Source organism: Amycolatopsis regifaucium (assembly GCF_001613935.1).
Classification (GTDB): Bacteria; Actinomycetota; Actinomycetes; order Mycobacteriales; family Pseudonocardiaceae; genus Amycolatopsis; species Amycolatopsis regifaucium.
Map to the genome: position 1 here is coordinate 676296 of NZ_LQCI01000003.1, position 56311 is coordinate 732606.

53 protein-coding genes and 1 pseudogene (2 of these 54 only partly in view) are annotated in these 56311 nt (G+C 68.2%); 27 read left to right on the top strand and 27 right to left on the bottom strand.

The annotated features are described in order from the left end of the window. The 5 genes from AVL48_RS06975 to rsgA all read right to left on the bottom strand — a co-directional run. A protein-coding gene (locus tag AVL48_RS06975; RefSeq protein ID WP_061985932.1) for an NAD-dependent epimerase/dehydratase family protein crosses the window boundary here: on the bottom strand, nt 1-455 show its 5' portion. It extends 430 nt beyond the left edge of the window; 455 of the gene's 885 nt are visible here — the first part of the coding sequence; the start codon lies at nt 453-455; the stop codon falls past the left edge of the window. Nucleotides 456-515: 60 nt separating this feature from the next. Then, complete coding sequence (locus AVL48_RS06980; RefSeq protein ID WP_061985930.1) at nt 516-1310, bottom strand: SCO4651 family lipoprotein; 795 nt, start codon at nt 1308-1310, stop codon at nt 516-518. 72 nt (nt 1311-1382) lie between these two features. Next, complete coding sequence (locus tag AVL48_RS06985) at nt 1383-2063, bottom strand: SCO4651 family lipoprotein (RefSeq protein ID WP_061985928.1); 681 nt, start codon at nt 2061-2063, stop codon at nt 1383-1385. 115 nt (nt 2064-2178) lie between these two features. Then, nucleotides 2179-3054: an SCO4651 family lipoprotein gene (locus AVL48_RS06990; RefSeq protein WP_061985926.1), complete on the bottom strand. Its 876-nt coding sequence runs from the start codon at nt 3052-3054 to the stop codon at nt 2179-2181. Between the two features lie 60 nt (nt 3055-3114). After that, nucleotides 3115-4125, bottom strand: a complete 1011-nt coding sequence (rsgA, locus tag AVL48_RS06995; RefSeq protein ID WP_061985924.1) for a ribosome small subunit-dependent GTPase A — start codon at nt 4123-4125, stop codon at nt 3115-3117. 101 nt (nt 4126-4226) lie between these two features. Between rsgA and AVL48_RS07000 the strand changes: the two genes are divergently transcribed. Both AVL48_RS07000 and AVL48_RS07005 read left to right on the top strand, forming a co-directional pair. Then, complete coding sequence (locus AVL48_RS07000) at nt 4227-4985, top strand: SOS response-associated peptidase (protein WP_061985922.1); 759 nt, start codon at nt 4227-4229, stop codon at nt 4983-4985. Further along, nucleotides 4982-5590, top strand: a complete 609-nt coding sequence (locus tag AVL48_RS07005) for an alpha/beta hydrolase family protein (RefSeq protein WP_061985920.1) — start codon at nt 4982-4984, stop codon at nt 5588-5590. The genes AVL48_RS07000 and AVL48_RS07005 overlap by 4 nt, the downstream gene beginning before the upstream one ends. Here AVL48_RS07005 and AVL48_RS07010 read toward each other — a convergent pair. Both AVL48_RS07010 and ybaK read right to left on the bottom strand, forming a co-directional pair. Further along, nucleotides 5540-6103 (bottom strand): hypothetical protein, encoded by a 564-nt coding sequence (locus AVL48_RS07010; protein WP_061985918.1) that lies wholly within the window; start codon nt 6101-6103, stop codon nt 5540-5542. The two genes, AVL48_RS07005 and AVL48_RS07010, sit on opposite strands and share 51 nt — an antisense overlap. A 184-nt stretch (nt 6104-6287) precedes the next feature. Further along, nucleotides 6288-6764, bottom strand: a complete 477-nt coding sequence (gene ybaK / locus AVL48_RS07015) for a Cys-tRNA(Pro) deacylase (RefSeq protein WP_061985916.1) — start codon at nt 6762-6764, stop codon at nt 6288-6290. A gap of 190 nt (nt 6765-6954) precedes the next feature. Here ybaK and AVL48_RS07020 point away from each other — a divergent pair, with 190 nt between their 5' ends. Both AVL48_RS07020 and rsrA read left to right on the top strand, forming a co-directional pair. After that, a complete protein-coding gene (locus AVL48_RS07020; protein ID WP_061986061.1) occupies nt 6955-7593 on the top strand; it encodes a sigma-70 family RNA polymerase sigma factor in 639 nt (212 codons plus the stop codon). After that, nucleotides 7590-7913 (top strand): mycothiol system anti-sigma-R factor, encoded by a 324-nt coding sequence (gene rsrA / locus AVL48_RS07025; RefSeq protein WP_061985914.1) that lies wholly within the window; start codon nt 7590-7592, stop codon nt 7911-7913. Before AVL48_RS07020 ends, rsrA begins: the two co-directional genes overlap by 4 nt. 68 nt (nt 7914-7981) lie before the next feature. On the opposite strand, the gene AVL48_RS40795 is transcribed toward rsrA, so the two are convergent. Continuing rightward, nucleotides 7982-8056: a 50S ribosomal protein bL37 gene (locus AVL48_RS40795; protein WP_098515123.1), complete on the bottom strand. Its 75-nt coding sequence runs from the start codon at nt 8054-8056 to the stop codon at nt 7982-7984. A 106-nt stretch (nt 8057-8162) separates the two neighbouring features. Here AVL48_RS40795 and AVL48_RS07030 point away from each other — a divergent pair, with 106 nt between their 5' ends. After that, nucleotides 8163-9686: a sensor histidine kinase gene (locus AVL48_RS07030; protein ID WP_061985913.1), complete on the top strand. Its 1524-nt coding sequence runs from the start codon at nt 8163-8165 to the stop codon at nt 9684-9686. A 291-nt stretch (nt 9687-9977) separates the two neighbouring features. Here the strand turns inward: AVL48_RS07030 and AVL48_RS07035 are convergent, their stop codons facing one another. Together AVL48_RS07035 and AVL48_RS07040 are read right to left on the bottom strand one after the other, a co-directional pair. Beyond that, nucleotides 9978-10232, bottom strand: coding sequence for a WhiB family transcriptional regulator (locus AVL48_RS07035; RefSeq protein WP_037306843.1), 255 nt, complete (start codon nt 10230-10232; stop codon nt 9978-9980). 273 nt (nt 10233-10505) lie between these two features. Beyond that, on the bottom strand, nt 10506-11432 hold the full coding sequence (locus AVL48_RS07040; protein ID WP_061985911.1) for a diacylglycerol/lipid kinase family protein: 927 nt from the start codon (nt 11430-11432) through the stop codon (nt 10506-10508). A gap of 278 nt (nt 11433-11710) precedes the next feature. On the opposite strand from AVL48_RS07040, the gene AVL48_RS07045 reads away from it, so the two are divergent. Further along, nucleotides 11711-12217, top strand: coding sequence for a hypothetical protein (locus tag AVL48_RS07045; protein ID WP_074038237.1), 507 nt, complete (start codon nt 11711-11713; stop codon nt 12215-12217). A gap of 57 nt (nt 12218-12274) precedes the next feature. Here AVL48_RS07045 and AVL48_RS07050 read toward each other — a convergent pair whose 3' ends face one another. Beyond that, on the bottom strand, nt 12275-12757 hold the full coding sequence (locus tag AVL48_RS07050) for a GNAT family N-acetyltransferase (RefSeq protein WP_061985909.1): 483 nt from the start codon (nt 12755-12757) through the stop codon (nt 12275-12277). After that, nucleotides 12757-13350: an acid phosphatase gene (locus AVL48_RS07055; protein ID WP_061985908.1), complete on the bottom strand. Its 594-nt coding sequence runs from the start codon at nt 13348-13350 to the stop codon at nt 12757-12759. The genes AVL48_RS07050 and AVL48_RS07055 overlap by 1 nt, the downstream gene beginning before the upstream one ends. A gap of 62 nt (nt 13351-13412) precedes the next feature. On the opposite strand from AVL48_RS07055, the gene AVL48_RS07060 reads away from it, so the two are divergent. Further along, entirely contained in the window at nt 13413-13883 is a 471-nt protein-coding gene (locus AVL48_RS07060; protein ID WP_061985906.1) for a hotdog fold domain-containing protein, read from the top strand. A gap of 81 nt (nt 13884-13964) precedes the next feature. Here AVL48_RS07060 and AVL48_RS07065 read toward each other — a convergent pair whose 3' ends face one another. Beyond that, nucleotides 13965-14642 carry a hypothetical protein gene (locus tag AVL48_RS07065; protein ID WP_061985904.1) on the bottom strand — a complete coding sequence of 226 codons (678 nt, stop codon included), beginning with the start codon at nt 14640-14642 and terminating at the stop codon, nt 13965-13967. A 169-nt stretch (nt 14643-14811) separates the two neighbouring features. Here AVL48_RS07065 and AVL48_RS07070 point away from each other — a divergent pair, with 169 nt between their 5' ends. After that, nucleotides 14812-16419 (top strand): GMC oxidoreductase, encoded by a 1608-nt coding sequence (locus AVL48_RS07070; RefSeq protein ID WP_061985903.1) that lies wholly within the window; start codon nt 14812-14814, stop codon nt 16417-16419. On the opposite strand, the gene AVL48_RS07075 is transcribed toward AVL48_RS07070, so the two are convergent. Continuing rightward, the gene (locus tag AVL48_RS07075) at nt 16420-17019 is read right to left on the bottom strand and encodes a dTDP-4-dehydrorhamnose 3,5-epimerase family protein (RefSeq protein WP_061985901.1); all 600 of its coding nucleotides are present in this window, start codon (nt 17017-17019) and stop codon (nt 16420-16422) included. Between the two features lie 400 nt (nt 17020-17419). On the opposite strand from AVL48_RS07075, the gene AVL48_RS07080 reads away from it, so the two are divergent. Further along, nucleotides 17420-18580, top strand: coding sequence for an NAD(P)-dependent malic enzyme (locus tag AVL48_RS07080; RefSeq protein WP_244162535.1), 1161 nt, complete (start codon nt 17420-17422; stop codon nt 18578-18580). A 96-nt stretch (nt 18581-18676) separates the two neighbouring features. Here AVL48_RS07080 and AVL48_RS07085 read toward each other — a convergent pair whose 3' ends face one another. Together AVL48_RS07085 and AVL48_RS07090 are read right to left on the bottom strand one after the other, a co-directional pair. Next, the gene (locus AVL48_RS07085; protein WP_061985897.1) at nt 18677-19420 is read right to left on the bottom strand and encodes a DUF4190 domain-containing protein; all 744 of its coding nucleotides are present in this window, start codon (nt 19418-19420) and stop codon (nt 18677-18679) included. 59 nt (nt 19421-19479) lie between these two features. Then, the gene (locus tag AVL48_RS07090) at nt 19480-20883 is read right to left on the bottom strand and encodes a bis-aminopropyl spermidine synthase family protein (RefSeq protein WP_061985895.1); all 1404 of its coding nucleotides are present in this window, start codon (nt 20881-20883) and stop codon (nt 19480-19482) included. A 91-nt stretch (nt 20884-20974) separates the two neighbouring features. Here AVL48_RS07090 and AVL48_RS07095 point away from each other — a divergent pair, with 91 nt between their 5' ends. Genes AVL48_RS07095 through AVL48_RS07110 form a run of 4 tightly spaced genes read left to right on the top strand, consistent with a single transcriptional unit; the run spans nt 20975 to nt 24328 of the window. Continuing rightward, on the top strand, nt 20975-22063 hold the full coding sequence (locus AVL48_RS07095) for an ABC transporter ATP-binding protein (RefSeq protein WP_061985893.1): 1089 nt from the start codon (nt 20975-20977) through the stop codon (nt 22061-22063). Beyond that, entirely contained in the window at nt 22063-22746 is a 684-nt protein-coding gene (locus tag AVL48_RS07100; protein WP_061985891.1) for an ABC transporter permease, read from the top strand. The genes AVL48_RS07095 and AVL48_RS07100 overlap by 1 nt, the downstream gene beginning before the upstream one ends. Continuing rightward, on the top strand, nt 22743-23432 hold the full coding sequence (locus AVL48_RS07105) for an ABC transporter permease (protein WP_061985889.1): 690 nt from the start codon (nt 22743-22745) through the stop codon (nt 23430-23432). Before AVL48_RS07100 ends, AVL48_RS07105 begins: the two co-directional genes overlap by 4 nt. Beyond that, nucleotides 23429-24328, top strand: coding sequence for an ABC transporter substrate-binding protein (locus AVL48_RS07110; RefSeq protein WP_061985887.1), 900 nt, complete (start codon nt 23429-23431; stop codon nt 24326-24328). The genes AVL48_RS07105 and AVL48_RS07110 overlap by 4 nt, the downstream gene beginning before the upstream one ends. Nucleotides 24329-24412: 84 nt before the next feature. Here AVL48_RS07110 and AVL48_RS07115 read toward each other — a convergent pair whose 3' ends face one another. Next, the gene (locus AVL48_RS07115; RefSeq protein ID WP_061986057.1) at nt 24413-24928 is read right to left on the bottom strand and encodes a GNAT family N-acetyltransferase; all 516 of its coding nucleotides are present in this window, start codon (nt 24926-24928) and stop codon (nt 24413-24415) included. Between the two features lie 390 nt (nt 24929-25318). On the opposite strand from AVL48_RS07115, the gene AVL48_RS07120 reads away from it, so the two are divergent. Continuing rightward, on the top strand, nt 25319-26884 hold the full coding sequence (locus AVL48_RS07120; RefSeq protein ID WP_061985885.1) for a S8 family peptidase: 1566 nt from the start codon (nt 25319-25321) through the stop codon (nt 26882-26884). A 133-nt stretch (nt 26885-27017) separates the two neighbouring features. Then, nucleotides 27018-27737 carry a hypothetical protein gene (locus AVL48_RS07125; RefSeq protein ID WP_061985883.1) on the top strand — a complete coding sequence of 240 codons (720 nt, stop codon included), beginning with the start codon at nt 27018-27020 and terminating at the stop codon, nt 27735-27737. Here the strand turns inward: AVL48_RS07125 and AVL48_RS07130 are convergent. After that, nucleotides 27734-28465 (bottom strand): annotated as a pseudogene (locus AVL48_RS07130) (SMP-30/gluconolactonase/LRE family protein); the annotation flags it as partial. The gene AVL48_RS07125 and the pseudogene AVL48_RS07130 sit on opposite strands and share 4 nt — an antisense overlap. Before the next feature lie 182 nt (nt 28466-28647). Further along, nucleotides 28648-32379 carry a multifunctional oxoglutarate decarboxylase/oxoglutarate dehydrogenase thiamine pyrophosphate-binding subunit/dihydrolipoyllysine-residue succinyltransferase subunit gene (locus AVL48_RS07135; protein WP_074038238.1) on the bottom strand — a complete coding sequence of 1244 codons (3732 nt, stop codon included), beginning with the start codon at nt 32377-32379 and terminating at the stop codon, nt 28648-28650. 373 nt (nt 32380-32752) lie between these two features. On the opposite strand from AVL48_RS07135, the gene AVL48_RS07140 reads away from it, so the two are divergent. Further along, nucleotides 32753-33019 (top strand): hypothetical protein, encoded by a 267-nt coding sequence (locus tag AVL48_RS07140; protein ID WP_061985880.1) that lies wholly within the window; start codon nt 32753-32755, stop codon nt 33017-33019. Here AVL48_RS07140 and AVL48_RS07145 read toward each other — a convergent pair. The 5 genes from AVL48_RS07145 to ald form a co-directional block, all read right to left on the bottom strand. After that, on the bottom strand, nt 33016-33585 hold the full coding sequence (locus AVL48_RS07145) for a DUF4291 domain-containing protein (RefSeq protein WP_061985878.1): 570 nt from the start codon (nt 33583-33585) through the stop codon (nt 33016-33018). The two genes, AVL48_RS07140 and AVL48_RS07145, sit on opposite strands and share 4 nt — an antisense overlap. 91 nt (nt 33586-33676) lie before the next feature. Further along, nucleotides 33677-37402, bottom strand: a complete 3726-nt coding sequence (locus tag AVL48_RS07150; RefSeq protein WP_143104846.1) for an ABC transporter ATP-binding protein — start codon at nt 37400-37402, stop codon at nt 33677-33679. 125 nt (nt 37403-37527) lie between these two features. Then, nucleotides 37528-38412 (bottom strand): ABC-2 transporter permease, encoded by an 885-nt coding sequence (locus tag AVL48_RS07155; protein ID WP_061985876.1) that lies wholly within the window; start codon nt 38410-38412, stop codon nt 37528-37530. Then, nucleotides 38412-39581 carry an ABC transporter ATP-binding protein gene (locus tag AVL48_RS07160; RefSeq protein ID WP_061985874.1) on the bottom strand — a complete coding sequence of 390 codons (1170 nt, stop codon included), beginning with the start codon at nt 39579-39581 and terminating at the stop codon, nt 38412-38414. The genes AVL48_RS07155 and AVL48_RS07160 overlap by 1 nt, the downstream gene beginning before the upstream one ends. Nucleotides 39582-40448: 867 nt before the next feature. Next, entirely contained in the window at nt 40449-41564 is a 1116-nt protein-coding gene (gene ald / locus AVL48_RS07165; protein WP_061985872.1) for an alanine dehydrogenase, read from the bottom strand. 162 nt (nt 41565-41726) lie between these two features. Between ald and AVL48_RS07170 the strand changes: the two genes are divergently transcribed. The 3 genes from AVL48_RS07170 to AVL48_RS07180 all read left to right on the top strand — a co-directional run bounded on the left by AVL48_RS07170 (nt 41727) and on the right by AVL48_RS07180 (nt 43429). Beyond that, on the top strand, nt 41727-42665 hold the full coding sequence (locus tag AVL48_RS07170) for a zinc-binding dehydrogenase (protein WP_061985870.1): 939 nt from the start codon (nt 41727-41729) through the stop codon (nt 42663-42665). Then, nucleotides 42665-43084 (top strand): pyridoxamine 5'-phosphate oxidase family protein, encoded by a 420-nt coding sequence (locus tag AVL48_RS07175; protein WP_061985867.1) that lies wholly within the window; start codon nt 42665-42667, stop codon nt 43082-43084. Before AVL48_RS07170 ends, AVL48_RS07175 begins: the two co-directional genes overlap by 1 nt. Before the next feature lie 117 nt (nt 43085-43201). Continuing rightward, nucleotides 43202-43429, top strand: coding sequence for a hypothetical protein (locus AVL48_RS07180; RefSeq protein WP_007033850.1), 228 nt, complete (start codon nt 43202-43204; stop codon nt 43427-43429). Between the two features lie 121 nt (nt 43430-43550). Here AVL48_RS07180 and AVL48_RS07185 read toward each other — a convergent pair whose 3' ends face one another. Beyond that, nucleotides 43551-45104, bottom strand: a complete 1554-nt coding sequence (locus AVL48_RS07185) for a PucR family transcriptional regulator (protein ID WP_061985865.1) — start codon at nt 45102-45104, stop codon at nt 43551-43553. 152 nt (nt 45105-45256) lie between these two features. Here AVL48_RS07185 and AVL48_RS07190 point away from each other — a divergent pair, with 152 nt between their 5' ends. The 3 genes from AVL48_RS07190 (at nt 45257) to metX (ending at nt 48153) form a co-directional block, all read left to right on the top strand. Next, on the top strand, nt 45257-45655 hold the full coding sequence (locus AVL48_RS07190; protein WP_061985863.1) for a VOC family protein: 399 nt from the start codon (nt 45257-45259) through the stop codon (nt 45653-45655). A 78-nt stretch (nt 45656-45733) separates the two neighbouring features. Next, the gene (locus AVL48_RS07195) at nt 45734-47035 is read left to right on the top strand and encodes a bifunctional o-acetylhomoserine/o-acetylserine sulfhydrylase (RefSeq protein ID WP_061985861.1); all 1302 of its coding nucleotides are present in this window, start codon (nt 45734-45736) and stop codon (nt 47033-47035) included. Next, nucleotides 47032-48153 carry a homoserine O-acetyltransferase MetX gene (gene metX, locus AVL48_RS07200; protein WP_061985859.1) on the top strand — a complete coding sequence of 374 codons (1122 nt, stop codon included), beginning with the start codon at nt 47032-47034 and terminating at the stop codon, nt 48151-48153. Before AVL48_RS07195 ends, metX begins: the two co-directional genes overlap by 4 nt. A 206-nt stretch (nt 48154-48359) precedes the next feature. On the opposite strand, the gene AVL48_RS07205 is transcribed toward metX, so the two are convergent. Together AVL48_RS07205 and AVL48_RS07210 are read right to left on the bottom strand one after the other, a co-directional pair. Beyond that, nucleotides 48360-48857 carry a hypothetical protein gene (locus AVL48_RS07205; protein ID WP_061985857.1) on the bottom strand — a complete coding sequence of 166 codons (498 nt, stop codon included), beginning with the start codon at nt 48855-48857 and terminating at the stop codon, nt 48360-48362. A gap of 57 nt (nt 48858-48914) precedes the next feature. Further along, nucleotides 48915-49505 (bottom strand): SACE_7040 family transcriptional regulator, encoded by a 591-nt coding sequence (locus tag AVL48_RS07210; RefSeq protein WP_061985855.1) that lies wholly within the window; start codon nt 49503-49505, stop codon nt 48915-48917. 151 nt (nt 49506-49656) lie between these two features. Between AVL48_RS07210 and AVL48_RS07215 the strand changes: the two genes are divergently transcribed. The 5 genes from AVL48_RS07215 to map form a co-directional block, all read left to right on the top strand. After that, entirely contained in the window at nt 49657-50466 is an 810-nt protein-coding gene (locus tag AVL48_RS07215) for an SGNH/GDSL hydrolase family protein (RefSeq protein WP_061985854.1), read from the top strand. 148 nt (nt 50467-50614) lie between these two features. Next, nucleotides 50615-52228, top strand: a complete 1614-nt coding sequence (locus AVL48_RS07220) for a carboxyl transferase domain-containing protein (RefSeq protein ID WP_061985851.1) — start codon at nt 50615-50617, stop codon at nt 52226-52228. A 2-nt stretch (nt 52229-52230) separates the two neighbouring features. Beyond that, nucleotides 52231-54216: an ATP-binding protein gene (locus AVL48_RS07225; protein WP_061985849.1), complete on the top strand. Its 1986-nt coding sequence runs from the start codon at nt 52231-52233 to the stop codon at nt 54214-54216. Further along, nucleotides 54213-55367 carry an acyl-CoA dehydrogenase family protein gene (locus AVL48_RS07230; RefSeq protein ID WP_061985847.1) on the top strand — a complete coding sequence of 385 codons (1155 nt, stop codon included), beginning with the start codon at nt 54213-54215 and terminating at the stop codon, nt 55365-55367. The genes AVL48_RS07225 and AVL48_RS07230 overlap by 4 nt, the downstream gene beginning before the upstream one ends. Nucleotides 55368-56004: 637 nt before the next feature. Further along, on the top strand, nt 56005-56311 hold the 5' portion of the coding sequence (map, locus tag AVL48_RS07235; RefSeq protein WP_061985845.1) for a type I methionyl aminopeptidase. It continues 461 nt past the right edge of the window; 307 of the gene's 768 nt are visible here — the first part of the coding sequence; it begins with the start codon at nt 56005-56007; its stop codon lies beyond the right edge, outside the window.

Below are 56311 nucleotides of genomic sequence, written 5' to 3' on the forward strand. Positions count from 1 at the left end.
TTCGCGTGCGCCACCGTCGAGGACGCGATGTTGTCGCGAAGCGAGAGAGGCGCGTCCTCGTCGAGTTCGCGATCGCCGCCGTCGGCGTAGACGAACGAAATCCCCTCCTGCACGACGACTCCCACCTCGTCGACCTGGCGAACGGCGGCCGCGAGCGTCCTGCTGCCCTCGATCCGCACGCGGTCGTTCTCCGCCCAGCCGGACGGCCTCATCGCCCGGCGAGCGTCCGGGATCCGGGTCGCGACGTTGACCACCGCGTCGTGCCCGCGCAGCGCCGCGGCCAGGGAATCGACGTCGAACAACGAGCCCGTCACCGGTTTCGCACCGGTCGCGCGCACGGCCGCGACCCGGTCCTCGCCGCGGGCCAGCCCGCTCACCTCGTGGCCCTCGGCCAGCAGACGCCGCACCAGCGGCCGTCCCAGCACGCCCGTCGCCCCGATCACCATCACGCGCATGTTCGTCCTCCTGTTCGCCTTCACGATGGGGACGGGACGCGCGCGAGGAACGTGACAAGGTCAACCGCCCGGGAGCTCGCCGATCTGGTCCGGCGGCGGTGCCTGGATATCGGCCTGCGTGCCCCACTCGGTGTAGCGCGTGACGATCCGGGCCATCGCGCTGTCCGGGGCCCCCGAAGCGGCGAGGACGGGGGCGAGGTCGAGCATCACCTGCAGCGGCCTGCGCGCGTCGTCGAGCCAAAGTTCCATGGGGAGCTTCCCGAGCTTGCCGCCCAGCTCCCCGACGGCCTCGGCCGACAACCCCGCGGGCAGATCGCCGCCCAGCGCGGCCACGTCGATGTCCAACCGGTAGCGCTCGGCGGACGCGCCGTCGAGTTCGGTGCGCCCGGACTCGATGAGGGTGCCCGCGCGCCGGACCTGGTCGAGCGCGCGACCGGGATCGTTCTGCTTCGCCAGCTGGTCGATACTGCCCCCGGCGACCTGTGAGAACGGGTCCGCGCCGTCGGCGGACACCTTGACCCACGGCTTGCCGCCGGGAACGTCCTCACGGGCGCTTTCGGGCACCTTGGCGAAGACGATCTTGTCGACCAGGCGGAGTTCGAGCGGTTCGCCGAGGAAGTCCGTGGTCATGGCCAGCGCGGTACCCGCTCGCGCGACCCGGGCCTGCCCTTGGCTCTTCGAGCGCATCGCCCCCGCGGTGACGTCCGTGGCGAACTTCGCGGCCTTGCCGTCGATGGCGGACGTGGTCCCGTCCGCGAGAGCGCGGGCGTCGGCGAACGCGACGGTTTCGCCGTCACAAGCGCCGAGCAGCGCACCGAGTACGAACACGACGGTGGACAGGGCCGTTCTCCGCATGAGGACCTGCTTTCAAGTGCGGGTACCCAAGCGAAACACAGCCGCGGGCCGCCCCCCGATCGGGGGAACGGCTCAGCGGCTGTCGCCGATCGCCTCGGGCGGCGGCGCGATGATCACCACGTCCGAGGCCCAGCTGTCGTAGTTGACCGTGGACTTGCCGAGGGTGACCCGCACCGGGCGCTGCTCGGCGTCGAGCCACATTTCGGCGGGCGCGCCGCCGAGGTCGAGGACGTAATGTGTGGCGGCCGTGCCGTTCACGTCGGCCTGCTCGGATTTGACGACCTTGCCGGACTTCGAGATCCGGTCGATCGTGCGCGTCGGATCCATCGTCTCGACGACTTTCGTCATCAGCTCGCCGTTGGCCGCGGAGACCGCGTCCTTGCCGCCGGCGGTGATCTTGACCCATTCCTTGCCGGTCTTGACTTCCTGGAGCTGCGCGTCGGACAGGTGGTAGTAGAGGACGCCGTCGGCGAAGATCAGGTCCCGTTTCTCACCGCCGATCTCGGCGACCATGGAGAACTTGCTGTTCGGTCCTTCGTAGAGCCCGGAACTGGTCACCACGACCTTGCGGCCGTCCTCCGCGGTGGTCTCCAGCGCCACTTTCGACGAGCGGGCCTTCTGCGTGCCGGCGGCGGCGACCGAGGCCAGCTGAGCAGCGTCAGTGGCCGGCTTCGCCACCGGTTTCTCTTCCCCGGAACAACCGCCCAGCAGCAAGATGGCGGTACAGACGGCGGCGAATCCGGTGGCACGCATAGGACTCCCTCGGGTGAATGGTCTGTACCACCACCGTAGCCAGAGAACGGCGGCGCGTGAAGGCCCCCTTCCCTTGGTCGAGCCGAGGGAAGGGGGCCTTCACGCGGAGCAGGGGCTAGCTACCTGCCCTCTTCCTCATTTCGGTGTAGTCGCCCACCTCGTCGGCCGGTGGCGGAGTGACCTCCACCGGCACGCCCCAGTCGCTGTAGGTGTAGGTCGACTTGACCTCGCCCTCAATGGCGCTGCCGGCCGACTTCAGGAACGAGGTCAGGTCCATGGTCAGCTTCAGCGGAAGCTGCTCGGCGTTGAACCACATTTCCGCGGGGACCCGCAAATCCTTGCCCTCGAGCCGCTTCTCGATCTTCGCCCGTTGGTCGGCGGGGACATCGTCGCCGAGGAACAGGGCGATCTGCTTCTTGACGTCGTATTCCACGAAATAGTGGTTCACCGGCACGCCGTTCAGCTGGGTCTGCTCCGAGCGGACGATTCGGCCGGTCTTCTCGATCAGCTCCAGCTGCTTCGCCGGGTCGCCCATCTCGAACGACTTCACCATGGCCTTCCCGAAAGCCTTGGTCTGGGGGTCATCGCTGTCCAGGTCGACCGCTCCCCAGTTCTTGTCCGTCTTGAGCTCGGCTTTTTCGGAAGGATCGAGCTTGAGGAACAGCGTCCGGTTCACCAGGCGCAGGGTGCCCGGTTCGCCGTCGATGGTCATGTTCGCCTCGATCTTCGAGGCGGGGCCGTCGTAGAACGCCGTCAAGGTGCCCGTGACCTTCGAGGTGCCGAGCGCGCCGTCGATGGTCGTCTTGGAGGACTTGGTCTTCGCTGTGCCCTGCTTCGCGGCCTCGACCAGGCCGAGCGCGTCGGTGAACGGGGTGGCCAGCGCCAGCTCGCCGCCCTTGTTCTCGCCAGTCGCGCTCGGGCGGGCGCCGCAGCCGGTGACCACGAGGGCCAGTGCCGCGGCCACCGCGGCGAGCTTGGTTACGCGTTTCAACGTTGAACCCCCAGAGAGTTGATCTAATCCGAACGGAGTATCGCACCAGCGCGGATTTAGTTACCGCTCGTCGTCATGTCCGGCCCGCGAGCCCAAAAGGCGACGCAAGGAGCCCAGCCGCTCCGGGCTGGCGTGACCCTCGGTGACCACGTCGTCGAGCGCGCAGTCCGGATCCGACGGCGGTCCGAGGTGACCACAGCCGGAGGGGCATTCCTCGGCCGCCTCGGCGAACTCCTCGAACGCGAGCACGATGTCGTCCGCGGTCACGTGGGCGAGACCGAACGAGCGGATGCCGGGGGTGTCGACGACCCAGCCGCCGCCGGGCAGCGGGAGCGCGACGGCCGCGACCGACGTGTGCCTGCCCTTGCCGACCGCGCTGACCACCCCGGTCGCCAGTCCGGCGTCCGGCACCAGCCGGTTGACCAAAGTGGACTTCCCGACCCCGGAATGCCCGACCAGCGCGGTGACCCGGTCCTTGAGCCGTCCGGCCAGTTCGTCGGGGTCCTCGTCGTGCCGGGTGACCACGGCCGGGATGTCGAGACCCGCGTAACCGGCGAGGAGTTCGTCCGGGCTCGCGAGGTCTGCCTTCGTCAGGCACAGGACGGGCTCGAGTCCGCCGGCGTAGCAGGCGACGAGACAGCGGTCGATGAAGCCGGTGCGCGGCGGGGGATCGGCCAGCGCGGTCACGATCAGCAACTGTTCGGCGTTGGCGACGACCACCCGTTCGTAGGGATCGGTGTCGTCCGCGGTCCGGCGGAGCACGCTGGAGCGTTCATCCACCCGGATGATCCGGGCGAGGGTGTCCGGCTTGCCGCTCACGTCGCCGACGATGCCGACGGTGTCGCCGACGACGACCGAGACCCTGCCCATCTCGCGGGCCCGCATCGCGGTGACGACCCGATCCGGATCCGAGTCGATCGCGCAGGTCCAGCGCCCGCGGTCCTTCCCGATGACCATCGCGGTGGAGGCGTCGGCGTGCTCGGGACGGCGTTTGCTGCGCGGTCTGGTGCCCTTGCCGGGACGGATCCGCACATCGGATTCGTCCAGCCTGCGCCAGTCCTTGCCCGACAAACCGCCTCCTGCTCTTCGAACACCGCGGAAGAATGATCCCATGCCGCTCGCGATCGCTTGGCGAGCGTGTAACGATGGCTGTTCGACGAGGAGGTTTTCGCATGTGCGGGCGCTATGCCGCCACGAAGGACCCCGCCGCGCTGATCGACGAGTTCGCCGCGGTGGACCTGACCGAAGGCCGGGTGCGGACCGATCACAACGTGGCGCCGACCAAGGAGGTCGCCACCGTGGTGCAGCGGCATCCCCGGGACGCCGACGGCGCGGTGCTCGAGGACGAACCGGCCGTCCGGTCGCTGCGGATGATGCGCTGGGGCCTGGTCCCGTTCTGGGCGAAGGATCCGGGCGTCGGCTCGAAGATGATCAACACGCGCGCCGAGACGGCCAAGGAGAAGCCGTCCTTCAAGAAGGCGGTCTCTTCGCGGCGTTGTCTGGTCCCCGCGGACGGCTGGTACGAGTGGCGCCGCGACGGCAAGGAGAAGCAGCCCTTCTTCATGACAGGTCCCGATGACGCTTCGCTCGCCTTCGCCGGTATCTGGGAAACCTGGCGGCCGAAGGACGACAAGGACGCGGACCCGCTGATCACCTTCTCGGTGATCACCACGGACTCGGTCGGCAGGCTCACCGACATCCACCACCGCATGCCGCTGCTGATGCCGCGCGAGAAGTGGGACACCTGGCTCGACCCCGACCTGTCCGACGTCACCGACCTGCTCGTCCCGCCGTCGGCGGAGCTGGTCGACACGATCGAGCTGCGGCCGGTGTCCAGTCTGGTCAACAACGTCCGCAACAACGGGCCGGAGCTGCTCGACCGCGTCGAACCCGCCGCCGACAGCGCGCTTTTCGATCTGCCGAACTCATGACGAAACTGGAGATCGACACCGCCTACGGTCCCGCGCGGGCCGAGCTGCACTGTGCCGAGGAGGGAATCGCGGTCCTGATGCTCGGCCACGGCGCGGGTGGCGGGATCGGCGCGAAGGACCTGGTCGCGGTCACACGGGCGGCGCAGGCCGCCGGCGTGCACGTCGCGCTCGTCGAGCAGCCGTACCGGGTGGCCGGCCGCCGCGCGCCCGCCCCGGCCACGCAGCTGGACACCGCCTGGCTCACCGTGGCCGACGAGATCTCCGCCCGGTTCGACGCTCTCCCCATCGTGTTCGGCGGCCGGTCCTCCGGGGCGCGGGTCGCCTGCCGGACGGCCGCGGCGGGGCAGGCGGTGGCGGTGCTCTGCCTGGCCTTCCCCGAGCATCCGCCGGGGAAGCCGGAGAAGACCCGGCAGGCCGAGCTGGACGCCGTCGAGGCGCCGACCCTGGTGATCCAGGGCGAACGTGACCCCTTCGGCTTGCCCAAGGGCGGCCCGCATCACGAGATCGTGGTGCTCAAGGGCGACCACAACCTCAGCGCCGACCTCGAAGGCGTGTCACGCGCGGCCGCCGAGTGGCTCGAGCGTGTGCTGCGGCCGCTCACCTGAGTGTCGCCGCCGGGCGTAGTGCACGGTGACGGCCGCCAGCAGCGGACCCCAGAGCAGGAGCGGGGCGTAGCAGGCGGCCATGACGACGCCGTAGACCGGCGAGGTCTCCCAGCTGCCCGGCGACATCGAGGAACCGGCCTCCGCCCAGCCGAACAGCCCCTGCACCCCCAGCGCGGTCAGGATGATCGCCCCCGCCGCGGCCGGGACGATCGCCGCGAGCGGTGGGACGGGACGGCCGCGCAATCCCGGGATCCAGCGTGGCCACACTTCGCCCCACGGCCGGACGAGACCGAGGGTGAGGAACGCGAGTGCCTCGGCGAGGATGCTCAGTCCGAAGACGTAGGCCGTGCCCCAGCCGGGAATGCCGAACTCCACCAGCCCTTGCGCGGTGAACCCGACCGGGAGGCCCAGTCCCATCGCGATCCGCCACAACCCGGACGGCAGGGTCGCCAGCAACGTCGCGTGTGCGGCGAGGTTCGCCCACTTCGGTACGCCGGGCACGGTGTTCGTCATTTCGGGGCCCCCAGGAGTCGTCGTTCGCTTGCCGATGACGATTCCCGAGTCCGGCCGGGCGATCTTCCCGCTGCGGGCCGACCTCCCTCCCTCGCGAGGGTGATTCTCCCGCCCGCATTTCGTCCTCTAAATGCGGTAGTTGCACGCGCAAGGACCGCATTTAGAGGACGAAATGCGGGAAGTGTCAGCTCGCGATCGGGGCCACCACGGCACCGGTGAGCCGCACCAGGTCGCCGGGCGCGAGTTCGACCTCCAGGCCCCGCCGCCCGGCCGAGCAATGCACGGTCTCGAACTTCTCCGCGGTGGCGTCGATCACCACCGGGAGCCGGCTCCGGTGCCCGAGCGGCGAGATCCCGCCGAGCACGTATCCCGTCGCGCGCTGCGCGGCGGCCGGGTCGGCCATCTTCGCCTTCTTCCCGCCCGCGGCGGCGGCCAGCGCCTTCAAATCCAGCTGACCGGTGACCGGGACCACGCCCACGGTCAGTTTCCCGTCGACGTCGGCGACCAGTGTCTTGAATACGCGCGCGGGGTCCAGCCCCAGCGCTTCGACCGCTTCGAGACCGTACGACTCGGCCCGCGGGTCGTGGTCGTACGCGTGCAACACGTGCGGCACTTTCTGTTTCGCCAGCAGCGCCGTCGCCGGGGTTCCCTTGCCTGCCATGGGCGGAGTCTACGAGCGCGCCGGGAATGCCCGGCCGGGCCGCACTGTTGGAAGGCACGTGTCCACCACACTGGAAGCTCCCCGAATCCTGATCCCGCGCACGCCGGGCGGCCAGGTGATCCGCCCGCGCGTAAACTCGACGACGTCTCATGCGCACAAGCGCATCGACGCCGATCGGGAAGGGAACGGTTTGCCGAGCACGGAGAATCCTGCGCCGGAAACGGGCACGGACGCCGAAGAGGCGGCCGTGCGGGCCGAGCGCTTCGAGCGGGACGCGATGCCCCTGCTCGACCAGTTGTACTCGGCCGCCATGCGGATGACCCGGAACCCCGCCGACGCTGAGGACCTCGTTCAGGAGACGTACCTGAAGGCGTACGCGGCTTTCGCCTCCTTCAAGGCGGGTACGAACCTCAAGGCGTGGATGTACCGCATCCTCACGAACACCTACATCAACGGCTACCGCAAGCGTCAGCGTCAGCCGGTGCAGCAGCCCACCGAGGAGATCACCGACTGGCAGATCGCCAAGGCGGAGAGTCACACCTCCAGCGGCCTCCGCTCGGCCGAGGTCGAGGCGATGGACAATCTGCCCGACATCGACGTCAAGGAAGCGCTGCAGAAGCTGCCCGAGGAGTTCCGCCTCGCGGTCTACCTCGCCGATGTCGAAGGTTTCGCGTACAAGGAGATCGCCGAGATCATGGACACGCCGATCGGCACCGTGATGTCCCGGCTGCACCGCGGCCGTGCCCAGCTTCGTGACCTGCTCGCCGACGTCGCCCGCGAGCGGGGCTTCATCCGCGCCGGCAAACAGCAGGAGGTGGCGGGGCGATGACCGAGGACTATTGCAGCGGTGCGGACGACAAGGTCAAGTGCGAAGAGGCCCTCGCCGACATCTACCTGCTGCTGGACAAGGAATGCAGCGCCGAACGCGACGCGGCCCTGCGCAAGCACATCGAGGACTGCCCGCCGTGCCTCGAGGAATATGGCATCGACGAGCACATCAAGCAGCTGCTCGCCCGCAAATGCGGTGGTGACCACGCGCCGGACGAGCTGAAGTCCCGGCTGCGGGCTTCGATCCGCCAGACCGTGCAGACCAAGGGCGCGCTCACCATCGAGCGCACCGACGTCAAGATCGAGCAGAGCTTCGAATAGCCCACTTCGGACACGCGAAGGCCCCCGTACCGAATCCGGTGCGGGGGCCTTCGCCGTCCGATCGATGATCAGGCGTTGGGCTTCTTGCCGTGGTTCGCGCCGTTCTTCTTACGGTCGCGACGCTTGCGGGCGCGCTTCGACATGTTCCACTCCTTGTCCAAGTGGCCCTCGCGGGGTGATACGACACCGCTGGGCCAGGGTCAACCGCTCCAGTGTGTCATGCGGCTCCCACCCTGCTTGGATGGGGACGTGTCCACCCTCTCCGACCTGCTCGCCGAGAACACCGGTCTGTCCGGCGAAGCCGCGGATCACCTCCAGACCGTGGTCGCCGAATGGCAGCTGCTCGCCGACCTTTCCTTCGCCGACTTCCTGCTCTGGGTAGCCGTCTCCGAAGAGCTGCAGCCCGACGGCGGGGACTACGTCTGCGTCGCGCACGCACGCCCGACGACGGCGCCCACGGCCCATCCGGAGGACGTCGTCGGCTCCCGGTTCACCGTGGCCGAGCATCCGCAGCTGGCCAAGGCGAGCCGCGAGGTGCGGATCTGCCGTGAAGAGGATCCGCACTGGTATCGCGACCTGCCGATGCGCCGCGAGGCCATCCCGGTGGTGTTCGGCGGCACGGTGATCGCCGTCCTCAGCCGGGAGACCAACCTGGCGGCCTCGCGGGTACCGAGTCCGCTCGAGATCGCCTACCTCGGCAGCGCGGGCGACCTGTGCCAGATGATCGTCGACGGCACCTTCCCCAGCCCGGGAAACCAGACTGACACGCACACCAGTCCGCGCGTCGGCGACGGCCTGATCCGCCTCGATCCGACCGGCACCGTGGTCTTCGCCAGCCCGAACGGGTTGTCCGCCTATCACCGGATGGGGCACGAGTCCGATCTCGTCGGGCAGCGTCTCGCGCCGCTGACCAGGTCGCTCATCCGTGACCCGTTCGACGCGACCGAGGTGTCGCACCGGATCATCGAGGCGCTCGACGGCAAGCCCAGCAGCCGCACGGAGGCGGATTCACGCCGCGGTGCCGTCGTGCTGTTCCGTGCGCTGCCGTTGCGTCCGGCCGGGCAGGCCGCCGGCGCCCTGGTGCTGGTGCGCGATGTCACCGAGGTGAAGCGCCGCGATCGCGCCCTCCTTTCGAAGGACGCGACCATCCGCGAGATCCACCATCGGGTGAAGAACAACCTGCAGACCGTGGCCGCGCTCCTGCGGCTGCAGTCGCGCCGGACCTCCAGCGAGGAGGCACGGCTCGCGCTCGGTGAGTCCGTGCGCCGGGTTTCGTCGATCGCGATGGTGCACGAGGCGCTGTCCATTTCCGTGGACGAGCGGGTCGACCTCGACAAGCTGCTCGACAACGTCCTGCCGATGGTCGGCGAGGTCGCGACGGCCGAGTCCCAGGTCGGGCTTTCCCGCAAGGGCTCGTTCGGGATCGTCGTCGCCGAGATCGCGACGCCGCTGGTGATGGTGCTGGCCGAACTGGTGCAGAACGCCATCGAGCACGCCTTCCCCGGCGGACGGCCGGGCAAGGTCGAACTCGAGGTGGAACGGTCGGCCCGCTGGCTCGACGTCGTCATCCGCGACAACGGGCGCGGACTGCCTTCGGGGTTCTCCTTGGAACGCAGCGACGGCCTCGGACTGCAGATCGTGCGGACGCTGGTGGAGTCGGAACTGCGCGGTTCGCTGTCACTTCGCGGAATGCGCGGGGAACAAGAGGAAACCGGCGGTCGCCGGGCGGGAACCGAGGCGGCCTTGCGGATCCCGCTTTCCCGCCGTCTCTAGTGGACTGTCCCCTTTGAGCATCCTTTGTGGACCGTCTGGTCCGGACACGTTTAAGGGCCGGCGCCCGAAGAGAAGTGGCGCCGGCCCTGCAACGGTGCTGCGGGAGGACTGGAGAAAGTCCGGTGAAGCCATACCCCCATGGGGGGTGTGTCGGCCTCGCTTGTTAAGCTCAAGTCGGGTACGTGTCACCTCGCAGCGCACGGCTATACAGCCATTGCGCCGCGGGAGTTTCCCGAAGCTTGGATGTAGCTTTTTGGTTGCTGTGATGAAGCGTGCTGAGTCTCGAAAGACTCAGGCGGAGGTACGCGTGCCGATGTGCGTACGACGGCGCTTCAGGGCCCGTCGCTCGTCCTCGCTCATCCCGCCCCAGACGCCTGCGTCCTGCCCGCTGGCCAAAGCCCAGGCCAAGCAGTCGGATGCGACGGTGCAGCGGTGGCACACGGCCTTCGCCTGCGTTACCTGCGACAGAGCCGGACCACTGGTTCCCACGGGGAAGAACAGCTCGGGGTCCTCGTCTCGGCAGGCCGCGTCATGGCGCCAGTCCATGTTTCTGAGCTCCTTCATAACGGCGCGGTACTCCGCGCCATAGTCGTCATGGCGGTCGTTTTTTTGGGTGCTTGTGAATGCTTTCACGAAGCACCCGTTTCGACAAGGGTTTTCTGAAGATCGGTGAGTCAGCTCACCCGGCCGAGCGACGCTCCTGACCTGCGGTTTCGTTCCGAAACGGTCTCCCCTTGGGAAGGCCGATGCGGTGAGCGGAGGTTCTGCGTCGATGAGCGGCAGATAGCACTTTGCCGCAGGCGATCAGCGGCCGGGTCTTCACACGGTTACTGTCAGTGCTCCCGGGACGCTGAAGAACTCCACCCTCGTCCGCTGGCCGACGAGGTCGCCGTCCACCTGGAAGTTTACCGGTTCGGCAGCGTCGATGCGGATCATCGGCAGGTCATCGTGACGAAGGAGACGTCGTCCGCGTTGGTCGCTCTTCGTGAGCAATGCCTGCCGTACATGCTTGAACACGGTGGGCAACCGCAGACCGCTCAACGCGAAAAGGCCCAATCCGGTGTCGAACGAGCTGCCCGGGTTGAGGTGAACGGGACGGTCACCCAGGTAACTCCACGGATCGGTGTTCGACACGAAAGCGGTCAGCACTTCGGTGGGCTCTTCACCCGGGATCCGCACGGTGAGGGGCGGGCGACCGAGCGGAGGCCGTAGATGGGACGCCACCGCGGCCCTCAGGTAGAGCCCCGCCGTGGTCTGCTTGCCCCGTCGCTTGGCCACCCGGCCGACGACGTCGGCGTCCCAGCCCATGCCGGCGTTGAAGGTGAACCAATGGCCGTCGGCGAGCCCGAGGCCGACTTTGCGGCTCCGGTCGTTCTCGATGGCGTTGAGGAGCTGATGGGTCGCTTCCACCGGATCGTGCGCGATCCCCAGCGCGCGGGCGAACACGTTCGCCGAGCCGCCCGGTACGACACCGAGCATGGGGACGTCGCCGATTCCGGCCGGATCGCCGTCGGCGTCCGCGAGGAGGCCGTTGACGACCTCGTTGACCGTGCCGTCGCCGCCGTGGGCGACCACCAGGTCGATCCCGTCACGGGCGGCCGAGCGCGCCACGGCCATCGCGTGGCCGCGGTAGTCGGTCTCCACGACGTCGAGCTTCACCTGGCTGGCCAGCGCGTGGGCCAGCACGTCACGGCCACCGGCGGTGGTCGAGGTGGCCTGGGGATTCACGACGAGGATGGCACGCACTACCGCAGGGTAAGTGACGTCGGCCCGTAGGGGGGAGCGTCAGGTGACGCGAAGCTCAATGCCCGTGCGTCCTCGAAGCAGCACCGTATGACCCTGTGGCGGGCGTTCCTCCTCATCGCCGGCGACTCTCGCTCGTCGTGACAAGTGCACCCGGGCCGACCGCCCGCTCATCGACGACGCCTCCAATTCTTCCCAGCCGGCGGTCAGGGGAAACCGGCCGTCCGGGTGGCATACGATCGAAAGCGCTCACGTACGGTGACCCGCCCTGCGGGAACGCCGTGTCCGGAAGCCTGGAAGGCTGTTTCGCCGTGTCCATCGCCGACAAGCTCTCGCCCGCGCCCCGTGAAGTCCGCCTCGCCGGGGCCATCACCGCGCTCCCGGGTCTCGCCCTCATCGTGTTCGCGGTCCTGCTGCTGCTCAACGGCCGAGCCGGACCGGAGAACCTGCTGGCCGAGGTCGCCTATTACCTCGTCCTCGCCGCCGGAACGCTGGCCTGCGCGGCCGGTCTGCTGCTCGGGAAGGTCTGGGCGAGGTCGCCGGGGGTGGTCGTCGGGCTCATCCTGATCGGCGTCGGCTGGTATGGCGCCGGGCCGTCCGGGCAGCCCGTCTGGGGCGTGCCTCTGGGTCTGGTCGGCGTCCTCGTCATCGTGCTGCTGTTCCGCCGATCCTCGCGCGCGTGGGCGCTCGGGCTGCGGGAAGGCGAGACCGAGGAAGAGGCCGCCGAACGCGACGGCGCCGCGGGCCGTGCCGCCCGCCGGGAGCGCGAAGAGCGCGACAGTACATGATGGCCCCCTTCCTTGCGCCTAGCGCAAGGAAGGGGGCCATCATGTACTTCCGAGAGGTCAGACCTGCGCCGCGAGCGCCTTCAGTGGCTCGTCGGTGAGCCGGTCCACGGTCCACTCGTCCATCGGCACCGCGCCGAGCGACTTGTAGAAGCCCTGTGCCGGATTCCAGTTCAGCACCGACCATTCGAGGCGGGCGTAACCGCGCTCGACGCAGACCGCCGCGAGGGTGGCCAGCAGCGCCTTGCCGAGGCCGGAGCCACGCTGCTCAGGGCGGACGTAGAGGTCCTCCAGGTAGATGCCGTGCACCCCGCGCCAGGTGGAGAAGTTGAGGAACCAGAGCGCGTAGCCCACGATTTCGCCGTCGACCTCGGCGACGTGCCCGAACAGGGCGGGCGCCTCGCCGAACAGCGCGGTGCGCAGCTGTCCGGGAGTGAGGTGGCACTCGTCGGGAGCGCGTTCGAATTCGGCGAGGTCGTAGACGAGCTGAACGACGGCGTCGACGTCTTCTTCCTTGATGCGCCGGATGCGATCGTCGGACACTAATCCTCCGTGGTGGGGAGCAGGTTGAGGTGTTCGATCTGCGGCTCGCCGCGTTCGTCGCCGAGCACCGCGACCCCGGCCGGGTCGAGTCCGAAGTGGACGCCCGCCGTCGACGGCAGCCCGATCCAGCGCGCGACCAGGACCCGGCTGAAGTGGCCGTGACCGACCAGGATCACGTCACCCGAGCCGAGCGGCTCGCGGACGCGGTCGATCAGCTTGTCCGCGCGGGCGTTGACGTCCTCCGCGCTTTCGCCGCCGGGAACCGGATGCGACCAGACCGTCCAGCCGGGAACGGTCTCGCGGATCACCGGGGTGGTGACGCCTTCGTAGTCGCCGTAATCCCATTCGGCCAGCTCTTCGGTGACCTCGTCGACGCGCAGCCCGGCCAGTTCGGCCGTCCGCAGCGCGCGGGTGCGCGGGCTGGAGAGGACGAGCGCGGGAGCACCGCCGAGCACGGCGCGCAAGGTGCCGCCGGCGGCGCGGGCCTGCCCTTCGCCGGCGGTGGTGAGCGGGATGTCGGTGCGGCCGGTGTGCCGTCCGTTGACGGACCACTCGGTCTGACCATGCCGGAGGAGGAAGAGCCGATGAGCCACGTTGCGAATATAGCCTGCGGTCCGGTTATGCTACCGGCGAGTAACATGGTGAGGAGACCGTGATGGCGCAGAATCCGACCTACGCGATGTGGAACAGGCTGGCCGGGAAGCCGGTCGGCAAACAGCTGTTCTCGGCGGCGATGTGCCTGCGTGTGCCGTACTTCCGGACGGTGCTGCCGTCGGTGCGCGAACTGCGTCCCGGCCGCTGCGAGGTGACGGCCCCGAAGTGGTGGGGTGTTTACAACCACATCAAGACTTTTCACGCGATCGCGGCATGCAACCTCGCCGAGATCGCCATGGGCATGCTCGCCGAGGCGACCGTCCCGACGACGCATCGCTGGCTGCCCAAGGGGATGACGGTCGCCTATGTGGCGAAGGCCGAAACCGGCCTTCGGGCCGTCGCCGAACTGCCGGAGTTGCCGGAATTCGGCGACGAGGGCTTCGAGCTGCCGGTGCCGGTGACGATCACGGACACGACCGGGAAGCCCGTCGTGACCGCGACCATCACCATCTGGGTGACCAAGAAGAAGTAAGGCGCCCTTGCTACGCATTTCGTCCTCTGAATGCGGTCCTTGCGCGTGCAACTACCGCATTCAGAGGACGAAATGCGGTGGTCAGAGGGACTTGAAGCGCACGTAGGTCGTCTGCTTGAGGGTGTTCGCCCCGCTCGGTGACGGCAGGCCGAGCAGGCGGTCGGCCACCGGCGTCAGCCGTCCGCAGCCGGTCGTGCCCGGCAGGGCGAGTTGCGTGTCCACGACGCCGAACTTCACCGTCTTCGGGTTCTGTGAGATCACCTCGAAGGGCACCGCGGGATCGTCCTTGACGACGGAGTGAAGCGGCGCGTCGAACGTGCCGATCGTGCATCCCTTGGGCAGCAAGGGATGCCGCAGGACGGCGTACAGGTCCAGTTCGCCGCGGCGTTCGTCGTTCGACTGGAAGTCCGAGTAGCCGCCGTACTTCAGCCGCATGCTCGCGCCGAAAGTGCCGTCCACCCTGGCGGGGGCGTGGCGTAGTTCGCCGAACACCTGCGCGTATTTCCCGTCCACCTCACCCTCGGAAAACGTCAGCCGCATCTCGCCGAGCGCGATCTCCCGGTTGCCGACGGTCAGAACTCCTTGAGAGACAAAGGCTTCACACCGCCAGGTGCCCGGGTCGGCGTTGGCGGGCGGGGCGGGACACGCGGAGAAGTCGAAGTCGGGCAAGGGTGACGGCGCCGCGGAGGCGTGGCCGGGGAAAGCGAAGAGGGCGGCGGCGGACAGTGCGGCCGCGGCCGCTGCGAAAAGACGTCTCATGACCGGAAAGAGTGGCCCGTGCCGCTTGACGCCACATCGGGGAAGGTACCCAGGGGAATCCCGGAAATCGCCACGTTCGAGTGAAAATTAACGGTGTTTACCCAGCTGACGCGAATCCGCTTCGGATTCGGTCTTGAAGGCCCGTGAAGCGGCGGGTGATCATCGGCCCATGTCCCCACTGTCGCGCCGCACGTTCCTCGGGTTCACCGCCCTCAACTCCGCCGCCGCTCTCGGTCTCACCACGATTTCCACCGCGCGGGCCGAAGAAGCGGCTCCGGGCTTCTCGACGGCAGTGGTCGTCGGCACCGGTTACGGCGCCGCCGTCACCGCGCTCCGCCTCGGCGAAGCCGGGATTCCCACCGTCATGCTCGAAATGGGCAGGCTGTGGGCCGACCCGGGCCCCGACGGCAAGGTCTTCTGCGACATGCTCAACCCGGACCGGCGAGCCATGTGGTTCAAGAACCGCACGCAGGCGCCGCTCGCGTCCTTCCTTTGGCTGGATCTGGCGAACCGGGACATCAAGCGGTACCCCGGCGTCCTCGACAGGGTGAACTACGGCGACATGTCCGTGTACGTCGGCCGAGGGGTCGGCGGCGGCTCGCTGGTCAACGGCGCGATGGCCGTGACGCCGAAACGCTCGTACTTCGAGGAGATCCTGCCCGCCGTCGACGCGGACGAGATGTACGGGACGTACTTCCCCCGGGCGAACCGCGCGCTCGGGGTGAACGACATCGACCCACGCTGGTTCGAAACCTGCCGTTCCTACCGCTACGCGAGGGTTTCGCGGAAGGCCGCGACGCGAGCGGGCCTCAAGACGGTGTTCGTGCCCAGCGTCTACGACTTCGAGTACCTGAAACGGGAAGAAGCGGGCACGGTGCCGCGGTCGGCGCTCGCGTCGGAGGTCATCTACGGCAACAACCACGGCAAGCGTTCCCTCGACAAGAGCTATCTCGCGGCCGCGCTCGGCACCGGGAACGTGACCATCAAGACCCTGCACCAGGTGCGGGGGATCACTCGGCAGACTGACGGCACCTACGTGCTGACCGTGCACGAAACGTCGGAGAACGGCACGGTCGTGGCGAGGAAGCAGCTCGGCGCGAAGTACCTCTTCCTCGGTGCCGGCAGCCTCGGCTCGACAGAACTCCTCGTGCGGGCGCGGGAAACCGGGACGCTGCCGGACCTGAACGAAGAGGTCGGCCGTGGCTGGGGGACCAACGGCAACGTGATGCTGGGCCGCGCCAACCACGCGTGGGATTTCGGCGGTTCGCTGCAGTCGGGGATGCCCGCGCTCGGCATCGACGCGTGGGACGACCCGGTGAACCCGGTCTTCGCCGAGGTCGCGCCGGTGCCTGCCGGGGTCGAGACGTGGCTGAGCCTGTATCTGGCGATCACGAAGAACCCCGAACGCGGCCACTTCACCTACGACGCCGCCGGCGATTCCGCGCGACTGCGGTGGAGCGCCGGGCAGGGGACACCGTCGATCGACGCGGCGAAGTCGTTGTTCGACAAGGTCAACCGGGCGAACCGCACGGTGTACCGGAGCGACCTGTTCGGGGATACGCGGTCGTTCGAGAACCGGTTCACCTATCACCCGCTGGGTGGGTTGGTGCTGGGCAAGGCCACGGACCTCTATGGCCGCGTGAAGGGCTATCGGAACCTTTACGTGACCGACGGGTCGCTGATTCCCGGCAGTACCGGCGTGAACCCGTTCGTGACGATCACCGCCCTGGCGGAGCGGAATGTGGAACGGGTGCTGCTGGAGGACGTGCGGCGGTAGCTAGGCCCGCAACTTCTCGTAGTACGCGACGCACTCGTCGTAACGCGGCAACAACCCCTGGTCCAGTGCCTCTTTCAGGTTGGGCGCGCTGATGTCCTTTTCGGACAGCAGAGGTTCGATGTCTCGCGGCCACGGCAACGCGAGGTCGGCGTCCATCGGGTTGATGCCGTGCTCGCCGGCCGGGTTGTACGGCTCCGAGCAGAGGTACGTCATGACGGTGTCGTCTTCGAGCGCCATGAAGGCGTGGCCCAGGCCTTCGGCGATGTAGACCGACTTGTACTCGGAACTGTCGAGCACCACGGACGTCCATTCGCCGAAGGTCGGCGATCCCGCCCGCAGGTCGACGATGACGTCGAGCAGCGATCCGTTCGGGCAGTAAATGTATTTCGCCTGCCCTGGCGGCGTGTCCGCGAAGTGCACGCCGCGAACGGCGCCGCGCCGGGAAACGCTCGTGTTGGTCTGCGCCAGGCGAAGCCGATGTCCGACCGCTTCGACGAACGCCTCCTCTTGGAACGGTGCCACGAACAGGCCGCGGTGATCGGGGAAAACGCGCGGGGTGAACTCGAAGCAGTCGGAGATGCTGAGGCGCCTGGCTTGCATGACCTCAATGCTAACGAGGGCTGACGCCGCCTTACCAAACCGGATGGACGTCTTGCGAAACCTCTCCTGAGCTGCGGAAAGCCGGGCCTGTTTGTGACATCAACCGCACCAGAGGGACACACTGGTCCGGGGTCCTGTCACAATGATCTGACCGCTGCGTCCGCGGCCCTCGCCACACCCACGGCACCGATGGCCGATTGGACGCTTCGCCGACAGGCCGGCGCTACCGCGCTGGGCTGCCGTGTCGGAGGACGAGTTACCCCAGGCGGCCGGGTCATGCCCTTTCGACCTGACCGTCTACCAGTTCCCCCGCTCGCAGTCCCAGGAGAATCCAGTGACTTACGCTCCAATCGAGACTTCGCCGTCCTTAGCCACGGCGGAAGCAATGACGGGATCCACCATGACCACGCCAGTGACCGACGCCGAGATCTTCGAAGGACACGAGGGCGGCAAGCTCTCCGTGGCCGCGACGCGGCCGATCTCCTCGCCCCGTGACCTTTCGGTCGCGTACACGCCTGGGGTGGCGAAGGTGAGCCTCGCGATCGCCGAGGACGCGGCCAAGGCGAAGCGGTACACGTGGGCGGACAGGCTGGTCGTGGTGGTCAGCGACGGTACGGCGGTGCTCGGCCTCGGTGACATCGGCGCGAGCGCCTCGCTGCCGGTCATGGAGGGCAAGTCGGTCCTGTTCAAGACCTTCGGCGGGCTCGACTCGATCCCGCTGGTGCTCGACACCACCGACGTCGACGAGATCATCGAAACCCTGGTCCGGCTGCGCCCGTCGTACGGTGCGGTGAACCTGGAGGACATCTCGGCGCCGCGGTGCTTCGAGCTGGAGGACAGGCTCAAGGAGGCACTCGACTGCCCGGTCATGCACGACGACCAGCACGGCACGGCGATCGTCACGCTGGCCGCGCTGCGCGGGGCGAACCAGGTCCTCGGCAAGGACATCTCCGGCCAGCGCGTGGTCGTCTCGGGAGCGGGCGCGGCGGGGGTGGCCTGCGCCAGGATCCTGCAGAACGCCGGGGTCGCGGACGTCACCGTGCTCGACTCGCGCGGGATCATCCACGAAGGCCGCGACGGCCTGAACCCGATCAAGCAGAAGCTGGCCGAGACCACGAACACGGCCGGTCTGCGCGGCGGGCTCGGTGAGGCACTGAAGGGTGCCGACGTCTTCCTCGGCCTGTCCGGCGCGACCATCGACGAGACGCTGCTGGCCGGGATGGCCGACGACGCGATCGTGTTCGCGCTGTCCAACCCGGACCCGGAGGTCCACCCGGTCGCGGCATCGCGGTACGCCAAGATCGTGGCGACCGGACGCAGCGACTTCCCGAACCAGATCAACAACGTGCTGGCGTTCCCCGGCGTCTTCCGCGGCGCGCTGGACTCCGGCGCGCGGGCGATCACCGAGAACATGAAGCTGGCCGCGGCCGAAGCGATCTTCTCCGTCGCGCAGGACGACCTCGGCCCGGACCGCATCGTCCCGAGCCCGCTGGACCCGCGGGTCGCGCCCGAGGTGGCCGCGGCGGTCGCGAAGGCCGCCGAGGCCGACGGCGTGGTGTGACAGTTCCTTTCATGCTCGCGTAAGTGCTATGAAAGGCCCCTTCCTTGCGAAATTCGCAAGGAAGGGGCCTTTCATTGCGGGTGGGGGTTGCGCTCCTCAGCCAGTGGGAATCGCCAGATCGGCGCCAGAGGTGAGCACGGAAGCGGTCAGCTGTGCGTCGGGCGAGTAGATCGTGCAGAAGACGGTGCGCACGCCGTGTTCCCAGCTCTCCCGTCCGGGCGCCAGGTAACTCAGATCGGCGTAGACCCCGGCGGCCTCGAGCCGCGGACGATCCACGTTCTTGGCCATGATCCGCAGGCACTGGACCACCGCCTCCGCCCTCAGTTGCTCGGCGCCGGGCCAGGGGCCGTCCGCCGCGGCGAAGGCCCCGATCGCCTCGGTGCTGTGCGCGTTCCCGCACGAGGTGAGTTCGACGCTGTCGAAGGTGCCCTTGACCTTGGGTTGTTCGAAGCATTCGCCCGGCTTCAAGGTGCAAGCGTCCGCGTGCCCGGGCGACGGAGTGGCGCAACCCGCGCTCTGCGGGCCCGCGGTGTCGTGGCGCAGATCGTCCATGGTGTTCCCGAGCAGGGCGACCCAGCCGACCGCCCAGAACCCCGCGGCCGCGAGACCGCCGATCGCCAGGCCCCGGCCCGGCCGCTTCCCCGGACCGGTCTGGGTGAGCGCGATGACGCCCACGATCATCGCGGGCAGTAACGGCAGGGCCAGACAACCGGTCAGCCCCAGTACGAGCGCGGCGATCGCCAGGCCGCTGGTCTTGTGGTGGTGTGGCGGTGGCCCGGGTGGGTGGACGAACCCGTACGGCTGTGCGATCGGCGTTCCCGGCCCCAGCGGATTGTTCATGGCCCGAACCTACGAAGGACGCATGAAGTTCCGATGACACAACGGCCGCGAGAACCGCGTCAGTCGAGCAGTTCCGTGAGCCGGTGCCGGGGGAGGTCGATCAGCCGGGCGTCCGTCAGGTCCGACGGGACGTCGAGTGAGACGTTCGCCAGCCGCGCGTGCGCCCGGGTCAGTAGTTCGTTCTGGTGCTCGATGGCGTCCGCGACGACGATGGCGTGCCGGTTGTCCGGGGTGCTGCGCAGCAGCCGTAGCCGGTATTTCGCGCCGACCAGCCGGTTGAGCGCGGTCTGCGCTTCGGCGTTGGTCAGATCCGGATGCGAATTCGGGACCAGTAGCGCGAGCCGACGCGCGTTGGTGCCCAGCAGGGTCCGCAGCAGCCACGGGCCGGGGTCGGCCGAGAGATCCATCGCGACCGCGTCACCCTCCGGTCCGGAAACCGACCAGTCGACCGGCCGTGATTCCAGCGCCAGCCCGCCCTCGGTGGCGATCTCGTGCAGCTTGTCCAGCAACGACGGCTTGGCCGCCCCGGCGGACTCCACCGACTGCGGTCCGTGGGTGTAGATCGCGGACTTCCCTTTGCCGCCGCGGTTCTTCTTCGACTTCGCGGTCGGCTGGCAGACGTAAAGATCCGCCGCGCTCCCGATCGCCTGCGCGCCGAAGTACCGGTTGAAGCCCGGCAGGATCGCTTCGAAGGTCAGCCCGAGCGTCGCGAGCGCCCGCTGTACCTGCGCGCCCAACGCGGGATGCCGGGGGCTGTAGCCGTAGGCGAGCAGCAGTCGCCCGTCCGAGGGTTCGGCGAGCGCTTGGACCCCGCGCGCGGCGAACAGGCCCATTCCTTCGGGGGTGTAAGGCGGATCACTGAACACGAGATCCATCCGCCCGGTCACCGCGGGTGGCAGGCCGACCCGCAGGTCCGTGTGCAGGGTGCGGATCGACCGCTCGCTGAGTTCGTCGATGTAGGCCAGCACGCGATCGTCGAGGTCGACGACGGTGAGGTCCGCGTCCGGCCGCAGCGCGCGCACGGCCAGTGAAGTGAGGTCGTGGTCGCCGAGGAACAGCAGCTTCGCCGTGTCCAGGTCGTACTGCTCGTCCAGCCACAGCGCGCGGTTCAGCACGGTCTCCGGCGTCGCCTGCACGTGGTCGAGCGCGGACAGCGGCGGCGGCACGTTCTCGACGTAGCTGGTGATGGTCTTCAGCAGGTCGGGATCGATTTTCCGGTCTCGCGCCTCGAAGCGCGCGTACTTCTCGCGGGCGGCGGGGGTCAGCCGGAAACGGGCTTCGGCCCGCTCGAGGTCATCACCGAGCGCGTTCAGGACGTCCTCGACACTCCGGCGTGGCGCGGTACTGATCCGGATCAGCTCGCCGAGATCACGCCAATCCGTCCGGAGCAGGGAAATCACCTGATGGAGCGGTCGCACGTGGACACCGTGCGCAGCCAGGACGTCACCGAGGGGAGAACTCACGGGCCTCAGCCTAGTGACCCGCTGCTTGAGACACCGTGCCAACGCCCGCGATCTGGGCTACGGTTTTTCGACCAGACATGGGGAGAGACACGTGACTATCGAGTTCCGTGGCGTGACGAAGCGGTATCCGGACGGGACGGTCGCGGTCGACGACCTGAACCTCACCGTGGAGGACGGCACCATCACCGTCTTCGTCGGGCCGTCCGGCTGTGGCAAGACCACGTCGCTCCGGATGATCAACCGGATGGTCGAGCCGACCTCGGGCACGGTACTGCTCGACGGCGAGGACGTCAGCGACGGCGACCCGGCCCTGTTGCGCCGCGGTATCGGCTACGTCATCCAGCACGCGGGCCTCTTTCCACATAGGACCGTCCTCGACAACATCGCCACCGTGCCGCTGTTGTCCGGCTGGGACAAGGGCAAGGCGCGCAAGCGCGCGGCCGAACTCCTCGAAACCGTCGGCCTGCCCACGGAACTCGGCAAGCGGTACCCCGCCCAGCTTTCCGGCGGCCAGCAACAGCGGGTCGGTGTCGCCAGGGCGCTCGCGGCGGACTCGCCGGTGCTGCTGATGGACGAGCCGTTCTCCGCCGTCGACCCGGTCGTGCGCGAGGAACTGCAGGACGAGCTGCTGCGCCTGCAGTCGCAGCTGGGAAAGACGATCGTGTTCGTCACCCACGACATCGACGAGGCCGTGCGGCTCGGTGACAAGATCGCGGTGCTCCGCGTCGGTGGTGTGCTCGCGCAGTACGGCACGCCCTCGGATGTCTTGCGTCACCCTGTCGACGACTTCGTCGCCTCGTTCGTCGGCAAGGACCGCGGCTACCGCGGGCTCTCCTTCCTTCCCGCGGAAGGGATCGTCGTCGAAGAGGTCAAGCGGGTCGAGGTCGGCAAGCCGGTCGCGGGCACGGTCGACGAATGGCTGCTGGCGGTCAACGCCGAAGAGCAGCCACGCGGCTGGCTCCGCCCCGAGTCCACTGTGGACGGCGAGCTGGCCGAAACGGATCTGGTCGCGGGCGGCTCGCTGTACGTCCAGGGAACGCCGATCCGCGGCGCGCTCGACGCGGCGCTGTCGTCACCCGCGAGTCTCGGCGTCGTCGTCGATTCCGGTAACAAGGTCCTCGGCGTGGTGAGAGCCAAGCAGGTTCTCGAAGTGATCGAAGCGCTGCCACTGGGTTCCTGATGGGGGACTTCTTCGCGGAACTCGGCCGCTACCTCGGCAGCGCCCACAACCGCTCGCAGTTCTTCGGTGATCTGCTCGACCACATCTACCTCTCGCTGGTGCCGCTGGTACTGGGACTGGTGATCGCGGTACTGGCCGGCTGGCTCGGGCACCGGTTCTCCGCGGCGCGTTCGGTGCTGCTGGTGGTGTCGAACCTGCTGTACACGATCCCGTCACTCGCGTTGTTCGTGGTGATCCCCGGCATCATCGGCTCGAAGATCCTCGACAGCGTCAACGTCATCGTCGCGCTCACCGTCTACACCGCCGCCCTGCTGGCGCGCCCGGTGCTGGACGCGCTCGACGCCGTCCCGCCGCACGTCGTCGCGGCGGCGACCGCGGTCGGCTACAAACCCGCGCGCCGATTCCTCGCCGTGGAACTGCCGCTTTCGGTGCCGGTGCTCGCCGCGGGCGTCCGGGTGGCCTCGGTCAGCAACATCAGCCTGGTCAGCGTCGGCGCGCTGATCGGAACCGGCGGGCTCGGCGTGCTGTTCACCGACGGCTTCCAGCGCGAGTACTTCTCGCCGATCGTCGTCGGCATCGTCGCGACGCTCCTGCTCGCGTTGATCGTCGATCTGCTGCTGGTACGGCTGCGTGATGTCCTCACACCCTGGAACCGGGTGGCGACCACGGCGGGGGCGAAATGATCGGCGACGTCGTGAACTGGTTCGGTGACCCGGCCCATTGGCAGGGCACCGACGGCATCCTCAACCGGCTTCTGCAGCATCTCGGCTACACGGTGCTGGCCTTGGTCTTCGCGGTGGTGATCGCGATCCCGCTCGGGCTCTACGTCGGGCACACCGGCCGCGGCGCGGTGCTCCTGGTGAGCGGCGGCAACGCGATCCGCGCGCTGCCGACGCTGGGGTTGGTGACCTTCCTGTTCCTGCTGATCACCGAAAGCGTGACCTCGACGATCATCGGTCTCGTGGTGCTCGCCATCCCGCCGATCCTCGCCGGGACGTACGCGGGGCTGCAGGCGACCGACCACGGCGTGGTCGACGCGGCGCAGGGCATCGGAATGACCGGCTGGCAACGGTTGTGGAAGGTCGAGGTGCCCATCTCGCTGCCGCTCGTGCTCGGCGGGGTGCGCAACTCGGTGCTGCAACTGGTGGCGACGGCGGCCGTGGCCGCTTACGTCGGGCTCGGCGGACTCGGCCGGTTCCTGCTCGACGGACTGGCCATTTTGGACTACCCCCAGGTCGTCGCGGGCGCTGTCCTGACGACGTTGCTCGCCGTCGTGCTGGATCTCCTCCTGGCGGGCGTCCAGCGGGCGCTGGTGCCCAAGGGAGTCCGGCTGGCGCAGGCCGCGAGCGGGAAGAAGGCGAAGGTATGAGGCGGACGGTGGCGGCATTGTTCGCCGGGATCGCTTTGCTCGCGACGGGATGCGGAAACCCGCTGGCGGGCGGCGCCGAGGGTGGCGCGACCGGTGACATCATCATCGGCGCCTCCGACGTCGGGGAAAGCCTGCTGCTGGCCCAGATCTACGCGGGCGCGCTGCGCAACGCGGGTGCGGAGAACGTGACCGTGCGCCCGCCGGTCGGCAGCCGCGAGGTCGTCGTCAAGGCGCTGCAGGACAAATCTCTTTCGGTGGTTTCCGACTACAGCGGGAATCTGCTGCGTTACTTCGACAAGGAGACGCAGGCGACCACACCGCAGGACGTTTACGCGCAGCTGAAACGGAAATTGCCGCCGGGCTTCGAGGTGCTCGACCAGGCGCCCGCCGAGGACAAGGACCTTTTGGTGGTGCGCAAGGAACTCGCCGATTCCGGGGTGAAGACCTTCTCCGAGCTCGGCCCGCGCTGCAAGGATCTCGTCTTCGGCGGTCCTGGCCAGTGGAGCAGCCGCTGGAAGGACAAGATCAAGACGCTCTACGGCTGCGAGTTCGCCGAGATCCGCACGACCGACACCGGCGGCCCGGTCACGGTCGCCGCGCTGAAGTCCGGCGACATCCAGGTCGCCGACCTGTTCAGTACGTCGTCGACGATCGCCGCGAACGGCTTCGTGCCGCTGGTGGACGACAAGAACATGTTCCCCGCACAGAACATCGTGCCGCTGATCGCGAAGGGGACGTTGTCGCCGAAGGAGGTCGAGGCGCTGAACCGCGTTTCGGCGGCGCTCACGACCGATCAGCTGACCGAGCTGAACGTCCAGTTCAGCGAGGAGAAGCGCAACCCGCTCGACGTCGCCGAGGAGTTCCTGCGCCGGAACAACCTCCTCGCCCCCTCCTGAGCCCTGCGTTTAGTCCTCTGAATGCGGTCCTTGCGCGTGCAACTACCGCATTCAGAGGACTAAAGGCGGGCGGGGAGCAGGGCGTTAGAGGCGGTCGAAGGCGGGTGAGTAGCGGAACGCGCCCCGAAGACCGGGGTCGTAGGCGCGGAGCGTGCGGACCTGGAAATGCGGCGCCCACTCCGCGACCGGCGGCGTGATCCCGTGCTCTTCGGCGAGGACGAAACCGAACCGGGAGTAGTAGCGCGGGTCGCCGAGGAGGACCACGGCCCCGTAGCCGAGCGCGTCCGCCGCGCCCAGTACCGCGTGCACGAGTGCCGAGCCGATGCCGGAAGCGTGATACTCGGGCAGCACACCGAGCGGGCCCAGGCCGACCGTCGACTTCCCGTCGGAGCCGAGGCGGGCCGGGCTGCAGCAGACATGCCCGACGACTTCCCCTTCGCGTTCGGCCACGATGGAGAGTGCGCCGATCAGATCGCCGTCTTCACGCAGCTCGTCGACGAGTTTCGCCTCGACCACCGGAACACTGAGTTTCGCGAAAGCGGCCAGGTGGACGGCGTGGATCGCCTCGCGGTCGGCCGGAGTTTCCTGTCTGAGCAACATGCGGACGAGCATGCTCCCTCCGAAGGTAGGATGGAAATCGATTTCCGCTGGGCGAGGTCGCGACTTTAGTAGGCGGCCATCCGTGTGTACTTCCACGCCACTGAAACGACCGGTCGGCGGGAAAGCGACCACGCGATGTGCGGTTCCCCAATTCTTCGTGGGCCGTACGGGCGCAAAACGCGACTAAAGGCGGGGGCTGAACGGTGCCGACCTGCGCTTGAAGCGTGTCCATTACCCCCGAGATGTCCGTAATGCAAGGTCTTCCTTGGGGTGAACCCGCGACTTAGTCTCAGCCTGCGCTCCTAAGTGGAACGCGCTTCACCTCTGAGTCACCCCACCGATCCGGCGGACGCTTACGTCCGTGGGTCGACCCTGCCTGGGAGGAATATCTTGAACAATTCCCTGGGAACCTTGAAGAGACGTCTGCCCGCCTTCGGCGTCGCCGCGGCCGTCGCCGTGCTGACGGCACTCGGCGGCGCCAACGTCGCTTCGGCGGCGGAGGGTTCGATCGTCAACGCCGGTAGCGACAAGGCGATCAAGGACAGCTATATCGTCGTGCTGAAGGACGGCTCGTCGGTCGAGGCCACCGCGAAGAACATCACGAAACGCCACGGTGGCACGGTCGAGAAGACCTTCGCGTCTTCGGTCCACGGCTTTTCCGGTGCGCTGACCGAAAAGCAGGCGAAGCGTGTCGCCGCCGATCCGGCGGTCGCCTACGTGGAGCAGAACCAGACCGTCTCGATCTCGGCGGACCAGCTGAACCCGCCTTCGTGGGGCCTGGACCGGGTCGACCAGCGAAACCTTCCGCTGGACCAGAAGTACAGCTACAGCACCACGGCCTCCAACGTCACCGCCTACGTCGTCGACACCGGCATCCTCACCACGCACCCCGACTTCGGCGGGCGCGCGACCCACGGCCGTGACACCGTCGACAACGACAACGACGCCACGGACTGCCAGGGCCACGGCACCCACGTCGCCGGGACCATCGGCGGCACCGCGCACGGGCTGGCCAAGGGCGTCAAGCTCGTCGCCGTCCGCGTGCTGAACTGCTCCGGTTCCGGCACGACGGCCGGCGTCATCGCCGGTGTCGACTGGGTGACCGCGAACGCCGTCAAGCCCGCCGTCGCGAACATGAGCCTCGGTGGCGGCGCCTCGGCGACCCTCGACCAGGCCGTCCAGCGGTCGATCGCGGCCGGTGTCACCTACGGTGTCGCGGCCGGTAACGACACGGGCGCCAACGCCTGCAACGTCTCGCCCGCCCGTACGCCGGAAGCGATCACCGTCGGCTCGACGACGAACACCGACGCGCGGTCGAGCTTCTCCAACATCGGCACCTGCCTCGACATCTTCGCGCCGGGCAGCAACATCACCTCGACCTGGCTGAACAACGGCACCAACACCATCAGCGGCACCTCGATGGCGACCCCGCACGTCGTCGGCGCGGCGGCCCTGTACGCCTCCGCCAACCCGACGGCCACGCCGAAGCAGGTCCGTGACGCGCTGGTCGCCAACGGCACCAAGGACAAGGTGACCAACCCGGGCACCGGTTCGCCGAACGTGCTGCTCTACACCGGTACCGGCGGTGGCCCTGGCCCCGAGCCCACGCCTTGCGGCACGCAGACCAACAGCAGCCCCGTCGCCATCCCCGACGCGGGTGCCGCGGTGAGCAGCACCGTCAGCGTCGCGAACTGCGCCCGCAACGCTTCGGCCACCACCAAGGTCGCCGTGAACATCACCCACACCTACGTCGGTGACCTGGTCATCGACCTGGTCGCGCCGGACGGCACCTCGTACCGCCTCAAGGGTTCGAGCAACGACTCGTCCGACAACATCAACACCACCTACACCGTCAACGCCTCGGCCGAGGCCGCGAACGGCACCTGGACGCTGAAGGTCCAGGACGTGTACCGGGCCGACACCGGCACGCTCAACAGCTGGTCGCTGACCCTCTGATCCACTCCTGGAGTGCGTGAAGGCTCCCTTCCTCCTGCTGGGAAGGGGGCCTTTCACGTATCCGGAGGGTGATTCGGCCCCCAGTTGCCGCGTTCGTCCACTAAGGACCTTCGTGAGGCCTTAACCTCTCCGCATGCAGCCCGGACCGCCCTATCAGCAGGGACCTCAGCAGCCGTATCCGCCGCAGGGATATCCGGGATATCCGCCGCCCGGATACGGCCCCCCGCCCAAGAAGTCGAACACCGGGCTCATCGTCGGCCTCGTCATCGGCGCGGTGGTGCTGCTCGGCGGTGGCGGGGTCGCCGCTTTCCTGCTGCTGTCCGGCGACTCTGGTTCGTCCTCGTCCGCGGCGCCGACCTCGGCCAAGAAGTCCGGGCCGCCGGACAAGTACAGCGCGATGCCCACCTGCCAGAAGATCGGGAACGGGGTGCGGAACCTGCCGCCGCTCGAAACCCCGAAGGGCGAGGAGCCGGCGAGCACGTCGAACAACGAGATCACCTACACCCGCTCGTTCTGCTCCTGGCGCGAACCCAACGCGCCTTCGGCGACGGTGGGGATGTACCTGTCGAAGTCGAAGGAGCCGGGTTCGGGTGCCGGTGAAGGCTGGGCGAAGGCGTCGGTCGAGAACGCCGTGAACGACGGCGGCGTCCTCATCCCCAGCATGGCGAAGGCGACCAAAGCCGTGTACGCCAAGCTCGACTCGTCGAGTCAGTGCCAGATCAAGTTCTATCAGGGCAACGTCGAGGCGGAGATCATCGTGACCGGTCCCGACCCGTCCGGGACGGTCAACCAGACGGTGTGCAAGGAGAACGCCCTGAAGGTCGCGAAGGCGACCTCCGAGGCGATCGGTTAGCCGATTTCGGCGACCTGGACCTGCCCGGTCGGCCCGTCGCCGAACGGGTTCTCCCAACCGTGCCATTCGGCGGCGAGGACGTAGAGCGAACGCCCGTCCTCGCCGCCGAGCGTGCAGGAGAAACAGCCTCGGTCGGCTTCGACCTTCTGCAGTACTTCGCCTCCTTCTCGGACGCGGACGCAGTGCTTGCTCGCGACGTCCGCGTACCAGACGGCGCCGTCGGCATCGAGGCAGATGCCGTCGGGGTGGTCGCCGCCGAGCTCGGCCCACACGCGCCGCCCGGACAGCGAGCCGTCCTCGGCGATGTCGAAGGCGGTGAGCCGGTTGCCGTACGACTCGGCGACGATCAGCGTCGCGTCGTCGGGCGTGACGGCCATGCCGTTGCCGAACAGGATCCCGTCGGCGACCTGGCGCACCTCGCCGTCCGGGGTGACGACGGCGATGGCTCCCGGCGCCTGGAAGTCGTTCATCCCGTTGACGAAGGCGTTGCCGCGGCCGTCGACCACGACTTCGTTCCAGAGGGAGGCGACCGGACTCAGCTCCGCGTAGGTGCTCAGGTCCGCGTTCACCAGTCGAGCGTTCGGACCGTCGACGATGAGCAAGCGGCCGTCGGGGAGCCAGTCGAAAGTGAGCGGCATCGCGGCCGGCACGTTCGCGATCAGTTCGCTCTCGCCACCGGGCGTGACGGCGAGGATCTGGCCGCCACCCCAGTTCGCCAGCCAGAGACGGCCGTCGTGCCAGCGGGCGGATTAGGGGAGCTTGAGGCCGTCGAGCAGGGTCTTCATGGTGTCTCCTTCGTTCGTTTACCCCTACACGAACGGGACCCGCCGGTTTCGACACCTCAAGTACATGAAGGCCCCCTTCCTTGCGTCAGGCGCAAGGAAGGGGGCCTTCATGTACTTCTAGGCGATCAGTCGAACGCCCGGGCGATCAGCGCCTTCTGCTCGACCTCGTGCACCTTGGACGAACCGGCCGACGGTGCCGCCATCGGGCGCCGCGAGACGACGTCCAGGCTGGAGAACACCTCCGGGAGCTTCCGCGGCAGGTTCAGGCCGAAGAACGGCCACGCACCCTGGTTCTCCGGCTCCTCCTGGACCCAGACCGCGGGCGCGCCGTTGTAGCGCTCGAGCGCCGCCACCAGCTTCTTCTTCGGCAGCGGGTAGTACTGCTCGACGCGCACGATCGCGATGTCGTCCGCCTCGCGCTTCGTCCGCTCGGCCACCAGTTCCCAGTACAGCTTGCCCGACGTCAGCAGGACCTTGCGCACCTTCGACGGGTCGACGACGGCGTCGTCGATGACCGACATGAACTTCGACTGGCCGGTGAAGTCCTCGACCGCCGAAGTCGCCGCCTTGTTGCGCAGCATCGACTTGGGGGTGAAGACCACCAGCGGCCGGTTGACTCCGTCGAGCGCGTGGCGGCGGAGGAGGTGGAAGTAGTTCGCCGGGGTCGATGGCACCGCGACGGTCATCGAGCCCTCCGCGCACAGCGAGAGGAAACGCTCGATGCGGCCGGAGGTGTGGTCCGGGCCCTGGCCTTCGTGGCCGTGCGGCAGCAGCAGCACGACGTCCGACAGCTGACCCCACTTGGCCTCGCCGGAGGAGATGTACTCGTCGATGACGGTCTGCGCGCCGTTGACGAAGTCACCGAACTGCGCTTCCCACATGACCAGCGCTTCGGAGTTGGCCACGGAGTAGCCGTACTCGAAGCCGACCGCCGCGTACTCGGACAGCGCCGAGTCGTAGATCATCACGCGGCCCTGGCCGTCGGCCAGGCTCGCCAGCGGCGAGTACTCCTGGCCGTTCTTGCGGTCGATCAGCACCGAGTGGCGCTGGGTGAAGGTGCCGCGGCGGGAGTCCTGGCCGGACAGCCGCACCAGGCGGCCTTCCATGGCCAGCGAACCGAACGCGAGCAGCTCGCCGAACGCCCAGTCGATGCCGCCTTCGCGGGACATCTTGTGGCGGCGCTCCATGACCGGCTTGACCCGCGGGTGCGGGGTGAAGCCCTCGGGCACGTTGAGGAACGCGTCGCCGATGCGCTCGATGACCTCGGTGGTGGTCGCCGTGGGCACCTTGGCCGGGACCTGCTGCTCCTCCTCGACCGAGGGGCTGGCCTTCGCCGGGTGCTTCTCCAGTTCGCGGACCTCGTTGAACACGTGCTCCAGCTGACTGGAGAAGTCGCGCAACGCGGCCTCGGCCTCTTCGACCGAGATGTCGCCGCGGCCGATCAGCGATTCGGTGTAGGTCTTCCGGACCGAACGCTTCGTGTCGATGATGTCGTACATCGCCGGCTGGGTCATCGAGGGGTCGTCGCCCTCGTTGTGGCCGCGACGGCGGTAGCAGATCAGGTCGATCACGACGTCCTTGTGGAACGCCTGGCGGTAGTCGACGGCCAGCTTGGCCACCCAGTGCGCGGCCTCGGGGTCGTCGCCGTTCACGTGGAAGATCGGCGAGCCGATCATCTTCGCGACGTCGGTGGCGTACTGGCTCGAACGCGAGTGCTCGGGCGCGGTGGTGAAGCCGACCTGGTTGTTGACGATGACGTGCACGGTGCCGCCGGTGCGGTACCCGCGCAGCAGCGCCAGGTTCAGGGTCTCGGCCACGACACCCTGGCCCGCGAAGGCCGCGTCACCGTGCATCAGGACCGGGAGGACGGTGAAGCCCTCGCCGCCCTTGTCGAGGATGTCCTGCTTCGCGCGGACGATGCCCTCGAGGACCGGGTCGACGGTCTCCAGGTGCGACGGGTTCGCGGTCAGCGACACCTTGGTCTCGCCGTCGCCGAACATGCGGAAGTACTTGCCCTCGGCGCCGAGGTGGTACTTCACGTCACCGGAACCGTGCGCCTGCCCCGGGTCGAGGTTGCCCTCGAACTCCTGGAAGATCTGCGCGATCGGCTTGCCGACGATGTTCGCGAGCACGTTCAGGCGGCCGCGGTGCGGCATGCCGATGACGACCTCGTCGAGCTCGTGCTCGGCGGCCTTGTCCAGCAGCGTGTCGAGCAGCGGGATCGCCGTCTCGCCGCCTTCGAGGGAGAACCGCTTCTGGCCGACGTACTTGGTCTGCAGGAACGTCTCGAACGCCTCGGCGGCGTTGAGCTTCGAGAGCACGTACTTCTGGACGGCGGGGTCCGGCTTCTCGTGCGGGATCTCGACGCGGTCCTGGATCCAGCGGCGCTCTTCCGGGTCGAGGATGTGCGTGTACTCGATGCCGACGGTGCGGCAGTAGGAGTTGCGCAGCACCCCGAGGATGTCCCGCAGCTTCATCCGCTCCTGGCCGGCGAAGCCGCCGACCGGGAACTCGCGGTCCAGGTCCCACAGGGTCAAGCCATGGGAGAGGACGTCGAGGTCGGCGTGGCTGCGCTGCCGGTAGTTCAGCGGGTCGGTGTCGGCCATCAGGTGACCGCGCATGCGGAAGGCGTCGATCAGCTCGATCACGCGCGCGGTCTTGTCGACCGGACCGTCCGGGATGTCGGCGACCCAGCGGATCGGCTCGTACGGCAGGCGCAGGCTGGTGAAGACGTCGTCGTAGAAGCCGTCTTCACCGAGCAGCAGCTCGTGGATGCGCTTGAGGAACTCGCCCGACTCCGCGCCCTGGATGATGCGGTGGTCATAGGTCGAGGTCAGCGTCATGATCTTCGAGACGCCGAGGTCGACCAGTGCCTTCTCGCTGGTGCCCTCGAAGTGCGCCGGGTACTGCATGGCGCCGACGCCGATGATCGCGCCCTGGCCGGCCTGCAGCCGCGGCACCGAGTGGTTGGTGCCGATACCGCCCGGGTTGGTCAGCGAGATCGTGGTGCCGGCGAAGTCGTCGGCGGTCAGCTTGCCGGTGCGGGCCTTCTTGACGATGTCCTCGTAGGCCTGCCAGAACTGCATGAAGGTCATGTTCTCGGTGGCCTTGATGGAGGCCACGACGAGCGTGCGGGAGCCTTCCTTGCCCTTCATGTCGATCGCGAGACCGAAGTTCACGTGCTCCGGCGTGATCGCGAACGGCTTCCCGTCGATCAGCTGGTAGTGCCGGTTCATGTTCGGGAAGTCCTTCAGCGCCCGCACCATCGCGTAGCCGATGAGGTGCGTGAAGGAGATCTTGCCGCCGCGCGTGCGCTTGAGGTGGTTGTTGATGACGATGCGGTTGTCGGCCATCAGCTTCGCCGGGACGGCGCGCACACTCGTCGCGGTCGGCACGGACAGCGAGGCGTCCATGTTCTTCGCGATCGCCGCGGCCGCGCCGCGGAGCTGCTTGGACTCCGGCTCGGCGTCCTTCTCGACCGGCTTGGCGGGAGCCTTCGCCGTCGCCTTGGCGGGAGCCGCCTTGGGCGCGGCCTTCGCTTCGGTCTTCGGGGCCGGCTTCGCGGGCGCGGCTTCCTTCGTCTCCGTCTTCGGAGCGGTCTGCTTCGCGGTGGACTCGGCGTTGCGGACCGTCTGCGGCGACGGCGTGGAGGCCTGGCCGTTGGTGCCCGGGCCATCCTTGACGGTCTGACGTGCGTCGTCAGCCTTCGTCTGCGCGGCCTGCGTTGGCTTGAAGTCCGCGAAGAAGTCGTGCCAGGCGGCATCGACTGAGGTGGGGTCGGCGAGGAACTGGTCGTACATTTCCTCGACGACCCACTCGTTGGGGCCGAATTGTGACGCAGGGCTGCTGCTGGACACGGCTTGGACTCGCCTCTATCCGTCTCGAGATCTTGAACACCGCTGATGCGCCTACCAGGCTAACCCCCTCGGTGGCGGCCGTGTGATGGAACTGGCCTGTGTGAGGCGTGGCGCACTAGGTGATGGGTCACTGTCTCGATCAAGAGATCGAAAATCGGCCACCCGCGGACGGGGGTCGCGGCCCGTCGGGGGAGCGGGGGACCTTTGGTATCACCGTCGCCGTCTGTGCAGGTCAGGTCACTGTTTCGTCGGTCAAGCTTGGCGAAGTCGTCGCCGGCGGACAGCCTGGAGTTCACGTCGGCGCGCTTTGCTGAGTGGAGGATGCGGCCGGTGTCGGGCCGGCCGCCGGTCACCCGCGAGGTGGTGGCAGACGATGTGGCTGGACGAGTGTCCGTCGTTCTGGGACGAGGGGCGCGTGCGCCCGTTGGTCACCGAATCCGGCGAGGTCGTGCTGAGGTGCGACTCGTGCTGCGCGGTGTGGCCGACGCTCTCCGATTTCGAGGAGATGGAGCATGTCGAGCCCGACGAACCGGACTGGGTCGTGACGGCCGGGGTGCACGTCCGGCCGGGGACCTTCCGGTGGGCTTCGGAGCGGGACTTGGAGGCCGCCGGGATGAGCGGCCTCGCCTGGCGCTCTTAACCGGCGTACGGACGCTCCGGCGGTAGCAGCGCTTCGGCCTCGTCGATGCGGTTCGCGGCGACGAGCGCGCCGATGTCGCGCATGGTCGAGGTGACGTCGGTGACCGCGGTGATCCATTTGTCGACATAGTGATCGACGGCCTCGCCGCTCAGCCCCATTTGGAGTGAGCGGTGCTTCAGCGGGCCAAGGCGGATGCTGCGTTCCGGATCCCATTGGACGCGGACCGGGCCGGCCTTGACCTGGCGCCGCCACGTTTCCTGGTCGGGATGGACGTCCGGGTCGTAGTGACTGAGCGCCGCGTGGTCGAGTGCCCAGGCGAAGCCCTCGCGAGTGATGTCGAGGGCGAGTACGCGCTCCTGGCCGGGCTTGGCCGCCCAGCCACAGCGGTACGCCATCCACAGGAAGGACGGCTTGATCCAGGTCATCCGTTCGCGTTTGAACGGCGGCACGAACGTGCCCGCTTCGAGGGCGGCGTCGGCGATGGCCGGTGAGTACGCCTGGTAGACGCGGATCGTGGTTTCGGTGTGGACGGCGCGGATCTGCCGCGCCGGGATTTCTTCGTTCATTTGCCGCACAGGGTGACAGCTTCAGCGGCCCGTGCGCGACCGAAATTCCAGGCGTACCCCCGCATTTAGAGGACTGAATGCGGGGGTGTGCTCAGCCCAGGGACCACAGGCGCGCGTAGTGGCCGTCCGCGGCCACCAGTTCGGTGTGCGTGCCCTGTTCGACGATTCGGCCGTGGTCCAGCACCACGATCCGGTCGGCCTTGGCGGCGGTGGCGAGGCGATGCGCGACGACGAACGTCGTGCGACGGCGCGCGAGTTGTTCGGTCGCGCGCAGGACGGTGGCTTCGGTGGACGGGTCGAGGGCCGCGGTCGCCTCGTCGAGCAGGAGGATGTCCGGGTCGACGAGTTCGGCGCGGGCGAGGGCGACGAGCTGCCGCTGCCCGGCCGACAGCGACCGTCCGCGTTCGCCGACGGGCTGGTTGAACCCGGCGGGAAGGGCGGCGACACCGTCGAGCGCACCGACGGACCTGACCGCCTCCTCGACCTCCGCGTCCGTCGCCAAAGGCTTGCCGTAGCGCACGTTGTCCGCGACGGTCCCCGAGAACAGATGCGCTTCCTGTGGCACCACGCCCATCCGCGCCCGCAGTGCGGCCAGGTCGTATTCGCGGATGTCGGTCCCGTCGATCCGGACCACGCCGCCTGTCGCGTCGTAGAACCGGGCGACGAGCTTCACCGCCGTCGATTTCCCGGCACCCGTCGCCCCGACCAAGGCGACGGTCTCGCCCGCCGACACCTCCAGCGAGAGCCGCGTCAGGGCGGGCTCGTCCGACCCCGTGTACGCGAAATCGACGTCCTTGAAGGAAACCTCGCCCCGCAGTCGCTCCGGGACCGTGACCGGGTGCTCCGCTTCGGGAACGGAAGTCGGAGTGCGCAACAGATCGCCGATGCGGGACAGGCCGACCCTCGCCTGCTGATAACCGTCGAAGACCGACGACAGCTGCTGGATCGGCGAGAAGAACTGACCCAGGTACAACAGGAACGCCACCAGGACACCGGCGGACAGGGTGCCCGTCGCGACCCGGTTCGCGCCGACGATCAGTACGACGACCTCGGCGAGTCCGGAAAGCATTGCCGCGAAAGGGAAGTACGTCGCGACATAGCGTTGTGCGCGCAGCCGTGAACGCCGGTACTCGTCACTGCGGGAAGCGAACTTCTCCGCCGTCCGCTCCTCGCGCGTGTACGCCTGCGCGACCCGCAGCCCGCTGACGTTCTCCTGCATGTCCGCGTTGACCACGCTCACGCGTTCCCGCGCTTCGGTGTACGCCTTCGAGGAAGCGCGCCGGAAAATCACGGTGGCCACGATGAGGATGGGCAGCACCGCGAGCGCGTACGCCGCCAGCCCCATGTCGGTGATCATCAGCGCCGCCGCGATACCGACCAGGGTCAGCGCACTCACCACGGCCTGGGCGACGCCGGTCTGGAGGAACGTCGAGAGCGCGTCGACGTCGGTCGTCATCCGGGTCATGATCTTCCCGGACAGCTCGCGTTCGTAGAAGTCGAGTCCCAGCCGCTGCAGATGCGCGTAACTGCGTACGCGCAGCGAATACAGCACCGTCTCGCCGACCCGCGCTGTCATCTTGGTCTGGAGGTAGACCACCAGCCAGTCCGCGAGGATGACCAGCGCGCCGATCCCGGCGGCCAGCCAGATCACCGCCTCCACCCCGGCGCGCACGCCGTTGTCGATGCCGTACTGGTACAGCGCCGGCATCGCGATGGTGGCCAGCGCGTCGGCGGCGACCAGCCCGATCACCACGGCGAGCGGGCCCCGCACCGGTTTCAGCAGGCGGCCGAGGCGGAACCTCGGTTCGGGCGCGGTGACGTCCGTGCCCGGCAGCCGCGGGGTGTCCGTGGCGGGCGGCAGTTTCCGGACCCCTTCGAGGAGTTCGCCGCTCGGCGGGAGGTCGACCTCCCATTCGCCGCCGCCGCCTTTCCGCCGCTCACCGGCCAGTTCGTCGGTGCCTTCCTGGTGCGGCCACAGGGCGGGGGTGATCCCCGCGGGGCCGCAGTCGAGGCCTTCACAGCGGTGCGGTTCCTCGACGTCGTCGCCCGGACCCGCGACGAGTTCGCGGAACAGCGGGCAGCGCGCCAGCAGTTCCTCCTCGGTGCCGACGTCGACGACCCGGCCCTTGTCCAGGACGGCGATGCGGTCGGCGAGGGCGAGGGTGGAGCGGCGGTGCGCGATCAGCAGGGTCGTCCGGCTCGCGGTGACCGAGCGCAGCGTGTCGTGGATCGCCGCTTCGGTGACCGTGTCGATGGCCGAGGTCGCGTCGTCGAGGACCAGTACGCGCGGATCGGTCATCAACGCCCTCGCCAGGCCGAGCCGTTGCCGCTGGCCGCCGGACAAGGTGAGGCCGCGCTCGCCGACGAGGGTGTCGTAACCGTCGGGGAGCCGCTGGATGAACTCGTCCGCTTCCGCCGCCCGCGCGGCCGCCCTGATCTCTTCGTCGCTCGCGTCCGGCCTGCCGTAGGCGATGTTGTCGCGCACCGAGGAGGAGAACAGGAACGCCTCCTCGAAGACCACGCCGATGGCGCTGCGCAGGTCGTGTTGGCGGACGTCGCGGACGTCGAGGTCACCGACCTGGACCGAACCGCTGTGCACGTCGTAGAACCGGGGCAGCAGCAGCGAAATCGTCGACTTCCCCGAACCGGCCGTGCCGACCAGCGCGAGTGTCTCGCCCGGCTGGGCCTCCAGTGTGAGGCCGTCGAGCACGGGATCCGACCGCGTGTAACCGAAGGAGACATCCTCCAACCGGACGCCGAGCGGACCGTCGGGCAGTGGCCGCGCGTCGGGGCTGTCGACGACGTCCGGCTGCGCGTCGATCAGTTCGTTGACCCGCTCCGCTCCGGCCCGGGTCAGCTGGGCCTGGACGACGAGGCTCGAGATCATCCTCGCCGGGCCGATCAGGATGGAGAGATAGGTCGCGAAAGCCAGGAAGGTGCCCAGGCTGACCTCGCCCTTCAGGGCCAGAACGCCACCGACCGCCAGCACCGCGACCTGACCGGCGGCGGGCAGCGCGGCTGTCGTGGCCGTCGGCAGGGAGGACAGCCGTGCCGCGCGCATGCGTTCGGCGAAAAGCTTCTTCGCCGTGTTTTCCAGCTTCGCTACTTCGCGTGCTTCCTGGCCGAAGCCCTTCACCACGCGGACGCCGGTGACGGTCTCTTCGACCTGCTGAGCGACATCGGCCGCGCGTTGCTGCGCCGCCCACGTCGCCGGGAACAGCCGCTTCCGGCTCACCGCCATGATGATCGCGATCGCCGGGGCGACCACCATCGCGATCAGGGTCAGCGTCGGGGACATCCACAGCATCGCGCCCAGCGACAGCAGCGCGAAGATCACCGAGCCCGCCGAGAGCGGCACCTGCATCAGGACCGAGGTGACCAGCTGCAGATCCGAGATCGCGCGCGAGGCGACCTGACCGGTGCGCAACGCGTCCTGCTTGCCACCGTCGAGCCGGGAGACCGCGTTGAACACCTGGCGGCGCAGATCGTGCTGGACGTCCAGCGCCAGCCGTCCGCCGACGTACCGGCGGGCGAAGGCGTTGCCGAAGGTCAGCACCTGCAGCACCGCCATCACGGCGGCGAGCAGACCGAGGCGGGAGGTTTCGCCCGCGACGGCGTCGTCGAGCGCCTCGCGGATCAACAGGGGAGCCGCGGCCTGCAGCCCGACGCCGATGATCGCCGCGCCCAACGACAGTACGACCAGCCAGGGATGTTTCCAGCACGAAGCGGCCAGGCGTCGGATCCAGCCTCCGGTGGGCACCGGGGCCGTCTCACGAGCCGGGCTGGCTTGACGCGGGCGAGGTGGAGCAGTAGTCACCCCGTCAGCCTATGCGTCGGCACCGACAAGCCCGGCGGGTTCGCGCAGGGCCGAACGCAATGAAAGGCCCCTTCATCGCAAAATTTGCGATGAAGGGGCCTTTCATGTCACGCGTTCGCGAAGGACTACGTGATGTCCTTCTTCTGGTTCACGGCCCAGCCCGCCAGGAAGAAGATCATCGTCCAGCCGAAGAAGATGAGCGCGGACGCCCACCATGAGAACGCGCCGGGCGCACCGGCCGCGTACTGCAGCGCCCACGCCGTCTCGTCCTGCAGACCAGGCACCTTCACGCCGGCGGCACCGAACGCCTCCGCGCCGATGGCACCCACGATGCCGTTGACCGTGCCGTTCGGCAGGACCCCGCCGAGCCACGTGATGTCCCACGCGCCGAACGAGACGAACACCAGGACGTTCTCGACCACGAGCATCCAGATCGTCAGCGTGATGATGCTGCCGACGACACTGCGCCACACCGCGCCGACCCCGATGCCGAACAAGGTCGCGAGGACCGTCGCGAGGACACCGGCGCCGAGCACGCCCAGCCACTGGCCCGCCGTCGGCAGGCGTTCGCTGTCGACCGTGATCACGGTGCCGAGGCTCGCCGCGGCCACGATGATCACGCCGTAGATCGCGCCCCACGCGACGTAGGTGATCATCTTCGCGCTCAGTGCCGAAACCCGGTTCGGGGCGGTGAGGAACGTCGTGGTGATCGTCTTCTTCGTGTACTCACCGGCGAGCGCGAAGACACCGAAGATGATCGGGATCATCGTGCCGATGTTGATGCCGTGCCCGAGCGCGAGCAGGCCGACGGGCAGCTGGCCGGTCGAGATGCCGAGCGCCTCGGTCAGTTCGCGGGTGTCGGAGCGCCCGAGGAAGTCACTGAAGTCGTTGGTGATCCTGCCCCAGAACAGGGCGAACACGAACGCGAAGACCACCGCGGGGATCATCAGCGCCCACCACGCCTTGAGCGTGAGCGTCTTGCGGAACTCCGCCTTGATCAGGTTGCCCATCAGCCCTGGCCTCCCCAGACCTCGTTCTGGCCCTGCTGCGCCTGCTGAGGTGGCGCCTGCTGGTACTGCTGTTGCTGGGGCTGCTGGCCCTGCTGGAACTGTTGCTGTTGCTGTTGCTGCGGCGGAGCGAATCCGGGCGGCGGGGTGTTCTGCGGGGCATAGCCCGGAGGCGGACCCTGGTACCCGGGTGGCGGGCCCTGATACCCCGGAGGCGGACCCTGGTAGCCCGGAGGCGGTCCCTGCTGGAAGCCGGGCGGAGGCGCGGCGTACTGCCCCTGGGTCAGCTGGAAGAACATCCGCTCCAGATCCGCGGTCTCCTCCTGCATGCCGTAGACGGCGATGCTCGCCTTGGCGGAGATGTCACCGATCTGCTGCACCGTCGCACCGGAGACCGCGACACGGCCGTCCGGCATCGGCGAGACCTGCGTGATGCCCGCTTCCTGCATCGCCGAGACCAGGCCGTTCGCGTCCGCGGACTGCACCAGCACGCGCGACTGGTTGCTCTTGCGCAACTGGTCCAGCGAGCCGTTGTAGCGCGTCATGCCCTGGCTGATGATCACGACCTGGTCGATCGTCTGCTCCACCTCGTTCAGCAGGTGGCTCGAGACCAGCACCGTGCGCCCTTCACGCGCGTAGGCGCGCAGGAAGTTCCGAAGCCATAGGATGCCTTCGGGGTCGAGACCGTTCGTGGGCTCGTCCAACACCAGCACCTGCGGATTCCCCAGCAACGCCGTCGCCAGCGCCAGCCGCTGCCGCATCCCGAGCGAGAACCCGCCCGCCTTGCGGTCCGCCGCGGACGACAGGCCGACCAGGCCCAGCACCTCGTCCACCCGCTGATCCGGCATCCCGATCGCCGCCGAGTACACGCGCAGGTGATTCCGCGCCGTACGTCCCGGGTGGAAGCCCTCGTTCTCCAGCACCGAGCCGACGACCCTGGCCGGGTTCCCCAGCTGGTCGTGCGGGCGCCCGTTGATGGTCGCCGTGCCGTTCGTGGGCGTCACCAGCCCGAGCAGCATCCGGAGCGTCGTGGTCTTCCCGGCCCCGTTGGGCCCCAGGAAACCGGTCACCGAACCCGGCTCCACCGTGAAGCTCAGATTCTGGACCGCGTTGACCGCACCGAACTGCTTGCTCAGGTTCTGCACCGCGATGCGGCCACTGCCGTCGTGCATACCGTCCCCTTTTGTTGACGAAGGCCGATCACGCGACATCCTGCCTCACCCGGTGAGCCCGCACCCGCGGAAGGGGTCAATCCGCCGAAAGCGACCTTCATCACGTTCAGCGCCGTGACGGTTCCGTCCCTCAGCGCAGCCGACACTGGGCCGAATGGCCGCTGACTACCGGTTTTGCGCCGCGGAGCGCGAAAATTCACCGACCCCGTCGATGGTCTGTGAAGAAATAATTCGGACGACATCGCGGCCCCATGCAGCGCGACGGCGACTTATTACCTACGATGTAGGAGGCGGCCCGCTCCCAGTGACCCCCAGGCTGGTTGAGCGGGCCGCCCTCAGCCCCTTTGCCCCACTTTGTTCGGTGCTTGCGCACCTTCACCGAGGTGGGGCTTCGTCGTAGTTCCCGGGGGCCGAGCCCACGGTGCGTCCGGCTGCGGTCGGCGGGTGGGTCGGCCTCGGGCGCGGGGCGCCCTGGCCTGGTGAGTGGTGCGGCCAGAGTGCGTGAAGGTTCCGGAGTGTGGTTAGCCACTGGGGTGGAGTTCGTGCGGGTTGCGCCGCCAGGTCTTGATCGGCACGAGCTCGACCGCGCGTGAAGGCCACCACCAGTCACAACGGCGGCGCGCCGGCAAAGGCGCAGGACCCGAATAGGTGCCTAAAAGACGGTTCTGTTGAGCGGTAAGGCAAACGTGGCGTGTCTCGGCCCGCCGCACCGGCCAGACTCGTGAAGAGGTGACAACTCACCCTCTCGTCAACCGGACACGTTCGCCCTACCCCTCGATAACCGTCATCGGCGCGCACGAGAAAAGGGGCGAGGGACCTTCGCACTGGGGTGGCAAAGGTCCCTCGCGTGGGAGTGTGGCTTGGGGGTCAGGCCAGAACGGTGGCCAGTTCGGTGGCGGGCAGGCTGTGCGCGGCCGCGACCGGGGCGTTCGTCAGGGCGCCATCGTGGGTGTTGAGGCCCTTCGCCAGCGAAGCGTCCGCCTGCAGCGCCTTCTTCCAACCGTGGTCCGCCAGCTGGACGGCGTACGGCAGCGTCACGTTGGTCAGCCCGTAGGTCGACGTACGCGGGACGGCACCCGGCATGTTCGCGACGCAGTAGAACACCGACTCGTGGACCTTGTAGGTCGGCTCGTCGTGCGTGGTCGGCCGCGAGTCGGCGAAGCAGCCGCCCTGGTCGATCGCGATGTCCACCAGCACACTGCCGGGACGCATCCGCGAGACAAGCTCGTTCGAGACCAGCTTCGGCGCCTTCGCGCCGGGCACGAGCACCGCGCCGATGACCATGTCGGCCTCCAGCACGGCCTGCTCGACCGACAGCGCGTTCGAGGTCACCGTGCGGATGCGGCCGCCGAAGTCGTTGTCGATCTGGCGGAGCCGGTCGACGTTGGTGTCGAGGATTTCGACGTCCGAGCCGAGGCCGAGCGCGACCCGCGCCGCGTTCAGACCGGCGACACCGCCACCGATCACGACCACGCGAGCCGGGTGCACACCGGGAATCCCGCCGGGCAGCACACCGCGGCCACCGCTGGGCTTCATCAGGGAGAACGCGCCCACCTGCGGCGCCAGCCGCCCGGCGACCTCGGACATCGGCGCGAGCAGCGGCAGCGCGCGGTTCGGGGTCTGCACCGTCTCGTACGCGATCGCGGTGGTGCCCGCCGCCAGCAGCGCGTCGGTCAGCGGCCGGTCGGCGGCGATGTGGAGGTAGGTGAACAGCACCTGGTCGCGCCGCAGCCGCGGGTACTCCTCGGCGATCGGCTCCTTGACCTTGAGCACGAGTTCGCCCTCGGACCAGGTCTCCTCCGCCGTCGCGAGGACCTTCGCGCCCGCGGCGACGTACTCCTCGTCGGTGATCGACGAGCCGAGGCCGGCACCGGTCTCGACGAAGACGTCGTGGCCGCGCCCGGTCAGTTCGTGCACGCCCGCCGGGGTGAGCGCCACCCGGTATTCGTGCCTCTTGATTTCACGGGGGACGGCGATACGCACTGGAAGCCTCCTGCGGCGGTCTACTAGAAGGTGCTGCCACTCACGGTGATGTACCCGGACGGCGGTGTCATCGTGCGGGCGCGACAATCTCGCGAACCGATCATGGTTCTTCCGGCACAGTCGCTTGACCTCCACCGAACTGGAGCTTGCACCTTGGCTCACATGAGAGCCGTGTGGTTGAAAGAGTTCGGCGGGCCCGAAGTGCTCGTCGCCGGTGACGCTCCCGATCCGGTCCCGGCAGCGGGCCAGGTGCTGATCGAGGTGGCGTACGCCAATATCACGTTCGTCGAGACCCAGGTCCGCGCCGGCGGCGGGCCGTTCCGCGTGGAGCTGCCGATGATCCCGGGCAACGGCGTCGGCGGGGTGATCAGCACAGTCGGCGAAGGGGTCGATCGCGGTCTGGCCGGGAAACGCGTCGTGACCTCGACAGGCGGCTCCGGGGCGTACGCGCAACGCGTCGTTGTCGCCGCCGACGCCGTCTTCGAGGTCCCGGACGGCCTGGCCCTCGACGCGGCGGTGGCGATCCTCGCCGACGGCCGCACGGCGACGGCGTTGGTGACCGCCGCCCGGATCAAGCCAGGAGAGCGCGTAGTGGTCGAGGCCGCGGCCGGGGGTGTCGGCGGACTGGTCGTCCAGCTCGCCAAGGCGGCCGGTGCGGAAGTCGTCGGTGCCGCTGGTGGCCCGGCGAAGACCGAGCACGTCCGGGCCCGCGGAGCCGATCTGGCGGTCGACTACCGCGAGCCGGACTGGGCGGCGAAGGCGGGCGAGGTCGACGTCGTGTTCGACGGGGTCGGCGGTGAGATCGGGACAACTTCGTTCGGGCTGCTGCGGCCCGGTGGCCGGATGCTGATCTTCGGACTGTCGAGCGGCGTCTGGACCGAGGTGTCCGAAGAGGACGCCGCCGCACGCGGGGTCACGGTGATCCGGCAGTTCGGCGGGCCGGCCGAAATGCGCGCGTTCACCGAGTCCGCCCTCGCCGAAGCCGCGGCGGGGCGGCTGGAACCCGTGATCGGTCAACGGTTCCCGCTCGACCGGGCGGCGGACGCGCACGCGGTGATGCAGTCGCGGGGCACGGTCGGCAAGACATTGCTCGAGGTCTGATGTTCGACGCCGACGAATTCCTCGCCGGTCCGTTGACGGCGAGGGTCGCCACGGCCGGGCCGACCGTGCGCCCGACCTGGTACCTCTGGGAGAACCGCGCCTTCTGGCTCCTCACCGGACCATGGGCGCGTCTGGCCGGTCTCGTCCGAGAGTCGCCGTCGATCGCGTTGACCGTCGATGTCTGCGACGTCGGCACCGGCGTGGTCAAGCAGGTGCTCGCGCGAGGCGAGGCGGAGGTGCTGCCGTTCGACGTTCCCCGTGGACGGCGGCTGCTGAGCCGGTATCTCGGGGCGGACGAGCGGAAATGGGATGCGCGTTTTCGTTCGTACCTGCACGATGATCCCGAGGTGAAAGGGACCGTCTGGATCCGGATGGTGCCGAAGCGATTCGTCGCCGACGACCTCGGTTATCGGGTTTGACGCACGGCCGCGTTCGCTGGGGGTGAGCGCGGCCGTGCTACCGGCGGATCGGTAAATGCAGCACGATCGAGTCAAGATGTTGATCTTACTGGCCGGTAAGCTGCCATTCTGTTGCGCATGACAAATCAGGACTGGCGGCGGGAGCGGCGTGTCCGCACCGTCGACACCGAAGGCAATCCGGCGGATGTCATCGTGGGTCTGGTCGAAACTCCCGGGCATGGCTACGAAGCCGCGCTGCGGGTCGACGGCGGCCCCGGTGTGCTTTTGCCGCTTTACCCGGGCGCCGATCTGCTCGCCGCGGTACGTCAGACCATTGAGGACGGATATCGCGCCAGCGCCCACTAGTCGCCGGATGTCGGGAAAGGGTCTTTCGAGACGGTTTACGTCCTGAAAGACCCTTTCATGACGTCGGCGCACAATTCTGTAGCACTACAAAGTGTTCGGTATTGAATATTTTGTAGTTGACTCAGCTCCACCGGAGCGAAACGAGTTGCGTGAGCAACGCCAGCCGGACGTCGGGATCATCGAGGTCCAGCGGGACGAGGTCGAGCAGCCGCCGCATGCGGTACCGGAGGGTGTTGGGATGGATCCGGAGTTCCTTCGCGGCCGCGCGGGGATCGCCGGGGTACCGGAGCCATTGGTAGAGCGTGTCGACGTAGCCGCTCTCGTGGGCTTCGTCGTGCGCGCGCAGCAGGCCGAGCGGACCGAGTTCGGCCACCTTCGCCGTACTCGCCGCCGTCGCCCCGCGATGCAGCGAAAGGGCTGTCCACGCCTCGTCGAAGACAACGACCCGGCCGGGGACGAGCTTGGCGCGTAGCAGGCCCAACGCCTCGTCGGCCTGGGCGCGGGAGGTCGCGAGTTCCCCGATCTCACGGGCCGAGCCGGCGGCCGCCCGAGGGGTGCCGCCGCGGCGCGACGCCGGGAGGGCTTCGAGCGCGGCTCGGAGTTCGTCCCAGCCGTCCCCGTCCGGGACGACGGCGTAGAGCACCCCGCCGAGTTCGGTGGCCACCGGTCGTCTGCCGACACCTTGCGAGATCCGTTCGAGGAGGGCGAGCCGCAGGCCCTCGTCGTCGCGACCGTCACCGCCGGAGACTTCGATGACGACGACGCGGTGCGGCTCCTCGGACAGGTCGAGTTCGGCGATCGCCTTGCGCGGGCTGGCCTTCCCTTCGAGCACGGCGCGCAGGAGTTCGGCCGAGACCCGCCGTTGCGAATCGGTGTGCGCGCGGCGGCGCAGCAGGTGCAGCGCGACGACGGGCGCCGCGTCGGCGAAGGCTGCCGCGCGTTCGTCGGAGACCGGGCCCGCGACGACCGCCCACATCGACCCCAGCAGCTCGCCGCCCATCCGGATCGGCACGATGAGCCGGGGCAGCGTGCCGTCGCGCTGCGCGGGTACGAAGATCGTTTGCCGTCCACGGGAAAGTTCGCGGAACACCCCTCGCGAACGGAACCGCGCGAGCACGTCGTCGGGGATGCGGCGGCCCATGATCGTGGAGACGCGCGCGGAGTCGGTCAGGTCCTGCCGGGCCGAGTAGGCGAGCACCCGCGAGTTGGTGTCCTCGATGGTGACGGGCGCGTCGACGACGGAAGCGACCGCGTCGGCGAGCCGGAACAGGTCGCCGGAACCGGGACCGCCGCCGTCCTCCAGCGCGTCGGATTCGTCGGCGAGCGCGTCGAGGACGGTCCTGAGCAGCCAGACCAGCTGGGCCCACGACGTCGCCGAGCGCACTTCGATCAACGCGATGTCCGCCGACTTCGCCGCCCGCTTGACCGACGGTTTCGCCGCGAGCGGAGGCTTCAGGAGGACCGCGGCGGCCCCTTTCGACGCGCTGAGCTTGACGAGTTCGGCGGCGTCCGACGTCTCGGTGATCGCGACGCCGAGGACGAGATCGCCCGCCGCGAGGGTGTTGCCTGGTTCGGCGATGACGACGTCGCCGACGGCCGGGGACTCCTCGGGGACCTGGAGGGCGTGCAACAGCGTCGGACCGACTCGATCGACGACACTGCGCACCGAAACCATGGGGCGATTGTCCAGCAGCTGGGACCGCCGCACACGTCAGACCTCGTGTGGGGTCCGGAACGCCGTGGAGGTGAGCTGCGGGTTGCCATCGGCCATCCGGGAAGCACACACTCCGATCTCGTTACTTCCATGATGGAGACGAGGAGGCGGACGTGGCGATACAGGGCGTGCACAAGATCGTCGTCGGGGTGCGGGATCAGGAACGGGCGAAGAGGTTCTGGTCCGAGGTCGTCGGCTTCGAGATCACCACCGACGTGCCCTACGACGACAAGGGGAACCGCTGGGTCGAGGTCAGTTCCACCGATGGTGCGACGGCGCTCGTCCTGAGCACCGCGCCGGAGGACCTGAAGCGGTTCGAAGTGCGGGACGAATTGCCGACGGCCAACTTCTTCTTCTACGCCGACGACATCGAGAAGACCTACGAGGAGCTTTCGGCGAAAGGGGTGGAATTCCCGGCGCGTCCGGAGAAGCAGCCGTGGGGCTGGTGGGCGATGTTCGTCGACTCCGAGGGCAACCGGTTCGCCCTTCAGGAGAAGAATCCCACTTCCTGAGAGTGGTTGGGTGGTCCGTTCGGCGGAGCTAGCTTCGGTGACAACAGCCGGAACCCTTGAACCGCTAGGAGAATCGCGATGAGCGCGGACGGATGGTCGTTCGAGACCAAGCAGATCCACGCGGGTGCCGCGCCGGACACCGCCACCGGTGCGCGGGCGACCCCGATCTACCAGACCACCTCGTACGTGTTCCGCGACACCCAGCACGGCGCCGACCTGTTCAGCCTCGCCGAGCCGGGCAACATCTACACCCGGATCAACAACCCGACGCAGGACGTCCTGGAACAGCGCCTCGCCGCGCTCGAAGGCGGCGTCGCGGCGCTGGCGTTCGCCTCCGGATCCGCGGCGACGACTGCGGCCATCCTCAACCTGGCAAACGCGGGTGACCATTTCGTCTCCAGTCCGTCTCTCTACGGCGGCACTTACAACCTCTTCCACTACACGCTGCCGAAGCTCGGCATCGAGGTCTCGTTCGTCGAGGACCAGGACGACATCGAGCAGTGGAAGGCCGCGGTCCGGCCCAACACCAAACTGTTCTTCGCCGAGACGCTGGCCAACCCCGGCAGCAACGTGCTCGACATCCGCGCGGTCGCCGACGCCGCGCACGAAGCGGGTGTCCCGCTGGTGGTGGACAACACCGTGCCCACGCCGTACCTCGTCCGCCCGATCGAGCACGGCGCCGATGTCGTGGTCCACTCGGCCACCAAGTACCTCGGCGGCCACGGCACCACGGTCGCGGGTGTACTCGTCGACGGCGGAACCTTCGACTTCGGCAAGGATCCCGCGCGCTTCCCCGGCTTCAACGAGGCCGATCCGAGCTATCACGGCCTCAAGTACTGGGAGGCGCTCGGCCCCGGCGCGTACGCCGCCAAGGCCAGGGTGCAGATCCTGCGTGACACCGGTGCCGCGATCGCGCCGCTGAACAGTTTCCTCATCCTGCAAGGGATCGAGACCCTGTCGCTGCGGCTGGAGCGGCACGTGGCCAACGCCCAGGCGCTGGCCGAATGGCTGGAGCAGCGCGACGAGGTCGAGAAGGTGTACTACGCCGGGCTTCCCTCGAGCCCGTACCACGCGGCCGCGAAGAAATACCTGCCGAAGGGCGCGGGCGCCGTCCTGTCCTTCGACCTCCGTGGCGGCGTCGACGCCGGACGGGCCTTTGTGGACGGTACGGAACTGCACAGCCAGCTGGTCAACATCGGTGACGTGCGCAGCCTGATCGTGCACCCGGCCTCGACGACGCACAGCCAGCTCGCACCCGAGGAGCAGGTCTCCACCGGTGTCACGCCAGGGCTCGTGCGGCTCGCCGTCGGGCTGGAAGGGATCGAGGACCTCAAGGCCGACCTCGAGGCCGGATTCCGGGCGGCCAAGGCGGCTCTGTGACCCAGGCTCCCGATCTTCCTCCCGGCACCGGGGCGTGGCGGGAGGGAGATCCGCCTGGACGGCGCCAGTTCGTCACCGGCACCCAAGTGCTCGAAACCGGGCCGGAACTGTCTTTCACGCTCGCCTACGAAACCTGGGGAACGCTGAATTCCAGCGCCTCCAACGCGATTCTCGTCGAGCACGCGCTGACCGGCGACAGCCACGCCGTCGGACCCGCGGAGGAAGGGCACGTCAGTCCGGGCTGGTGGGACGGCCTGATCGGCCCTGGCAAGGCTGTCGACACGGACGAATTCTTCGTCGTGGTCCCGAATGTGCTCGGCGGCTGCCAGGGTTCGACCGGGCCTCCGTCCCGGCATCCGGACGGGAAGGCTTGGGGCAGCAGGTTTCCCGTTGTGACCGTACGGGATCAGGTGGCCGCCGAGGTCGTTCTCGCCGACGCGCTGGGTATCGGCCGGTGGGCCGCGGTGCTCGGCGGCTCGATGGGCGGAATGCGCGCGCTGGAATGGGCGGTGGGGGAATCGGAGCGGGTCGCGTCGCTGCTCGTCCTCGCGTCGACGGCGCAGGCGTCGGCCGACCAGATCGCCTGGGCCGCGCCGCAACTGCACGCCATTCGCGCCGATCCGGGCTGGCACGGCGGCGACTACCACGACGTCCCGGGCGGCGGACCGGAGGCAGGTCTCGGCATCGCGCGCCGCATCGCGCACGTCACCTATCGCAGTGAGGCGGAACTTTCGCGCCGGTTCGGCCGTCGCCACCAGGACGGCGAGGATCCGTTGCGTGGCGGCCGGTTCGCCGTCGAGTCCTATTTGGACCATCATGCCGGGAAGCTGTCCCGCCGCTTCGACGCCGGCAGTTACGTGGTGCTCACCGAATCGATGAACACCCACGACGTCGGCCGCGGGCGCGGTGGCGTCGCGAACGCGCTGGGCCGGATCACCGCGCGCACGGTCGCCGCCGGGGTCGACAGCGACCGGCTCTACCCGCTCTACCAGTCACAGTCCATCGCGGACGGGGTCGCGGGTGCCGAGTTCGCCGTCATCGGCTCGCCCTACGGGCACGACTCGTTCCTGATCGAAACCGAGCAGATCGCGAAACTGGTGAAGGGCTTGCTCGCGTGAAGTACATGATGGCCCCCTTCCTTGCGCCTAGCGCAAGGAAGGGGGCCATCATGTACTGGGAAAGGTGTGAGGGGGGCGGCAACCCGCACCAGCCCCACACCAGCGGGTGACCAAACACAAGTCCCCCACGGAGTCCTTCACCGGGCCCACCCGCCGTAGGTACCTGAAACACCCTTGGCTAGAACGACCCGAATCACTCACGAGGCCTAGTCGGCGACGGCGTCCGAAATCCAGGGCGCCACCGGCAGATCCCGGTCGAGGCATTCCGCCGACAGCCGGATCGTCCAGCGCAGCGCCTGCAGCACCAGGCTGTCGACCTCGTCCGGGGCGGCGTTGGCGAGCGCGATCTCGACCTGTTCCTGCGCGGCCTCGCTGTTGCCGTGCACTTCGGCCAGCAGCGTGCGCACGGCCGTACGGACGGGCGGGTCGGCCTGATCGATGGAGACCTCTTCGCCGTCCTCGTCGAACACCTGCACCTTGACCGGCGCACTTCCTCCATCACCCAGCGTCGACACCATGGCGCTGCATTCGCCGAAGAGCATCATGACGAGCTCTTTGGTCTCTTCGGAGCGGGCGATCGGTTCTTCGGCCGTCGGCGCGAGCTCGTCGAGCGCCTCGGCGTCCTCCCCGAGGCTGATCGCCACGAGCGCACGCTGCGCCTTCTCGACGAGCCTCCGCTCGTACTCGCTCCTGTCCGGCTCCACGTGCCTATCAAACACCAGTGGACGGAAAAGTGGCGACAGGCGGAAACCCGGACGTGGTCACTTCGCGGCGTGCAGTGCACCCAGCGCGAGGCGGCAGAGCATTTCGGCGAGTTCGCTGTCACCGAGATGGCGGTTGTACGGCGTCGAGTTGATCAACCCGAAGACCGCGTGTGCCGCCGACCTCGCCTGCCGCTCGCCGATTCCGGGCACGGCGTCGCTGATCGCGCGCACCCACACCTCGACGTACTGGCGCTGAATGGCGCGGACCTGCTTGCGGTCGCCGTCGGTGAGATTGGCGAGGTTGCGCTCCTGGACGGTGATCAGCGCGGGATGCGCGAGCGCGAAGTCCACGTGAAAATGCACCAATGCTTCGAGAACATCGCCGGGCTCGCCCCGTTGACTCGCGCGTGCCGTCCCTCCGTCGAGGAGGTAGCGGCTGATCGAGTTCAGCATCTCCCCGAGAATGGCGTCCTTGCTGCGGAAATGCCGGTACAGCGCGGGTCCGGAGATACCGACCGCCGCGCCGATGTCGTCGATCCCGACGCCGTGGAACCCGTGGTGGGCGAAGAGTTCGGCGGCGGCGGCCATGATCTGTTCACGCCTGTTCGCCTTCTCGCCGTTCACGAGTGGGGTGGGGTTCGCCGACATCTGGCCATATTAGGGGCGCCTGTTAGCGAGCGCTAACACGCGGCCGTACTTCCAGCCTGAGCCAAGCGGGTTACCTGGGGAAATGACCCTTTTGCGTGGAGCTACCACCTGGTAATGCTGTCTCTCGTTAACTTGTCACGAAGGAGTGACCATGGCCGTCCCTGCTCGGATCGAATCGCGTTCCTTCACCAGATCAGTCGTGGCCCTGGGGGTCGCCGTTCTCGCCAGTTTCGGGCTTGCCGGTACCGCGCAAGCCGCCACCAACTACGTCGCGCTCGGTGACTCGTACTCCTCCGGTGTCGGTGCCGGCAGTTACGGGGACTCGGGCAACTGCATGCGCAGCACCAACGCCTATCCCCAGCTGTGGGCCAACGCCCACGCCGGTACCTCGTTCAAGTTCGTCGCGTGCTCGGGGGCGCGCACCGGCGATGTCCTCGACCAGGCCGCCAATGTCACCTCCAGCACCACGCTGGTGACGGTGTCGGTCGGCGGTAACGACGCGGGGTTCGCCGACGTCATGACCACCTGCACCACCGGCAGCGATCAGACCTGCATCAACCGGGTGAACACCGCCAAGAACTACGTGAACAACACGCTGCCCGGCCTGCTGGACAACGTCTACAGCACCATCAAGTCGAAGGCGCCGGGCGCGCAGCTCGTCGTCCTCGGTTACCCGCGCTTCTACACGGTTCCGGGTTCGTGCTCGGTCGGGCTGAGCGACACCAAGCGCACCGCGATCAACTCGGGCTCCGACGCGCTGGCCTCTGTGCTTTCGGCTCGCGCGGCCGCGCACGGCGCGAAGTTCGTCGACGTGCGGGGTGCCTTCACCGGGCACAACATCTGCTCGTCGGCCAGTGACTACCTGCACAGCCTCACCTGGCCGGTGGTGAACTCGTACCACCCGACGGTCGCCGGACAGCGTGGCGGTTACTACGCCCCGCTGGTCTCGGCCATCGGCTGACAGTCTGCGTGCGAAGGCCCCCTTCTCTTCGGTTCAGTCGAGGGAAGGGGGCCTTCACGCGCTTCCCAGGGTGCGGTGGACAGAGCGGGTTAGCAGGCGTTAACCTGAGTCAGCGAGTTAACGACGGCTAACTTGGCGACGAGGAGCCATGGACACACCCGTACTGAGCACTTCGGCGGATCCGGGCAGCGACGAGTACGCCCGCAGCGTCACCTCCCATGCCGAGCTGGTCGAGGACCTGCGCAAGCGGCTCGCCGCGGCCCGGCTCGGGGGCCCGGAGAAATCCCGCACCCGCCACGTCGAGCGGGGCAAACTCCTGCCGCGCGACCGGGTCGACACCCTCCTCGACCCGGGTTCGCCGTTCCTGGAGCTGTCCCCGCTGGCCGCCACCGGACTGTATGACGACGAAGCGCCGTCGGCCGGGATCATCACCGGAATCGGGCGGGTCTCCGGCCGCGAATGCGTGATCGTCGCGAACGACGCCACGGTCAAGGGCGGCACGTACTACCCGATGACCGTCAAGAAGCACCTGCGCGCGCAAGAGGTCGCGCTGCACAACAATCTGCCGTGCGTCTACCTGGTGGACTCCGGCGGTGCGTTCCTGCCGAGGCAGGACGAGGTCTTCCCGGATCGTGAGCATTTCGGCCGGATCTTCTACAACCAGGCGACCATGTCCGCGCGCGGCATCCCGCAGATCGCGGCGGTGCTCGGCTCCTGCACCGCGGGCGGCGCGTACGTCCCGGCGATGAGCGACGAAGCGGTCATCGTGCGCAATCAGGGCACGATCTTCCTCGGCGGCCCGCCGCTGGTGAAGGCCGCGACCGGCGAGGTCGTCACGGCCGAGGAACTCGGCGGCGGGGATGTGCACTCGCGTCAGTCCGGCGTCACCGACCACCTGGCCGAGGACGACGCCGACGCGCTCCGCATCGTTCGCTCGATCGTGTCGACTTTGGGACCGCGTACGCCACGCCCGTGGGACGTGCTCCCGACCGAGGAGCCGGCCGCCGATCCGAACGAGTTGTACGGCGTCGTCCCGACCGACCCGCGCGTGCCCTACGACGTCCGCGAGGTCATCGCCCGGATCGTCGACGGCAGCCGGTTCGGCGAGTTCAAGAAGGAGTACGGCTCGACGCTGGTCACCGGGTTCGCCCGGATCCACGGCCACCCCGTCGGCATCATCGCGAACAACGGCGTGCTGTTCGCCGAGTCCGCGATGAAGGGCGCGCACTTCATCGAGCTGTGCGACAAACGCTCGATCCCGCTGCTGTTCCTGCAGAACATCACCGGCTTCATGGTCGGCCGTGCCTACGAGGCGGGCGGCATCGCCAAGCACGGCGCGAAGATGGTCACCGCGGTGGCCTGCGCGCGGGTGCCGAAGCTGACCGTCGTCATCGGTGGCTCGTTCGGTGCGGGCAACTATTCGATGTGCGGCCGCGCGTACTCGCCGCGGTTCCTGTGGATGTGGCCGAACGCGCGGATCTCGGTGATGGGCGGTGAGCAGGCGGCGTCGGTGCTCTCGACGGTCCGCCGCGACGCCATCGAGGCTCGCGGCGGCGAATGGTCCAGTGAGGACGAAGAAGCCTTCAAGGAGCCGATCCGCGAGCAGTACGAGGCGCAGGGGAGCCCGTACTACTCGACGGCGCGGCTGTGGGACGACGGCGTGATCGACCCGGCGGACACCCGCACGGTGCTCGGCCTCGCGTTGTCCGCGGCGGCCAACGCGCCTTTGTCCGATGTCAACTACGGCGTTTTCCGGATGTGAGCATGTTCGACACGGTTCTGGTCGCCAATCGCGGGGAGATCGCCGTCCGCGTGATCCGCTCGTTGCAGGGGCTCGGCATCCGCTCGGTCGCGGTGTACAGCGACGCGGACGCCGACGCCAAGCACGTCCGCGAGGCGCATACGGCGGTCCGGATCGGCCCGGCCGAAGCGGCGAAAAGCTATCTGTCGATCCCGGCGATCGTCCAGGCGGCACTCGACACGGGCGCGCAGGCCGTTCATCCGGGCTACGGATTCCTCGCGGAGAACGCCGAGTTCGCCCGGGCCTGCGCCGAAGCCGGTCTGGTCTTCATCGGTCCGCCGGTCGAGGCGATCGACGCCATGGGGGACAAGATCCGTGCCAAGGCGACGGTGTCCGAGGCCGGTGTCCCGGTCGTACCCGGTGCGTCCGATGTGGACATTCCTGACGGCGGCTTCGCGGCCGCCGCGGAAAAGGTCGGGTTCCCGCTGCTGCTCAAGCCGTCCGCCGGTGGTGGCGGCAAGGGGATGCGGCTGGTGCACGAACTGTCCGAATTGGACGCCGCGGTGGAGTCCGCCCGCCGTGAGGCCAAGGGTTCCTTCGGCGACGACACCCTGCTGATGGAGCGGTTCGTCACCACGCCGAGGCATATCGAGATCCAGGTGCTCGCCGACCAGCACGGCAACGTGATCCACCTCGGCGAGCGCGAGTGCAGCCTGCAACGGCGGCATCAGAAGATCATCGAAGAGGCGCCGTCGGTCCTGCTGGACGAGGCGACGCGCGCGAAAATGGGCGCGTCCGCGGTCGAAGCGGCACGGTCGGTCGGTTACGTGGGCGCGGGCACGGTCGAGTTCATCGTGTCGGCCCTCGCGCCCGACGAGTTCTTCTTCATGGAGATGAACACCCGGCTCCAGGTCGAGCATCCGGTGACCGAACTGGTGACCGGGCTCGACCTCGTCGAGTGGCAGGTCAAGATCGCCGCGGGCGACGTGCTCACGGTGTCGCAGGACGACGTCCGGCTGGCGGGGCACGCCGTCGAAGCCCGCGTGTACGCCGAAGATCCCGCCCGTGGCTTCATCCCGACCGGTGGCACCGTGCTCGCGGTCCACGAGCCGTCCGGCGAGGGCGTTCGTGTCGACTCGTGGATGAGCGAGGGCGCGGTCATCGGTTCGAACTACGACCCGATGCTGGCCAAGGTCATCGCCTGGGGCCCGGATCGCGCGGCCGCGTTGCACCGGCTCGATCTCGCGCTCGCCGACACCGCGCTGCTCGGCGTCGGCACGAACGTCGCCTTCCTGCGCGGGCTGCTGGCGGACGCCGACGTCCGCGACGGCAAGCTCGACACCGGACTCGTCGACCGGCAACTGTCCACTTTGGTCTCCGAAGAGGTGCCGCCGGAATTCTTCGTGGCCGCCGCGCTCGACAGGTTGCTGTCCTTGCAGCCGCACGGGCCGGTGATCGATCCGTGGGCCGTTCCCGACGGCTGGCGGCTCGGCGCGTCCGGCGGAATCGACTTCGCCTTGAAGTCCGGTGCTTCCGAAGCCGTCGTGCGCGTGCAGGGCACCCCGGCGAACGCGCTCGTCAGCGTCGACGGCGGTGAGCCGACGCGGGTTTCCGCGCGGCGCGAGGGCGATCTGCTCGAAGTCCGGCATCCCAGCGGATTCCACCGTTACCGCCACGCCGCCGGACGCGGGAAGACAGTCTGGCTCGCGCGCGACGGCCACAGCTTCGCGATCGGTGAACGCGAAAGGCTGCGGTCGGCCGCCGGTGCCGCGGGCGGTGCCGGGCCGGTCACCAGCCCGATGCCCGGCACCGTGCTGGTGGTCAAGGTCGCCGCCGGCGACGTCGTGAGCGCCGGGACGCCGCTCGTGGTCGTCGAGGCGATGAAGATGGAGCACACGATCACCGCGCCGATCGACGGCGTGGTCAGCGAACTCCCCGTCCGGACGGGCCAACAGGTCGCCCTGGACGAGACCGTAGCCGTTGTGACACCCCAAAAGGATGGCCAATGATCGACTTTCGGCTGGACGACGAGTACGAGACGCTGCGCAAGACGGTCGAGGACTTCGCCCGTTCCGAGGTCGCCCCGGTCATCGGCGACCTGTACGAGCGGCAGGAGTTCCCGTACGAGATCGTCGCGAAGATGGCCGAGATGGGCCTGTTCGGTCTGCCCTTCCCGGAGCAATACGGCGGCATGGGCGGCGACTACTTCGCGCTCTGCCTGGCTCTGGAGGAGCTGGCGCGGGTCGACTCCTCGGTCGCGATCACCCTTGAGGCCGGGGTTTCCCTTGGTGCCATGCCGATCTACCGGTTCGGCTCCGAGGAACAGAAGGAGAAGTGGCTCCCCGAACTGTGCGCGGGCACCGCGCTCGGCGGCTTCGGGCTCACCGAACCGGGCGGTGGCTCGGACGCCGGTGCCACCCGCACGCGGGCGAAGCTCGACGGTGACAGCTGGGTGATCAACGGCAGCAAATCGTTCATCACCAACTCCGGTACCGACATCACGAAACTGGTCACCGTCACCGCCGTCACCGACGTGAAGGAGAACGGGCGCAAGGAGATTTCGGCGATCATCGTCCCGTCCGGCACCCCGGGCTTCGCGGTCGCGCCGAAGTACTCCAAGGTCGGCTGGAACTGCTCGGACACGCACGAGCTGTCGTTCGACGACGTCCGTGTCCCGGCGGAGAACCTCGTCGGCGAACGCGGCCGAGGGTACGCCCAGTTCTTGTCCATTTTGGACGAAGGCAGGGTCGCGATCGCGGCGCTGAGCGTCGGGCTCGCGCAGGGTTGTATCGACGAATGCCTGCGTTACGTCAAGGAACGCGAGGCGTTCGGGCACAAGATCGGTGAGTACCAGGCGATCCAGTTCAAGATCGCCGACATGGAGGTGCGCACGCACACCGCGCGCCTGGCGTACTACGCGGCGGCGTCGAAGATGCTGCGCGGCGAACCGTTCAAGAAGGAGGCGTCGATCGCGAAGCTGGTCGCGTCGAACGCCGCCATGGACAACTCACGCGAGGCGACACAGATCTTCGGCGGGTACGGCTTCATGAACGAGTTCCCGGTGAGCCGCTTCTACCGGGACGCGAAGATCCTGGAGATCGGCGAGGGCACCTCGGAGGTGCAGCGGATGCTGATCGCGCGCCACCTCGGCGTCGCCTGACGCGGTTTCGGGACTTTCCTGACTTGAGGCTGCGGGTGAGGGTGGCTGGGTTGGTCGTGAGTGGCGATCCGGGTTCTATGGGTGGGGAAGCCGAAAAGGAAAGCAAAGTGTCCACAAAGGACACTTTTTGGCAGGCAAGTGTCCGACTTGAGCGGTATGCGTGGGTTCCCGAGGGGTCGTGAGCGCCAAGTGGTGTTCTAACCCTGATCGGCACACGCGACCCCACTCGAAACCGCACGTACACACCTAAATCGGACATCGAACTGGGTTAAAGTGTCCCTTGTGGACAGTCAAAAGCGCGCCGTGTCTCAGCTCGGGAGGATTCCGGTCGTTGAGCGTCCGGAATCTTCCTTACTCGGTCTCCGGTCCACCGGTCGTGATCGACACGGGCTTGATCAACGGAAGATCCGGGACACTCAACGTCCCCGATCCTCCGTTGATCAAGGGGTGACCCGGGCGACGATGCCTTCGCTACCTTCACGGCAACGAGTCGATCACGCCGTATTCGCCTTGCCCCTCAATAGCCCGAATCGCCACTCGCGACCCGTCGCCGCTACCCGCCGACGCAAGTGGTCCGCTGAACGCGGTCAGGAGGGCCACGCTTGCGAACGATAACTATACCGGTATAGTTATCGTCATGGTTGAGTTGAAATCCCAGGCCGAGCTGGACGTCATGCGCGAGTCCGGCCGAGTCGTGGCGCAGGCGTTGCAAGCGGTGAAGAAGGCGTCGGCGATCGGCGTCAGCTTGAAGGAGCTGGACGAGGTCGCCGCGCAGGTGATCAGGGACGCCGGCGCGAAGCCGAACTTCCTGAACTACCGGCCGCATTCCGCGCCGACGCCCTTCCCCGGCGTGATCTGCGCGAGCGTCAACGACGCCGTCGTCCACGGCATCCCGTCGGACTATCGGCTGACCGACGGTGACCTGGTCAGCATCGACTGCGGCG

What these genes read in the sequence shown, in the direction of transcription:
- AVL48_RS07115 (WP_061986057.1), bottom strand. Translation starts at nt 24,928, where the DNA reads ATGTTGCTCAGACAGGAAACTCCGGCCGACCGCGAGGCGATCCACGCC.
- AVL48_RS07075 (WP_061985901.1), bottom strand. Translation starts at nt 17,019, where the DNA reads ATGCAAGCCAGGCGCCTCAGCATCTCCGACTGCTTCGAGTTCACCCCG.
- AVL48_RS07215 (WP_061985854.1), top strand. Translation starts at nt 49,657, where the DNA reads ATGGCCGTCCCTGCTCGGATCGAATCGCGTTCCTTCACCAGATCAGTC.
- AVL48_RS07175 (WP_061985867.1), top strand. Translation starts at nt 42,665, where the DNA reads ATGTTCGACGCCGACGAATTCCTCGCCGGTCCGTTGACGGCGAGGGTC.
- AVL48_RS07010 (WP_061985918.1), bottom strand. Translation starts at nt 6,103, where the DNA reads ATGACGAACACCGTGCCCGGCGTACCGAAGTGGGCGAACCTCGCCGCA.
- AVL48_RS07005 (WP_061985920.1), top strand. Translation starts at nt 4,982, where the DNA reads ATGACGAAACTGGAGATCGACACCGCCTACGGTCCCGCGCGGGCCGAG.
- AVL48_RS07105 (WP_061985889.1), top strand. Translation starts at nt 22,743, where the DNA reads ATGATCGGCGACGTCGTGAACTGGTTCGGTGACCCGGCCCATTGGCAG.
- AVL48_RS07140 (WP_061985880.1), top strand. Translation starts at nt 32,753, where the DNA reads ATGTGGCTGGACGAGTGTCCGTCGTTCTGGGACGAGGGGCGCGTGCGC.
- AVL48_RS07180 (WP_007033850.1), top strand. Translation starts at nt 43,202, where the DNA reads ATGACAAATCAGGACTGGCGGCGGGAGCGGCGTGTCCGCACCGTCGAC.
- AVL48_RS06980 (WP_061985930.1), bottom strand. Translation starts at nt 1,310, where the DNA reads ATGCGGAGAACGGCCCTGTCCACCGTCGTGTTCGTACTCGGTGCGCTG.
- AVL48_RS07220 (WP_061985851.1), top strand. Translation starts at nt 50,615, where the DNA reads ATGGACACACCCGTACTGAGCACTTCGGCGGATCCGGGCAGCGACGAG.
- AVL48_RS07065 (WP_061985904.1), bottom strand. Translation starts at nt 14,642, where the DNA reads ATGAGACGTCTTTTCGCAGCGGCCGCGGCCGCACTGTCCGCCGCCGCC.
- AVL48_RS07170 (WP_061985870.1), top strand. Translation starts at nt 41,727, where the DNA reads ATGAGAGCCGTGTGGTTGAAAGAGTTCGGCGGGCCCGAAGTGCTCGTC.
- AVL48_RS07145 (WP_061985878.1), bottom strand. Translation starts at nt 33,585, where the DNA reads ATGAACGAAGAAATCCCGGCGCGGCAGATCCGCGCCGTCCACACCGAA.
- rsrA (WP_061985914.1), top strand. Translation starts at nt 7,590, where the DNA reads ATGACCGAGGACTATTGCAGCGGTGCGGACGACAAGGTCAAGTGCGAA.
- AVL48_RS07000 (WP_061985922.1), top strand. Translation starts at nt 4,227, where the DNA reads ATGTGCGGGCGCTATGCCGCCACGAAGGACCCCGCCGCGCTGATCGAC.
- AVL48_RS07210 (WP_061985855.1), bottom strand. Translation starts at nt 49,505, where the DNA reads ATGTCGGCGAACCCCACCCCACTCGTGAACGGCGAGAAGGCGAACAGG.
- AVL48_RS07230 (WP_061985847.1), top strand. Translation starts at nt 54,213, where the DNA reads ATGATCGACTTTCGGCTGGACGACGAGTACGAGACGCTGCGCAAGACG.
- AVL48_RS07195 (WP_061985861.1), top strand. Translation starts at nt 45,734, where the DNA reads ATGAGCGCGGACGGATGGTCGTTCGAGACCAAGCAGATCCACGCGGGT.
- AVL48_RS07060 (WP_061985906.1), top strand. Translation starts at nt 13,413, where the DNA reads ATGGCGCAGAATCCGACCTACGCGATGTGGAACAGGCTGGCCGGGAAG.
- AVL48_RS07085 (WP_061985897.1), bottom strand. Translation starts at nt 19,420, where the DNA reads ATGAACAATCCGCTGGGGCCGGGAACGCCGATCGCACAGCCGTACGGG.
- AVL48_RS07225 (WP_061985849.1), top strand. Translation starts at nt 52,231, where the DNA reads ATGTTCGACACGGTTCTGGTCGCCAATCGCGGGGAGATCGCCGTCCGC.
- AVL48_RS07070 (WP_061985903.1), top strand. Translation starts at nt 14,812, where the DNA reads ATGTCCCCACTGTCGCGCCGCACGTTCCTCGGGTTCACCGCCCTCAAC.
- AVL48_RS07155 (WP_061985876.1), bottom strand. Translation starts at nt 38,412, where the DNA reads ATGGGCAACCTGATCAAGGCGGAGTTCCGCAAGACGCTCACGCTCAAG.
- AVL48_RS07035 (WP_037306843.1), bottom strand. Translation starts at nt 10,232, where the DNA reads ATGGACTGGCGCCATGACGCGGCCTGCCGAGACGAGGACCCCGAGCTG.
- AVL48_RS07100 (WP_061985891.1), top strand. Translation starts at nt 22,063, where the DNA reads ATGGGGGACTTCTTCGCGGAACTCGGCCGCTACCTCGGCAGCGCCCAC.
- AVL48_RS07160 (WP_061985874.1), bottom strand. Translation starts at nt 39,581, where the DNA reads ATGCACGACGGCAGTGGCCGCATCGCGGTGCAGAACCTGAGCAAGCAG.
- AVL48_RS07125 (WP_061985883.1), top strand. Translation starts at nt 27,018, where the DNA reads ATGCAGCCCGGACCGCCCTATCAGCAGGGACCTCAGCAGCCGTATCCG.
- AVL48_RS07110 (WP_061985887.1), top strand. Translation starts at nt 23,429, where the DNA reads ATGAGGCGGACGGTGGCGGCATTGTTCGCCGGGATCGCTTTGCTCGCG.
- AVL48_RS07080 (WP_244162535.1), top strand. Translation starts at nt 17,420, where the DNA reads ATGACCACGCCAGTGACCGACGCCGAGATCTTCGAAGGACACGAGGGC.
- ybaK (WP_061985916.1), bottom strand. Translation starts at nt 6,764, where the DNA reads ATGGCAGGCAAGGGAACCCCGGCGACGGCGCTGCTGGCGAAACAGAAA.
- AVL48_RS07185 (WP_061985865.1), bottom strand. Translation starts at nt 45,104, where the DNA reads ATGGTTTCGGTGCGCAGTGTCGTCGATCGAGTCGGTCCGACGCTGTTG.
- AVL48_RS06985 (WP_061985928.1), bottom strand. Translation starts at nt 2,063, where the DNA reads ATGCGTGCCACCGGATTCGCCGCCGTCTGTACCGCCATCTTGCTGCTG.